The sequence below is a fragment of the Methylobacterium sp. GXF4 genome (genome assembly GCF_000272495.1).
Classification (GTDB): domain Bacteria; phylum Pseudomonadota; class Alphaproteobacteria; order Rhizobiales; family Beijerinckiaceae; genus Methylobacterium; species Methylobacterium brachiatum.
Genome location: NZ_AKFK01000070.1, coordinates 57,340 through 102,841, shown reverse-complemented (window position 1 = coordinate 102,841; position 45,502 = coordinate 57,340). Strand labels below are relative to the sequence as shown.

Below are 45,502 nucleotides of genomic sequence, written 5' to 3'. Positions count from 1 at the left end.
GTCGCTGCCGCCCCCGCCGCCGGCGGCCAGGGTGTAGGCCTCGTCGATGAACATGATGCCGTCGAGCGCCTCCTTGCAGCGCTCCAGCGTCCGGGTCGCGGTCTGGCCGACATAGCCCGCCACAAGGCCGGCGCGGTCGACCTCGACCACGTGGCCTTTCCGGAGGACACCGAGGGCCTTGAAGATGTCGCCCATGATGCGGGCGACCTCGGTCTTGCCGACGCCGGGCGGTCCGGTGAACACCATGTGCTGGCTGACCGCGCCGACCTCGATGCCCTCCGCGCGCCGCTTGGCATCCACCAAGACCCGCGCCACCACGGTCTTGACCTGCTGCTTGACCGGGGCGAGCCCGATCATCGCGTCCAGACGCGCGATGACCTTCCGAGCTTCGTCCATGTCGACCGCGCCCGCCGCCTGACGGCCCAGCGCCGCGGCGATGTCGGACAGTTCGAGCCGGTTGATGTCGCCGCCTGGATTGGCCGCCAGGCGCATCGCCTGCGCCTGGCGGGCCTTTTCCAGTACCGTGCGCATCTCGCGGGCATTGGCCCAGTCCTCGGCCTTGGACCGCGCGCCGACATAGGGGATCAGCTCCTTCTGGAATCCGTCCGGCAGGACGAAGCCCTGGCTCCCGGCCATCCGCTTCAGGATCTCGGCGAGTTCGGGTGGGCTGTAGGGCGGGAACTCGATCGTCTTGGTGAAGCGACTCGCCAGACCGGGATTCGTATCGATGAACCGGCGCATGTCGTTGGTGTAGCCGGCGACGATCACGATGATCCGGTCGCGATTGTCCTCCATGAACTTGAGGAGGGTGTCGATCGCCTCCTTGCCGAAGTCGCTGCCGCCCCCGCCGCCCGGCGCCAGGGCGTAGGCTTCGTCGATGAATAGGATCCCGTCGAGCGCCTCCTTGCAGCGCTCCAGGGTCTTGATCGCGGTCTGGCCGGCATAGCCCGCCACCAGGCCGGCGCGGTCAACCTCGACCAGATGTCCCTTACGCAGCACCTTCAACGCCTTGAAAACGGTCCCGAGCACGCGCGCCACCTCGGTCTTGCCGACGCCCGGTGGCCCGGTGAACACCATGTGCTGGCTCATCGCCGCCACCGGGAGGTTCTGGGCGCGGCGCTGCTGCTCGACCTGCATCCGGGCGATGACGCCCTTGACCTCCAGCTTCACCGGCGCCAGGCCGACCATGCCGTCCAGGGTCGCGAGCGCCGTGGCGAGAAGATCCTTCTTCTCCACCGCCGCCCCGTCATCCACGAACTGGATCGGCCGGATCTTCCGGCTCGCCCGGGCCTGGTCCAGCGCCCGCCGCATGTTCTCGATGCGGGCCGGGATGTAGCTCGCCGCCAGCAGCCCCGTCGCGAGACCACCGAGGATCAGGCCGTTGCGCAGCAGCGCCGAGGGCGTCGCCATGAGCGGGCCGAGCAGGTCCGGCCGCAGGGCCAGAAGGAGGGCGGTCGCGCCGCCGGCGATCACCAGGAAGACGGCCGCAGGATGCTTGTCGAGGCGTTCCATGGGGGTTGACGAGCCTTGATGCTGGGCGGGCGCAGCGTTGCGCGGTTCGGGGGGGCCTCGTCCTCAGGCGTCTTCACCCGTCGCGCGGAGCAGATCGACGATCTCGAGACGGCTCAGGTCGCCGCCCTGAACGGCGACGCGGGCCGCCTGGGCCTCGCGGGCTTTCTCCAGGAGCGTGCGCATCTCGCGGGCATTCGACCAATCCTCGGCGCGGGCGCGTTGCGCGAGCCAGGGCGTCAGCGCCGCCTCGAACCCGTCGGGCAGGGCGAAGTGCTGGCGGGCCGCCATCCGTTTCAGGATCTCGCACAGATCCTTCGGGCTGTAGGGCGGGAACTCGATCGTCTTGGTGAAGCGCCCGGCGAGCCCCGGATTCGTGTCGATGAACCGGCGCATATCGTTCGTGTAGCCAGCCACGATCACGATGATCCGGTCGCGATGGTCCTCCATGAACTTGAGGAGGGTGTCGATCGCTTCCTTGCCGAAGTCGTTGCCGCCGCCCCCGCCGGCGAGCGTGTAGGCCTCGTCGATGAACAGGATGCCGTCGAGCGCCTCCTGGCATTTCTCCAGGGTCTTGGCCGCGGTCTGCCCGACATAGCCCGCCACCAGCCCGGCCCGATCGACCTCGACGAGATGGCCCCGGCGCAGGACTTCGAGGGCGCGAAAGATCTCGCCGATCGCCCGGGCGACCTCGGTCTTGCCGACACCGGGAGGCCCGGTGAAAATCATGTGCTGGCTGATCGCCGAAACTGGTAGGCCTTCCGCACGCCGGCGCTGCTCGACTTCGAGCCGGGCGATCAGGGCATTCACCTCGCGCTTGACCGGTGCGAGCCCGACCATGCCCTCGAGGGTGGCGATGACGTCCTCGGGCGAGCGCGGCTCCACGACACGGCGCGGCGCGAGGATCAGGCGTGGCAGGCTCATGATCCCGCCGGCCGGCTGACCGAGGGCGGCCTCGGCTTTGCGGGCCGCGGTCGCGGTCGCCAGGAGGCCGAGCGCAGCGAACAGGCCGACGGCGATCCCGATCGCGGCCCGCCATCTCATCTCCGTTCCGGCGGCGTTCCACCAGGCGACCGGGCCGTAATCGGTGCTCAGAAGCAGCGGCGTCAGGACGGCGACGACAAGTCCGGAGATGACGAACGGGATGATGGCCTGCTTCGACATCCCTCAGCCCCCGCACGGCTTGCTGGTGTCCCAGAAGACCGGAACCCGCCGGACGCCCGCGGTCGTGTCGATCTTCAGGCCGGGCGTGAACTCGACGAACACGTCCTTGGCCGCGCCTTCGATGACGACCTCGCCCTTGCCGGCCTCGTAGGGGCCCGGGAACGGCACCGCGACGTTGATCGGCCCATCGGCCACGTTGAATGCCGGCGAGAGGTAGTTTCCCGCCCGGATGCGGACCACGCCGCCGGCGTCGGCTGTGGTTTTCGAGATGCGCATGTTGGCGAGGGGCGCCTGGCAGGCCTTGGCCTCGGATACGATCTTGTCCTTCTCCTCGGGCGCCAGCGTGTCGGCAGCCTTATCGATATCGGACTTCTTGATCAGGCTGAGAGCAGGCCGCTCGGGCGTGCCGACCTTCTCGCCGCCGCCCAGGAGCAGGATCCCCGCAATCGCACCAGCGGCTACGATGCCTCCGGCGATGGCGATCACACTCGGCGAAAGCGGCGGCTTGGCCGGAGCCCCAGCGGACGCGGGCGCCTTCTGGCCGGCAATCTTGTTCTGCGCCTGAGCCTGATGCTCAATGTTCGACATCCGTCCGGTTCCTGAACGTTGTTGGGCGTAAAGACTTCGAAAAGTTTACGCTTTCGATTGCCGGAATAGCGCGCTTCAGTTTCCAGAGATTTCGAATGATCCCGCAAATGCCTGAACGCTGCGGGAAACTGCTTCTAGGCAGGCGACCAAAACCGGTCTACTAGTGCATTTGGACTAGGGTTTTGGCCATGACTGCCCGAGCCGCCAGCTTGGCATTAAAGGTCGGACTGTCCCGTCCGGGACTGCACCCAAGCGTATGTGACGATCGGGAGTTGGATGACCGGCTGGGCGAGAGAACGAATCGTCGTCGCCGATGATCATCCCCTGTTCCGCGAGGGGTTGAGGCATATCGCCGAACGGCTCTACCCGCAGGCGACGATCCACGAGGCGGCCACGATGGACGATGTTCGGGCGCTGTCGCGCGCCGGCCCGCCGCCCCAGGTCTTCTTCCTCGACCTGCTGTTTCCCGGACTGGATCCCCGGCATTCCATCGGGGCCCTGCGCACGGAGTTCCCGAAGGCCTCCATCATCATCGTCTCGATGATCGAGGACGACGACGCGATCGAGGCGGTGATGGCCGCAGGCGCCGATGGATTCATCGGCAAGTCGGTGCCGGCGGCAGATATCGCGACGTCGATCGCGGCGATTCGCGACGGAGCCTTCGTCATCGAACGAAACCCCGCTCCGGTTCTCGCGGCGCCCCGTTGCACCCTGCCTTGCCTGACGCAGCGCCAACAGGATGTCCTGCGCCTCGTCGCCCTGGGCCGCACCAACAAGGAGATTGCCCGGGAGCTGAACATCTCACCGTTCACGGTCCGGATCCACGTCTCGGCGCTCCTGCGGGCGCTCGATGTCAGCTCCCGATCCGCAGCGGCGGCCAAAGCCGCCAATGCCGGTCTGTGCGGGTAATAAAGTCGATTCCCCTGCAGACGGCTTTTCCGATCTCCGCACGGCACGATGCGCAACGGCAGTCCGATCCGACCCCCCCCCCGGTCCGGGGCTCGTAGTACAGGTGTCCTAGTTTAAGCTTGGCCTTGTCTCTGGCTATGCAGGGCGCCATGAGGCGATATGGCGGTCTTATCGGGCGTTCGACCCGACTGCGCAGATTGATGGTCCTGGGGCTGGCTCTGGCCGCGGCATCGATTGTGTCGCCTTCCCGAGCTGCCCCGGACATCGTCGCGCCCGCGAATGAGACCGTGCTGGCGGCAATCTGCGGGCGGCCCGCAAGCCAGGACACCAGGACCTGCCGGGCCAAGGACGGCCGTTCGGCGGAGTTCTGGTACGGCGCCGCATTCTCTACGGAGACCGGACGGTGGTTCACCGGGTTCGCGACGCTACCCGCGCCCGGCGAGGACCCGGACACACCCAATACACGGACGGTCGCCACCGCGACCTTTGCGCTCGAGGACACGCGCTGGCGTCTGAAGGGCGTTCAGCTTCAGGTCGGGCAAGTCGGTACCGGCAACAGGAACGGTGACGCTCCGGACATCGACGAAGGCCGGGGGGCGGTCGTCCGGGCCGTGAGCGGCGGGCGTGTGATGATGGGGGTGCGCCTGACCTCTTACGGGTCCGCAGGCTCACGCAGCTTCGCGTTCCTCCTGCTGCACTTCAGGGAAACGCCACTGCGGTGGACACTGGCCGGTGAGGTGGAGGCCGGTTCCGACGAGAGTGCCGCCTGCGATGAGCCCGATGGCGACCAACCCTGCCAGATGGGCAAGAGCACGGGCCGTCTCGAGATCCTTCCGGAGGATCCGGCCAGACCCACCGCGTGGCCGCCGATCCGCGTCACGCTGACCGGAACCTTGGCCGGCCCGGACGGCAAAGTCCGGCCGGCATCGGAACGCGATGCCCGGGTCTACCGGTTCGACGAGGCATCCGGCACCTACCGTTGATACGGATGGCCCGATGACAATGGCAGCCGTGTGAGCCAGCGACCCGGTCCCGGAACCTGTCGCAATCATTGGGCGTCACGCGGCCCCATTATTTGGCGGGATCGGCGCTTTGTTTGTTTAATGCGCCTAATTATTAAGATCATTTTATTAACAATCATCAGAACGCACTGCAAGTCATGGTACACAAGACAATTTTGCGTTGATGTTTGTTCTGGAAACACGTGGTCATGCCATCAGGGTTTTCGTAGAACCGGCGAACAGGGTCGCGATCGGCGGCCGGATGCATGTCGCGGCCGTACTCCGCGGTGGCTGTCCTGCAGCGCCGCTTCAGGATCCGACGCGACGGCAGAAGGCTGCGATCGGCGAGGCCCGGCAAACACCGGACGGCTTCGATGCAGCCTTGGCAAGGACCTTTGACAGCCCGACGGCCGAACTGGACCAGGCTTGCGGCGAGGTTCAGGGAAGGCCCCGATCGAAGGCCGGATCCGTTATCCGCACCCCCTGATCGTGCCATGACGACCGCAAGACGCAATCGCGGCGGCAACGCCGACGACGAGACGGCGCAAGCACTCATCCGCATCGTCTCCATGGGATCCGTGTGCCTGTACCTCGTTCCACAGATCCTTCTCGGCTATGCGCCGCCGGAAACGTATCTGATCGTCTATCTGGTGCCGATCCACTTGGTTCTGTCCGTCGGGATGTATTGGTGGATCTCGCATCACCCGGGCGAGAACCGATTGCGACGCACCGTCACCACCAGCCTCGATTTCGCCGGCATCACCTATGCCATGGCGATCGGCGGCGCGCCGTTCGTGCCGCTCTACGTGATCGTGCTCCGGATCATCGTCGGCAATGGCCTGCGCCACGGTCAGACCGACCTCAAGATCACCACCGGGCTGGCGCTCGCCTCGATGGCGGTGACGACGTTCTTCAGCGCCTACTGGCGGCAGAACCCGTTCCTGGTCGTGACGCTGTTCATCATCACCCTTCTGGTGCCGAACTACATCTACATCCTGCTCAAACGTTTGCGCGGCGCCTACCAGCGGGAGCAGGAGGCGAACCTCGCCAAGTCGCGCTTCCTCGGGCAGGCGAGCCACGATCTACGCCAGCCGATCCACGCGATCAGCCTGTTCACCGCCTGCCTGCGCGATGCCAATCTCGGCGCCAAGGAACTCCAGATGGTCGACAATATCGACCGGTCCTTGCAGAGCGTGTCGCGACTGTTCAAGTCCTTGCTGGATGTCTCGACCCTCGACAGCGGCAAGGTCCAGCCCCGGATCGAACCCGTCGCGATCGATGACATCATCGAGGATGTGCTGCGGCAGAATTCGGAGGCCGCTCAGCGTACGGGGACCGAACTGCGCAGCCGCGGATGCCGCGCGATCGTGGAGACCGACCGCGCCTTGTTCACGACGATGCTGCAGAACATCGTCAACAACGCGATCAAATACGCGCCCGGACGACCGATCCTGATCGCCTGCCGTCGGCGTAAGGGCGGGCTCGCCGTCCAGGTCTATGATCGCGGCCCGGGCATCGCGCCGGAGCATCAAACGAAGGTGTTCGACGAGTTCTATCGGGTTCGCCAGCGGGGCGACAAAGACATCGACGGCGTCGGTCTCGGCCTGCCCATCGTGCGCCGTCTCTGCGAACTCCTGGATCTGGAGCTCAGGCTTCGCTCCGTCCAGCTCCACGGCACCTGCGTGACCTTCGGGCCGCTGCCGATCGTCGGCAAACCGGCCGAGGCGAGCCGCAAGCCCGCGCTCGATCCGGCGGCATCCGTCAACGGGTTGCGGGTCCTGCTGGTCGAGGATGACGAGGCCGTCTTGGCCGCGACCGCCGACCTGCTCCGGCGCTGGGGATGTCAGGTCCAGCCGGAACCGACGATCCCGAAGACCATCACCGCAACCGACCTTCTCATCACCGATTTCGAACTCGGTAACGGCGTGACCGGGACAGAGTGCATCGCGGCGGTGCAGGAGGCCTTGGGGCGGGACGTGCCCGTGGTCGTCATCAGCGGCCACGATGCGGGGCGCGTGCAGGAGGATCTCGCCAGGACGGATGTCCCGATCCTGTCAAAGCCGGTCCGGCCGGCCGAATTACGCTCGGTCATCCTCGCGGCGAGCGTGACGCTGCGCGGATCTCGCGTGCCGGCATGAAAAAGCCCCGCTCGACATGGGGCGGGGCTTCGAAAACTTTGGTAGCGAGGGAGGGATTTGAACCCCCGACACAAGGATTATGATTCCTCTGCTCTAACCAGCTGAGCTACCCCGCCACAAGCCGCGCGTGCCCCGGAAGGCAGCGACCAGCGGCCGGGGTATAGGGAGGCCGGGCGCGGGCTGTCAACGGTTCTCTGCGCGGAATTTGGGGGTCCCGACGGGTCTTCTCTGCGCAGGGTCTGCGAAGGGACCGCGGATGAACCGCATCGCCGCGAAGAATCCCCCGACAAACACCGCGCCACCCAGCCAGGTCGCGGTCTGGGCGAAATCCGGGCCGACCAGGCTGAGGGTCGAGGACCGGCCGGAGGCCGCGTCGATCGCGGTCAGGCCGATTCCGACGAAGCTCTCACCGACCAGAAAACCGGAGGCGATCAGCACGCCGCGGCGGCGGGCGGCCTCCAGGGTTTCGGGATCGGCGCCGCTGCGGCGCAGGGCGCGCAGGCACAGGAAGCCGAGGAGGCCGCCGAGCCCGATCGTCATCTCGACGGAGAGCGGCAGGTACATGCCGATGCCGACGGTGAGTGCGGGAAAGCTGAACGCCCGCCGCTTCAGCGCGACCTCCAGGCCGACCATGACCGCCCCGAGGGCGCAGCCGATTAGCAGCATCGGCCAGGGCAGGGTCCGGGCCACGATGCCGTCGGCGATCTGGGTGACCAGCGAGGCCTGCGGCACGGTGAGCGCCAGAGCCGGGTCCATGCCCGGGCGGGGCAGCGAGCCGACGAAGCCGTAGGCGCCGTAGAGCAGCGACAGCAGCGGCACGATCACCAGCGAGCCGACCGCGACGCCGACGATCAGCACCAGCTGCTGGCGCCAGGGCGTGGCGTCGACGATCTGGCCGGTCTTCAGGTCCTGCAGGTTGTCGTTGGCGATGGAGCAGGCGGTGATGATCACCGAGGCGGCGAGCAGGACCAGCGCGACGGTGACGCGCCGCGCCTCAGGGCTCTCGGCCGGCCCGAGGACCAGCGGCAGCAGGGCGGCGCCGACCATGGCGGTGAGGATGCCGATCCCGGAGATCGGGCTGGTCGAGGAGCCGAGCAGGCCCGCGAGGTAGCCGCAGACCGCCGCCATGGCGGCGCCGAAGACCAGGCAGAACAGCAGGCCGGCCGCCACCACGGCGACGAGCATCGGGCCGGCGATGCCGAGATCGGCTGCGAAGCCGGCAAACAGGGCGCCGAGCGGCAGGCAGAGCGCCAGCGCCACCCCGCCGACCAGGGGCAGCGGCAGGTCGCGGTCCTGCCGGACGGCGGCCCGGGCCGGATCGCCGGCCGCCAGCGCCGACCGGATGCTGCGGGCGATCGGCCGGACGAGCGTCGCGACGGTCGAGAACCCGCCGACCGCGATGATCCCGGCGCCGACGAGCCGGACCTGTCCCGACCAGACCGCCTGCGCGGCCTCCCCGGGGGTGAGGCCCGGCTGGGGCGTCAGGGCGGTGAGAACCGGGACCATGATGCCCCAGGCGATCACCACGCCGGTGAGCAAAGCGAGGCACGCCCCGATCCCGACCAGGTAGCCGACCCCGACGAGTGCCAGGGAGAATCCGCTGCCGATGCTGAACACGGCGCCGCCGAAACTGAACGCCGTGAGCACGCCGTCGGCCAGGATGCGCAGGCCGCTGGTCGCAAAGGCGACGAGGCCGGAGCCGGCCGCGGCGGCGAGCAGCGTCGTCAGCCCGCGCTCGCCGGTCTCGGAATGGCCGGCGCGCAGCACCTCGGCGGCGGCGACCCCCTCGGGGTACGGCAGGTCGCTGCCCGAGACCAGCGCCCGGCGCAGGGGGATCGAGAACGCCACGCCGAGCCAGCCGCCGATCAGGCAGACCAGGCTCGTTTCCCAGAACGGGAAGCCGTGCCAATGGCCGATCAGGACGAGGCCCGGCAGCACCAGGATGACGTTGCACAGGGTGCCGGCCGCCGAGGCCTGGGTCTGGACGATGTTGTTCTCGAGGATGCCGGCGCCGCCGACGAGGCGAAGCGCACCCATCGAGATCAAAGCCGCCGGGATCGAGGACGAGAACGTCATCCCGGTCTTGAGGCCGAGATAGATGTTGGCGGCCATGAACACGATCGTGATCAGGGCGCCGAGGACGATTCCCCGAGCGGTGATCTCCCGCCCATGCCCGCTCGCCGGGGCGCCCGCGTCCATGATCGCCATTGCGCCCCCACCGGCGCGTGCGGCCGGACCTTTATCCCAGGATGACCAGTAACCCGATGACCGGCGCGGCGCCGCCCCCTATCTTGCGACACGTGGCCCCGCTCGGGGGCCGTGCTGCAGCGGAGCGTACGATGACACGCCTTGCCAGAACCGGATTCGCCGCCCTCCTCGCCCTCACCCTACCGCTGGCGACGTCCGGCGCGCGGGCCGCGGGCGAGAGCATCACCTACAGGGCCGCGCTCAACGGCGGCAGTGAAGTCCCGGCGACCGAGTCGAAGGGCACCGGGGCCGTGACGGCGACCTACGATCCGGCGACCAAGCGGCTGAGCTGGAACGGTACCTATAGCGGCCTGACCGGCCCCGTCACGGCCGCGCATTTCCACGGCCCCGCCCTGCCCGGCGCCAATGCCGGCGTCCTCGTGCCGGTAACCGCGACCAGCAGCCCGTTCTCCGGCGAAGCGACCCTGGACGAGGCCAAGGCCGCCGACCTCGAAGCCGGCAAGCTCTATTTCAACATCCACACCGCCGCGAACCCGAAGGGTGAGATCCGCGGCCAGGTGGAGCGGGCCCGGTAGGGTTCTAAGCTGGCCCCATCCGGAGAACATCCCGGACGCGACGGGGCGCTCTTCTCCTGCGGCGCCGCCGGCGCTGGAGAGGCCGTAGACCGGTCGGCGTCCCAGGGTGCGGCGCCGGCCCCCTCCCCCGTGCCGACGCACAGATTCGAGCATCGCGGTTGACAGCACGCAACTGAAGCTTCGTGCGTTTCCCCGGGCTTACGGGCGCTACGGGCTACGCGGGTTGAAAGACCCACGATCCGAAAGCTGATCTCCTAGCCCGATGAAGGCCGCCGTGATTCCGAGGCGCCGCTGACGAGCCCGGAACCCGGAAGTGCTGCCGGCGCAAGAGCTTGGCATGTCGGCGGTTCTGGATCCAGGGCCCCGCTACGCGGCCCCGAGATGACGGCGCGGATCGCATCGATCGAGCCACTGCTCGGACGCGAAGACCGAGCCTTCCACGCCGGGGGAAATGAAAACATCTGCCTGTGCAATCCTCAGCCACCGGGGGGAGGCGCGGGCTTTCCATTTTTCATGCGCCGAGGCGTGAACAGCGTAGGGCGCACGCAAGAGGCGGCAGGGCCAGAACCAGCGGACGCATGGGGCTCGAAGCTCTCGCTTGGGATCGATCCTGCAGCGCGCCCTCGTCCACCCGCCCGTCAAAGCGATGCCGCCTCTCCCGGGAGCGTCCTGAAGAGCGGCCGGGTCTGGTCCCCCCTACCCCGCGGAGGCCCGCTGCTCCGGCTCCGGCCGCGCCAGGCCGAGATGGTCCCGCAGGGTCGCGCCTTCGTAGTCCGTCCGGAACAGGCCGCGCTCCTGAAGCAGCGGCACGACCTCCCGCACGAAGTCGCTGAGGCCGTCGGGGAAGAAGGGCGGCATCACGTTGAAGCCGTCCGCCGCGCCGCCCTCGAACCAGGCCTGCATCCGGTCGGCGACGTCGGTCGCGGTACCGACGATCATGTGGTGTCCGCGTCCGGCCGCGACCCGGAGGGCGAGCTGGCGGATGGTGAGGTTCTCCCGGCGGGCCAACTCGGTGAGGAGCTCGGCGCGGCTGCGCAGCTGGTCCGAGAGGGGCAGGTCCGGGAGCGGGCCGTCGAGGTCGTAGGGTGCCAGCGAATGGCCGAGGCGCTCTTCCAGCAGCGGCATGGCGCTGGCGATGTCGGTCCAGTGGTCGAGCTCGATCAGCTTCGCGCTCGCCTCCTCCAGCGTCCGGCCGATGACCGGCAGGATCCCCGGCATGACCGCCACCGTGGACGGATCGCGGCCGAAGCCGGCGACGCGCTGACGGAGGCTGGCGTAGAACTTCTGGGCCTCCTCGATGGTCTGCTGGGCGGTGAACACCACGTCCGCCCGGCGGGCGGCGAGATCCTGGCCCGGCCCGGACGAGCCGGCTTGGATCAGGATCGGATGCCCCTGCGGTGAGCGCGGGATGTTGAGTGGGCCCTTGGCGCGGAAGTAGCGGCCGACATGGTCGAGCACCCGTACCTTCGCGGGGTCGGCGTAGATGCCCCGCGCCTTGTCCTTCACGAAGGCGTCGTCGTCCCAGCTGTCCCAGAGGCCGCAGACCACGTCGACGAACTCCTCGGCGACCGCGTAGCGCTCGTCGTGTGCCGGATGCTCCTTGGAGAAGTTGTTGGCGGTGCGCGCGTAGGAGGTGGTGACGACGTTCCAGGCCGCGCGTCCGCCGCTCAGATGGTCGAGCGACGCGAAGGCGCGGGCGGTGTGATAGGGCTCACCGTAGGTGGTCGAGGAAGTCGCCGCGAGGCCGATGCGGCTCGTGACCATGGCCAGCGCGCTGAGCAGCGTCAGCGGCTCGAACCGGGCGATCATCGACGGGTGGGCATCCACCGCGCTGGTGAGGCCGTCGGCCAGGAACACCATGTCGAACTTGGCGTCCTCGGCCATCTGCGTCACCCGGCGCAGAAGGTCGAAGTTCTCGCTGCCGGCCTCGGCGCGCGGGTGGCGCCAGCCCGAGACGTGATGGCCGGCTCCCTGCAGGAACAGGCCGAGATGCATCTGTCGCGGGGTCGTCGTCATGGGCGGGCTCACGGCTGGGGTTCGGGGGCGGCCGGGGTGCTTACGGCTGCCGCGGTTGCGCGAGGCAGGCGAGGAGGCGGGCGAGATCCGTCGCGTCATGCATGGTGCGCACGCGATCGGGTACAGTGCGCAACGCCTCGGATCCGGCGGTCGCGTCCCGGAACTTGTCGTCGGCATCGGCGAGCCCCGGCAGGCCGTCGATGCGCCGCTCGTGCGTCCGGCCCTGCCCGTCCGTCAGCTCGACCACGACGAAGCGCGTGCTCGGATCCGAGGAAAGGCGGCGGGCGGCCTGGTCGTGCCGGCGCTCGACCCGCGCCGCCAGGGCGGCGAGGTCGGGCCGGACCGGGCGTTCGTCGAAATGGTCGATCCGGACCGCACCGTCGACGAGGGCGGCGGCCAGGATGTATTCCGGGCTGAACCGGGCCTCGATTCCGGTGCGCGGCGTGCGGACCACCAGGGCGGCGTCGCCCCCCGGCGGGAAGGTGATTATCGCCCGCGCCAGGTCGCGGATGCCCTCGCGGTGGAGGGCGAGGCCGGCCACCGCCACGGGATGAGCCGCCGTGCAGCACGGGAACGCCTTCAGGGTCAGGCCGGGCCGGACGATCTGCCAGGGGGCGCCCCAATCTTCTAGCACCCGCTCGGGCGCCTCTTCGCCGAAGCCGTAGGCCTGCAGAAAGCCGTTTGGGCCGTCGAGGCAATCGTCAGCGCCGGACAGGCCGGCCTCGGCGAGGCGCGCCGCCGCCAGGCCGTTGCGGGCGGCGAGCCCGGCATGGAGCGGCTTCGCATCCGATCCGAATTGCAGCCGCAGCCCGGCGGCCTGCGTCGCGCCGAGCCCCAGGGCGATGGCGGTCGTCCTGGCGCTGAAGCCGCGCAGATGCGCGATCGCCGCCGCGGCCCCCAGGGCCCCGAGGGTGGCGGTGGCGTGGAAGCCCCGCTCGTAATGGGCCGGGCCGATCGCGCGCCCGAGATGCGCCATGGTCTCCAGCCCGACCAGGTAGGCGGCCAGGAACGCGTCCGCACTGGGCAGCGCGTCGGGGTCGAGGGCGGCGAGCAGCGCCGGGACGATCACCGTCGTCGGGTGACCGCGCACGCTGGCATGTACGTCGTCGTAATCGAGCACGTGGCCGGCATGGCCGTTGAGAAGGGCCGCTAGGAACGGGTCTGCCGGCTGCGCGGAGCCGATCACCAGGGCGCGGCCGGGGGCATCGCCGAACACGCCGCGCAGGATCGCGAGCGACGGGTCGGCGCTGCCGGCCAGCGCGCAGGCAAGGAAGTCCACCAGCGCGATCCGCGCCGCACCCATGGCGGCGGGATCGGCCTCCGGGCGCGAGGCGACGATCGCCTCGGCGAGGGCGGCGGTGCGCGGGTTCGGCATCAGATTCCCTCCCGGTCCTGCACGGCGTCCCGGTAGCCCTGGAAGCCGCCGATGAACTGGCGGATGCGCGGATTGCCGGACCGGTAGAACAGCTCGGCCGGCGGGGCCTGGGCGACGATCCGGCCGTTCTCGGTGAAGGCGATCGTGTCGCTGATCTCCTCGGCGAAACGCATCTCGTGGGTGACGAGGATGCTGGTCAGCCCGTCGCGGACGAGCTCGCGGATGACGGCCAGGACCTCGCCGACCATCTCGGGATCCAGGGCGGACGTGACCTCGTCGAACAGGACGAGCTCGGGCCGCATGGCCAACGCCCGCGCGATGGCGACGCGCTGCTGCTGGCCGCCGGACAATTCGCCCGGATAGGCCGCGACCTTGTCGGCCAGGCGGACCCGGGCGAGCAGGTCGCGCGCCAGGGCCTCGGCCTCGGCCCGCGGCACCTTGAGGATGCGGGTCGGCGCGATGGTGATGTTCTCCAGCACGGTGAGGTGCGGGAACAGGTTGTATTGCTGGAACACGATGCCGATGCGCTTGCGCAGGGCGATCCGCTCGGCCTCATTGCGCAGCGTGTCGACCCGGGTGCCGGCCACGGTGATCCGGCCCGCCTGCGGTTGGGCGAGACCGTTGATGCAGCGCAGGATCGTGGACTTGCCCGATCCGGACGGGCCGATGATCGAGACCGCATCCCCCTTCGCCACCGTCAGATCGATGCCCTTGAGCACCTCGGCCGCCCCGAAGGACAGGTGGACGTCCTGCAGTTCGACGAGGGTCGGCCGGGGGGTGGAATCCTGTGCCATGGGGCGGGGTACAGCCTTCAGCGCGGGGCGAAGCGGCGTTCGAGACGCCGCGTCAGGCGCGAGATCGGGAAGCAGAAGAGGAAGAAGGCGGCGAGCACCGTCAGGTAGACCGCGATGGTGAAGTCGTCGCGGCGCACCGCCGTGCTCGCGTCGGTGGCGGCGTGCAGCAGCTCGTGGACGCCGACCAGGGAGGCCAGCGCCGTGCTCATGGTGATCGAGGCGTAGAGGTTCATCCAGGGGGGCAGCGCCCGGCGCAGGCACTGGGGCAGGATGATCCAGCGCAGGGTCTGGCCGCGGGACATCCCGACGCCCTTGGCGGCGTCCCACTGGGTGGTCGGGACCGACTGGATCGCCCCGCGGACGATCTCGGCCACGTAGGCGCTCGCCGGGATGGCGAGGCCGAACACCGCCTTCAACCAGTCCGGAAACGGCAGGTAGTTGCCGGCCACCACGATCTCGAACGGGAAGATGTACGTCGTGGCGAAGATCAGCACGAGGTGCGGCGCGTTGCGGAAGACCTGGACGTAGGCCACCGCCGGCGCCCGCACGAACCGCGAGGCCGACAGCTCCATCGCCCCCAGCGTGACGCCCGCGAGCGTCCCGACGCTCATGGCGAGCACGCTGATCAGGATGTTCATCGCAAAGCCCGAGGCGAGGTAGGGCAGCCAGTCGAGCAGGTCCCGGGCGAGGCGGGCGTCGAGCACCGTCCACAGCAGGAAGCCGGCGACGAGCGCCAGCCAGGCCCAGGCCGGGCCGAGGGCGGCGCGGCCGCGCGCGGGGAGCGCCGCGGTGCTCAAACGCCGTATCCCGGGACCGCGAGCCGGCGCTCCACGTAGCGGCCGAGCTGCGACAGCACCGTGTTGATCAGCCCGAAGAACAGCAGGATCACGATCATCAGCTCGAGGACGTTGTCGCGCTGCGTCCAGATCATGATCGACGCGTAGGTCACCTCGCCCACGGCGATCGCCGACCCGATGGTGGTCAGCTTCACCAGGTTGACCAGGTTGTTCACGATGGCCGGCATGGCCGTGCGCAGAGCGAGCGGCAGCGTCACGTAGCGCAGGACCTCGAACGAAGAGAAGCCGATGGCATGGGCGGTCTCGACCATGGCCGCGGGCACGGCCTCGATCCCGCCGCGCAGGGCCTCCGCGTGGAAGGCGGCGATGTGGAGCCCGGTCACCGCCACCACCCAGAAGAACGGCGTGAACGGATTGTTCGCCGCGCCGCCCAGCGCCTTCGACAGCAGCATGTTGAGCGCGAAGAACGCGAACATCAGCTGGACGAGGGTCGGGGTGTTGCGGGTGAGCTCGACATAAGCCCGCACGGGTCCGGCGAGCCACGGGCGGCCCGAAGTGAGAGCCGCCGCGAAGGCCACGCCCGCGGCGAGGCTCAGCGGGATCGCCAGGAGCACGAGCAGGAGCGTCGTGCCCATGCCGGCGATCCAGGGCCGGACCTCGGACGGGCTCAGGAGGAAATCGTAGTGCAGGCCGACCTCGCCCGCGAGGGCGACGAAGGTCCGGACGGCTTGGTCGATCATGCCGGCAGCGACGCGATCACGGCTTGGCGGGCGCGGCGTATGTGCGCCGTGCCTCCTCCAGGAAGGTCGGATCGACCAGGCGATTCGCCTTGGCCATCTCCAGCATGGCTCCCGACGCGTGCAGCTCACGCACCGCCGCGTCGAGGGCCGCGCCGGTGTCGCGCTCGCCCTTGCGCAGCCAGATCACCGAATCGGCCGGCTCCAGCTCGGTCGGGATGACGATGGCGTAGTCCTTCCACGCGTCCGGGCGGTCGGCGAGCAGCAGCTTGATCGTCGGGGCGACGTGGACGGCGACGACGCAATTGCCGCCCTGCAGCGCCAACATGGATTCCGGCTGGCTCGGAATGCCCTTCACCTCGGCGCCATAGGTGTCGGCCAGGGGCTGCGCGTAGTTCGAGCCCTGCGAGATGCAGACCGGCTTGCCCTTCAGGTCCGTCCAATCCTTGATCCCGCTGTCCTTGCGGCCGAGCGCGGCCCCGCCGGCCCGGTCGTACGGGGTCTGCACGTGATCCATGATCTTCGCGCGATCCTCGGTGAACTGCATGTTGGCGATCAGGACATCGAAATTGCCCTGCTGCAGGAACTGCACTCGGTTGGGCGGCGTGACGGTGACAAGCTCGACCTTGACGCCGAGCTTCTCGGCCAGCGCCTTGGCCAGATCGATGTTGAAGCCCTTCTCGGCGCGGCTCCGCGGATCGATGTAGCCGAAGGGCGCGCCCGACAGGATGATGCCCACCGTCAGCTTCTGCCGGCCCTTGATCCGGTCGAGGGTCGCATCCGCACGGGCTTCCGAGCCGAACGCGCCGGCCAGCAGCGTGAGCGCCAGGGCACAGAACGAGAGCTTCGTGGATGCGGTGCGCGCCATGACGGTTCTGGTTTCCTGACGTTCTGCCGGCCCATCGGGCCCGGGGCGATCCGATTGCGCGCCGGCCGGCTGCAGCGGTCGCGCGCTCCATACGCGCCGCGTGAGCCGACGGGACAGCGCGGGCTTACAGCACGGCCCGATACCGATGGCGGCGAGCGAAAATGCCTTAAAGCCGTTCTCGCCCGGGTTGCAATCCGACTCGACCCTCAGTCCGCGACGATCCGCGCGCGCTTTCCGTCGATCCGGCAACCGGGCCGGTCATGCGCGCCCTAGCGGCGGCCGGCGGGCGGGGTCCAGGCGACCCGTTCGAGACCGAGATGCTCGCGCAGCGTCGATCCCTCGTAATCCCGCCGGAACAGGCCGCGCCGCTGCAGGATCGGCACGACCGCGTCCACGAAGGTCTCGAGGCCGTCCGGCAGCACGTCCGGCATCAGGTTGAACCCGTCGGCGGCGCCGGCGCGGAACCAGGCCTCGATGTCGTCGGCGACCTGCTCGGGCGTGCCGACGATGATGCGGTGGCCCACGCCGCCGCCCAGCGCGCGCAGGAGCTGACGCACCGTCAGGTTGTCCCGCCGGGCGAGCGCAACGGTGCCCTGGAACATCGTGTGGTTGGCGTCGGGGGGCAGCGGCAGCGGGTCGGGCAGCGGCTTGTCGAGGTCGAGCCAATCAGGATCGATCCGCAGCGTCCCGGCCAGGCGCGCGAGGCTGTACGCGATCGGCACGAGCTCCCAGAGTTCATCCTGGCGGCGGCGCGCCTCGGCCTCCGTGCCGCCGATCACCGTGGCGAGGCCCGGCAGCACGACGATTGCGGCGGGATCCCGGCCGTAGCGCGCGGCCCGGGCGCGCAAATCCGCGGCATAGGCCGCGCCGTCCGGGATGGTCTGGGCCAGGGAGAACACCGCGTCGGCGGTGGCGGCGGCGAGGTCGCGGCCGTCCTCCGAGCCGCCGGCCTGAACCGTCACGGGCCGCCCTTGCGGCGAGCGCGGCACAGTGAGCGGGCCGGCGACGCTGTAATGGGTGCCGCGATGGTCGATGGCGTGAACCTTGGCGCTGTCGGCGAAGCGCCCGCTCACCTTGTCGCCCACGAGCGCGTCGTCCTCCCAGCTGTCCCAGAGGGCGTGGACGACCTGGGTGAATTCCCGGGCCCGGGCGTAGCGCGCCCCGTGCTCGGAGGCACCGGCGAAGCCGAAATTGCGGCCGGCTGCAGCGTCCGCCGTGGTGACCACGTTCCAGCCGACCCGGCCGCGGCTGACGAGGTCGAGCGTCGCGAAGCGCCGGGCGAGGTTGTAGGGCTCGTTGTAGCTGGTCGATGCGGTCGCGATCAGCCCGATATGGGTGGTCGCGGCAGCCACGCTCGCCAGCACGATGGTCGGTTCGAGCGCCATGAACGGCCGGTGATCGATCCGGTCGTTGATCGCCGGCGTGTCGGCCAGGAAGATCGCGTCGAGCTTGCCGCGCTCCGCCACCCGGGCGACGCGCACGTAGTGGTCGATATCGACGAACGCGTCCGGGCGGCTGTCCGGCAGCCGCCAGGCCGAGGGATAGACACCGGCATGCAGCAGATTGACGTTGAGGTGGAGTTCGCGGCGCGCGCTCATCGAAAGCCCTGATTCAGCGCACGCGCGGCAGGATCTGCTCGGCGAACCGGCGCATCTCGGCCTCGAACGGCTGGAATTGCAGCATGAATAGGTCGATACCGGCCGCGTGGAAGGCGCGGATGCGGGCCGCGACCGTCTCGTAGCTGCCGACCAAGCCGGCCGCGGTGCCGCCATTGGTGCCGACATGGCGGCTCGCCGCCGCGTCGGTCTTGGCGAACATGACGCTCGCCGTATCGGTCCGGGCACGGGTGTTGGCGCGCAGAGCCGCGTCGCGCTGCGCCAGGGCGAGGAGGCGGTCGTGCTCGGCCTCCGCCGCCGCATCGGTCTCGCGGGCGATGACGAAGGCCGAGAGGCCGTAGCGCAGGGGCCCGTTGGCCGCGGGACGGCTTGCGACGTCGGCGATCAGGCCGCGGACATCCGCGAGGGGCTGGCCGTTGATGAACCAGATATCGGCGTGATCGGCCGCCAGGGCCCGGGCCGGCTCGGATTCGCCGCCGAGATAGATCCGGGGCCGCGGCCGGTCGGTGCCGGCCGGACGGAGCTGATAATCCTGGACCTGGAAATGCGCGCCCGCGAAGGTCACGCGCTCGCCGCGCATCAGCCGATCCACGAGGGCGATCCACTCGCGCCCATAGGCGTAGCGGTCGTCATGGGCCGGGAACGGCAGGCCGGCCCGCTCGAACTCGGCGCGGTTCCAGGCATTCACGAGGTTCAGCGCGAAGCGGCCGCCGCTGACATGCTCGATCTGGAGCGCCATCTTGGCGAGCACCACCGGGTGGTACAGGCCCGGCTTGATCGCCGCGATGATCTCGATCCGCCGGGTCAGGGCCGCCAGAGCCGCCGCGGCGGTCCAGGCTTCGAGCTGGTCGCGGTTCTCGTCGTAGGGGTTCATCGTGTGCTGGGCGACCAGCACCGAATCGAAACCGAGGGCTTCGGCCTCCAGCACCAGGGCGCGGTTGCGCTCCCAGCTCGCGTCGTCCGGCTCGTCGGGATCGTGATGGGCAGCCCGGGAGCCGTGGACGGCGGCCCAGATGCCGAAACGGGGTGCGTCGGCCATCGGCTCAGCCCTTGACCGCCGGCGGCGTCCAGACCGGGACGTCGGTGGCGTCGATCCGGCGCGGAATCAGCTTAGCTTCGAGGAAGGTGTCGGCGATCGCCTGCTGCTCGCCGAGCTGCCCCCGCTCCACCGGCTCCACCAGGTAAGTGCGCCGGGCATTGGCCGCCGCCACGACGGCGGGGGGCAGGTCGCCCCAGACGGGGGCGAGCAGCGCCACCGCTGCCTCCGGGTTGGCCTTCGCCCACTGCCCCGCCTCGACCAGCGCCCGATACACCGTGGCGACTACCTCCGGATGGGCGGCGACGAAGCTGTCGTTCACGAGGTAGTAGCGGTGGTAGCTGGTCAGGCCGGACCCGTCCGCGATGGTGCGGACCGGCCGCTTGGCCTCGGCGAAGGCCAGGAACGGGTCCCAGATCGACCAGGCATCGAGGCTGCCCTGCTCGAAGGCGGCCGCCCCCTCGGGCGCCTGGAGATAGGCCGGCCGGATGTCGTCGAAGCCGAGGCCGGCCCGTTTCAGGGCTGCGGCCAGGACGTAGTGGCTGCCGGACCCGCGCGAGACGCCCACCGTCCGCCCCTTGAGGTCGGCGACCGTGCGGATCGGCGAATCCGCCGGCACGATGATCGCCTCGGCAGCCGGCGCGCCGCGCTCGCGGGCGTAGAAGGTCAGGGGCGCCCGCGCCGACTGGGTGAAGATCGGCACCGCGTCGGCGACGTCGGCATGGATGTCGACCGCGCCGGCATTCATCGGTTCGAGGACGTTGGTGAACAGGTGCCAGGTCGGCGTGAAGCCGAGCGGCGCCAGGCGCTCGGCCAGGGTGCCCTTCACCTTGAGGATCGTGAACAGCACCGAGGAGCGCTGCATGCTGATCTTCACCTCGCGCGCTGCCGCACGCGCCGGCGGCGACGCGAAGGGCAGCGCCACCGCGCCCAGGCCGGCCAGCAGGAGCGTCCGGCGGGACGGGGACCGTCCTGCGGGCGTATCGTCGGTCATCGTGGACTCCGGTCGGTAAGCGCCCGGCGTCGTGCACGCCGGAACCGGCATTGTCGGTTCGACGGCTGCGGGAGCGCGTGACCATTATTGAAGCCCGCGGGCGTCGGGTGATCAATGAAACAAGGTTTCGAATTCGCGGCGCTTCGAAGAACAGACCTTCTCCGGTGGCCACAGGATGAAGGATGGAGACTTCCGCACGCGGTGAGTCCCTCAGAATTGGGTTTTGCGCACTCGTCCTGGGCCAAGGCCAATCGGCGATCTTGGCCGGAAAAATTATTCTGCCTGAATTGCGAAACACAAAAAAACGTTCTCTGGAGCCGGGAAACTATGTGCCCGCCTTTCCTTGACCGCTCTCGGCGTCGGCCGTCATACAGATCGCTTGCGGATCACCCGATAGCATTGCGGACCCACCGGTCCCGCTCGAGGAGCACCCACAGGCTGTGTCCACCCTGCCGCCGTCCAGCGAACCCGCCAGCACGCCGTTGATCCGGTTCGAGAACGTCTCGAAGACCTATCCGGCGCGGAAGGGCGCGGCGCTCGTCTCGGCGTTGTCGGGGATCGACCTTGCGGTCCCGGCCGGCACGGTCCTCGGGGTGATCGGGCGCTCCGGCGCGGGCAAGTCGACGCTGATCCGGTTGATCAACGGCCTCGAGCGGCCGAGCGCCGGCCGGGTCGTGGTCGGCGATGCCGAGGTGTCGAGCCTGTCCGAGCGGGACCTGCGGCATGTGCGGGCCCGGGTCGGCATGATCTTCCAGCACTTCAACCTGCTGTCCTCGCGGAACGTCGCCGACAACGTCGCCCTGCCGCTGGAGCTTGCGGGCTGGAAACGCGCGGCGATCCGGGCGCGCGTCGCGGAACTGCTCGCCCTCGTCGGGCTTGAGGCGCAGGCCGGCCGCTACCCGGCGGAGCTGTCCGGCGGTCAGAAGCAGCGCGTCGGCATCGCGCGGGCGCTCGCCACCGAGCCGGACGTGCTGCTCTCCGACGAGGCCACCTCCGCCCTCGATCCGGAGACGACGCGCTCGATCCTGGCCCTGCTGAAGCGGATCAATCGCGACCTCGGCCTGACCATCGTGCTCATCACCCACGAGATGTCGGTGATCCGGGCGGTCGCCGACGACGTGGCGGTGATCGACCGCGGCGCGATCGTGGAGCGCGGTACGGTCTACGAGGTGTTCACCCGGCCCCAGGCCGAGGTGACCCGCAGCCTGCTCGCGGGCGAGGTCGGGCTCGACCTGCCGGCCGGCCTCGCCGAGCGGATCTCCGCCGATCCGCGGCCCGGCGGCGCGCCGGTGCTACGCCTGTCGCTGCGGGGGGCGCAGGCCGACACCGCGATCATCGCCCGGCTCGCCCGCGAGACCGGGATCGAGGCCGTGATCCTGGCGGGCGCGGTGGACGAGATCGGCGGCCAGCGCTTCGGCTCCCTGGCCGTCGGCCTGTCGCCGGGACCGGACGTCACCGCCCGGGCCCAGGCCTATCTCGCCGGCCTCGGCATCCCGGCCGACTTCCTCGGTTATCTGCCGCCGGCCCAAGACGCCGCTCAAGACGCCACCCAGGGGGCCGCCCGTGTCGCCTGAGCTGATCAACCTGCTGGTCCAGGCCACCGCCGACACACTGACCATGGTGGCGCTCGCCTCCGTCATCGGCACGCTGCTCGGCCTGCCGCTCGGCGTGTTCCTGGCGACGAGCCAGCGCGGCGAGTTGCTGGCCGCGCCCGCCCTCAACGCCGCCCTCGGCGTGATCGTCAACGCGACGCGCTCGACGCCCTTCATCATCCTGGTGGTGGCGATCATCCCGTTCACCCGGCTCGTGGCCGGCACCTCGATCGGGACCTACGCCGCCAGCGTGCCGCTGACGGTGGCGGCCACGCCCTACATCGCGCGGCTGGTCGAGGCGGCGATCCGCGAGGTCGATCACGGTCTGGTCGAGGCCGCCCGGGCCTTCGGCGCGAGCCCGGCCCAGATCATCCGCAAGGTGCTGATCCCGGAGGCGCTGCCCGGTATCGTCCTGGGGCTCACCCTCGCGGTGGTGTCGCTCGTGGGCTACTCGGCCATGGCCGGCGCGGTCGGCGGCGGCGGTCTCGGCGATCTCGGCATCCGCTACGGCTACCAGCGCTTCCGGCCCGACATGATGCTGGCGGTCGTGGTCGTCCTGATCGTGCTCGTGCAGGTGTTCCAGAGTGCCGGCGAGCGCCTCGCGCGCCGCCTCAACCGGCGCCACCGCCAGAGCTGAGCCGCAGACCCGTTCGACCCTGAAATCGCGAGACCGCCTGCCATGTTGCGTCGCCTGGTGCTTGCCGCCCTCCTTGTGCTGCCCGGTATCGGACACGCGGAGTCTCTGAAGCGCGTCCGCATCGGCGCGACGCCGGGGCCGCACGGGCAGATCCTGGAGGCGGCGAAACCCGTGGCGGCGCGCAACGGGCTCGACCTGCAGATCATCGAGTTCTCGGATTACGTGGTGCCGAACGAGGCGCTGTCGGCCGGGGAGATCGAGGCGAACTCGTTCCAGAACCAGCCCTTCCTCGACAACCAGAAGGCCGATCGCGGCTACAAGATCGTCGGCGTCGCCCCGACGGTGAACTTCCCGCTCGGCATCTACTCGAAGCGGCACAAGAGCTTCGACGCGGTGCCGAATGGCGGCACGATCGCGATCCAGAACGACCCGACCAATGGCGGCCGCTCGCTCCTGCTCCTGCAGGACAAGGGCGTGATCAAGCTGAAGGCCGGCACCGGGTTCAAGCCGACGGTCGCCGACATCGTCGAGAACCCGCGCAAGCTCCGGTTCATCGAGGTCGACGCGGCGCAGACGCCCCGGTCGCTGGACGATGTCGACGCCGCGGCGGTGAACACCAACTTCGCCACGCCCGCCGGCCTGAAACCCTCGGACGCGATCCTCAAGGAGGAGCCGAAGGGCCCCTACGTGAACCTCCTGGCGGTGCGCGAGGCCGACCGCGACCAGCCCTGGGTGAAGGCGCTCGTGGAGAGCTATCGCAGCCCCGAGGTCAAGGCGTTCATCGAGAAGACGTTCGGCAGCACCGTGCTGCCGAGCTGGTAGCGGGCGCAATCACAGCGGTCGGCACATCGCCGACCGCGTATCGCGAGACGATTCGTCCGGCGGTCCCGCCGGGCCGCTTCGGGAGCGCGTCTCACTCGAAGATGCCGTTCTGCGCCGACCGCGTCGCTTTTCGACGAGAATGATGTTTCTCGAAAGAGCAGACGTTGAGAAACACCTTTTTGCACAGTAGCGCGCGAAGAGATCGCGGTTCCAAATCGATCGACACCGGTCGTTTTCCTCGCATTGCCGCTTGAGATCACAGCTCGACTTGGCGAATCCATAGGTCTCGCGCCGAACGCCTTCCGGCATCGGCCGCGACGATCAGGATGGGAAGCTTCGGGCGATGACGCAGCGGGATGCGGGTTGGGGCGCTGGCCCGAGTGAGCGTTACGAGGAACTGGCCGCGCGCTTCCGGCCCACCTTCGCCGAGATCCGGGCCACGGCGGTCGAGCGCGACCGCACGCACCGCCTGCCGCATGCGGAGATCGGCTGGCTGAAGGAGGCCGGCTTCACCACGTTGCGCCTGCCGGTGGAGGCGGGCGGCCACGAGGCCAGCCTGCCCGAGCTGTTCAACCTGCTGATCGAGCTGTCGCAGGCCGATTCCAACGTCACCAACGCGCTGCGGGCCCATTTCGGCTTCACCGAGGACGTGCTCGGCTCGACCGACCCGGACTGGCGCGCCCGCTGGATCGCCAGGATCGCCGCCGGCGCGACGGTGGGCAGCGGCGTCTCGGAGACCGGCCCCGCCAAGGTCGGCCAGTTCGACACAGTGGTGCGCCGCCGCGGCGCCGAGCGGGTCGTGTCGGGCAAGAAGTTCTACACCACCGGCTCGCTGTTTGCGGATTACATCCACCTCTCGGCCGATGACGAGGACGGCAACGCCCTGACGGCGGCGGTCCCGACCCGGGCGCCGGGCGTCGAGATCGTGGACGATTGGGACGGGTTCGGCCAGGCGCTCACCGCGAGCGGCACGATCCGGTTCGAGGACGTCGTCCTGTCGCCCGACCTGATCAAGCCCGATCCGGCACGCTTCCCCTACGCGATGGCGTTCTTCCAGCTGGTCCATCTCGCGACGCTCGCCGGGATCGGGCGCGCCGCGGCCGAGGATGTCGGGCGCCTGGTCGCCGAGCGGAACCGCGTCTACAGCCACGGCAATGCCGGACGCACCGCCGAGGATCCGCAGATCCTGGCCGTGGTCGGCCGGGTGCGCGGCAACGCCTACGCGGCCGGCGCCCTGGCGCTCAAGGCGGCGGAATCCCTGCAGCGGGCCTTCGAGCTGCACCGCGACGCGCTGGGTCCCGAGGCGGAGCGCGCCACGGCCTTGGCGGATGTCGAGGTCAACCAGGCGGTCACCGTCGTCACGAATCTCGTGCTCGAAGCGACCACCATCCTGTTCGATGCGCTGGGTGCCTCGGCGGTCAAGCAGGGGCTCGGCCTCGACCGCTACTGGCGCAACGCCCGCACCATCGCGTCGCACAATCCCCGGATCTACCGGGACCGGATCGTCGGCGCCTTCGCGGTGAACGGCACCGAGCCGCCGCGCCAGTACCGCGTCGGCTCGGCCTGATTGCGGAACGCAGATCGTCCCGGGCGACGAGCCAAGCAAGCGAAGAACTTTTCCGAGTCCCCGAAAAGATCAGAAAACGCTTTCGTTGACTCTGCGTCGGTGCGACCGAATACTCGTTCTGTTGATCCCTCGACGGATCATTCACCGAATATGAGGATGCATGATGGGCTCGGCCACATGGCCGGGCCACGTCCTGCGTCGGACCACAACGCCGCGCGGTCGCGCGGCCCGGAGACGTGCGATGATTGACGACCCGTCACATCCGGGACAGCAAGATTCGGCCCGGATGCCCTCGCGCCGCCTGCTGCTGCGCGCCGGCACCGCCGCGATGGCCGCGCCCTTCGGCCTGGGCATCGGTGCGAGCCAGGCCTGGGCGCCCGGGCCCGGCGCCCCGTTCGATCCCGGCCCGCTCTGCCGGCCCGTGGCGGCCGAGGCTCCTGCGGCCCCGCTGCGGCCGGTGAAGCTCGCCTGGAACGCCACCGCGATCTGCACCGCCGCGGCCCCGGTCGCCAAGGAGCAGGGCATCTTCGCCCGGCACGGGCTCGACGTGGAGTTCGTCAATTTCGGCGGCTCCACGGAGGCGCTGCTAGAGGCCATCGCCACCGGCAAGGCCGATGCGGGAATCGGCATGGCCCTGCGCTGGCTCAAGCCCCTGGAGCAGGGCTTCGACGTGAAGATCACCGCGGGCGTGCATGGCGGCTGCCTGCGCCTCCTCGCCGACAAGGCCAGCGGCATCACCGACATCGCGTCCCTGAAGGGCAAGACCGTCGCGATCAGCGATCAGGCGAGCCCGGCCAAGAACTTCTTCAGCCTGCTGCTCGCCAAGGCCGGGATCGACCCGGACAATGGCGTGGAATGGCGCCAATACCCGGCCGAGCTCCTGAACCTCGCCGTTGAGAAGGGCGAGGCCCAGGCCCTGGCCGATGGCGACCCGCGCACCTGGATCTGGCTGAAGGATCCCCGCTTCACCGAGATCTCGACCAACCTGTCCGGGGAATACGCCGACCGAACCTGTTGCGTCGTGGCGGTCCGCGGCACCCTGCTGCGGAACGATCGGGCGGTCGCCACCGCGCTGACCCGGGCGATCCTGGAGGGCGGGCACGCCGTCCACGAGAACCCCGAGGCGGCCGCGAAGGCGTTCGCCGGATATGGCGGCAAGGGTTCGATCGGCGATCTCGCCGCGATGCTGCGCAACCAGCAGCACGGCGACAGCCCGGTCGGCGGCCGGCTCAAGCAGCAGCTCGCCCTTTACGGGGACGAGCTGAAGCTCGTGAACGTTCTCAAGCGCTCGACCGACACGGCCAAGTTCGCCGAGCGGATCTACGCCGACGTGCTGAGCTGAGGCGCCTCATGTCCGGAAGCATCACCGCCGGCACGGCCCCGCGCAGCAGCGCCGGCGTCACGCGCCTGCCTATCCCGTCCTGGGGTATCCTCACGGCCGGCTTCGCCTGGCTGGTCCTGGCCGGCGCGACCCTCGAACTGCCGGAGGCGGGCGACTTCCCGCGGACGGGTTTCTTCGCGCAGGGCGCCGGACTTGTCGGCCTGGTGCTGCTGCCGCTGGGGCTGGCCGCCGGGCGGCTCGGGACCGCCGGTTCGCGACTCCGGCATTGGAGCCCGTGGCTGGTGGCTCTGGCCGTCGCCCTGCTGGCCTGGGAGCTGGTCACGGCGAAGTTCGATCTCTTGCCGATGCCGTTCTTCCCGCCGCCCCAGGCGATCCTCGAAGTATTCCTCGACGATTGGCCGAAGCTCGGCGGCAGCACGCTGAACTCGCTGATCCTGCTGGCCGGCGGCTACGCCTTCGGGGCGGGGCTGGGTTTCGTGCTCGGGGTCGCGATCGGGACCTTCAGAGCGGTCGGCTACTGGGCCCATCCGGTGCTGCGCTTCGTCGGGCCGCTTCCGGCGACCGCGTGGCTCCCGCTGGCCTTCTTCGTCTTCCCGTCCTCGTGGTCGGCGAGCACTTTCCTGGTCGCCCTGGCCACCGGCTTTCCCGTGACGGTGCTGACCTGGTCCGGGGTGGCGGGCGTCAACAATGCCTATTTCGACGTGGCGCGCACGCTCGGTGCCTCGCGCAGCTTCCTGATCCTGCGGGTGGCGATCCCGGCGGCGCTGCCGCACGTCTTCGTCGGGCTCTTCATGGGGCTCGGCGGCTCCTTCGCGGTGCTGGTGGTGGCCGAGATGCTCGGCGTGAAGTCGGGGCTGGGCTGGTACCTGCAATGGGCCCAGGGCTGGGCGGCCTACGCCAACATGTACGCGGCGCTGATCGTGATGGCCCTGATGTGCTCGTCGCTGATCACCCTGCTGTTCCGCCTGCGAGACCGGCTCCTCGCCTGGCAGAAAGGGCTGGTGCAATGGTAGCCGCGACGCAGGAACAAGCGATCGACCAGGCCCTCGGAGCCAGCCTGCAGGTGGAGGCGGTCAGCCACGCCTTCGACATCCGCGGTGCGCCCCTGCCGGTGCTCGACCGGGTCAGCCTCACCGTCGCGCCGGGCGGGTTCGTGGCGCTCCTCGGACCCTCGGGTTGCGGCAAGTCCACCCTGCTGCGGCTTGTGGCCGGCCTGGAGCCGCCGGATCAGGGGGCGATCACGGTCGATGGGCAGCTGGTCGAGGGGCCGGACCCGTCCCGGCTCCTCGTGTTCCAGGACCGACCCTGTACCCGTGGCGGACTGTGCGCGGGAACGTCGCCCTCGGGCTCGAGGCCCAGGGCGTCGGCCGCGCCGCCCGCGCGGCGCGCATCGACAGGGCGCTGGGGCTCGTCGGGTTGTCCGGCTTCGCGGACGCCTATCCGCACCAGCTCTCCGGCGGCATGGCGCAGCGGGCGGCCCTGGCCCGGGCGCTGGTCAACGAGCCGCGCCTGCTGCTCCTCGACGAGCCCCTGGGCAAGCTCGACGCCCTGACCCGGCTGGCGATGCAGGCCGAGATCTTGCGGCTCTGGCAGGAGAAGCGCTTCACGGCGGTGCTGGTCACCCACGATGTCGAGGAGGCGCTGATCCTGGCCGAGCGCGTGATCGTGCTGGGCGACCGCCCGGCCGCGATCCGGGCCGAGCTGCCGGTCGAGGCGCCCTACCCGCGCCACCGGGACGATCCCGACCTCGTCCGGCTGCGCCGGACGATCCTGGCGATCCTCGGCCAGGCGACCTGATCGGAATCGGCCGGCTGCGTCACACCGGCCGCTTGCCCCGGAGGCGCGCACCGGGTGGTAGGGTGCAGCAAGCGCCCTCGCCCCGGATGATACGATGCCCGAAACCCGCCGAAGCCTGCTCGCCGGCCTTGCCGCCGCCGCCCTCGTCACGCCCCTGCGCGCCGCCCGGGCGGCTACGACGCTGCGCATCGGCTACCAGCGGTCCTCGACGCTGATCGCGCTGCTGCGCCAGAACGGCAACCTGGAGAAGGCTTTGGCGCCGCTCGGGACCGGGCTGTCCTGGCATGAATTCACCAGCGGGCTTCCGATCATGGAGGCCCTCAATGCCGGGCAGATCGACGTCTCGGCCGACGTGGCCGACACCGTCCCGATCTTTGCGCAGGCGGCGGGCGCCCGGATCACCTACATCGCCCAGGAGGCGCCCTCCCCGGATGCGCAGGCGATCCTGGTGCCCGAAGCCTCGCCTGCCAAGGCGGTCGCGGACCTGCGCGGGAAGCGGGTCGCCGTCACCAAGGGGGCCGGCAGCCATTACCTGCTGCTCGCCGCCCTTGCCGAGGCCGGCATGACCTTCAAGGACATCACCCCGGCCTACCTGACGCCCGCCGACGGCCGGGCCGCGCTCACCAGCGGCGGCGTCGAGGCCTGGGTCGCCTGGGATCCGTTCCTCTCCGCGGCCCGGCAGCAATCCGGCGCGCGGGTCCTGCGCGACGGCGCCGGGCTGTCGCTGTACAAGCGCTACTATCTCGCGGCCGATCCCTACGTGGCCGCCAACGGCCCCGTGCTCGCCGCCCTGTTCGGTCAGCTGGCCGAGACCGGCGCCTGGGTGAAGGCCCAGCCGGACGAGGCGGCGGCGCGCCTGGCGCCCCTCTGGAAGATCGAGCCCGAGGTGATCCTGCGGGCGAACGCGCGCCGCAGCTACCGGGTGGAGCCGGTCACCCGCGCCGGGTTGTCCGAGCAGCAGACGATCGCCGACACCTTCCGGGCCGAAGGCCTCCTGCCCCGCCCCGTGGACGCCTCCGCCCTTGCGATCTGGGAGCCGCCGGCGCGGTGAACCCTCAGGCGCGCGGCACGCCGAGAACCTTCCGGCTCTCCTCCGCCAGCACGGCGTGGCGCACCGCCTCCGGCCCGACGGTGGGCGTCTCCCGGGCGGCAAAGCGTTTGAACAAGAGCCGGGCCAAGCGAGTGCTCGCCTATTCAAGCGAATGTACCCCCCGGGGAACCGCGTGCGCAAATGGGTTTTTCGCTGTAGCTTTCTTAAGGCACTAACAAAATAAGCCGACAGCCCCCGCTCTGGCCGCCGCTTACGGCGGGGTGCGCCATCACGCCTTCATCGGGGTGGTATTCCGCCGCTAAGCGCAAGCATGGGGCCAGGCCGGCGCGATGGATCCAAGGTCGTGCCTTGCTCAAACACTGCCGGCGTCTCGTCTCGAGCGTTGTCCGGTGCGCCTCGTCGCGACGCGCGGAGCCTGTGCCGATTGCATCCTTCCTCTTACAGCTGTGATCGTGTCCGCAGGGCTGAAGTACGCGGTTGAAGTCTACGCAACTACGCCGGTCCGGCTCGGCTAGGATCACGGCACCGAGCACCGGCTTTCTCCGCGGTCCTCGGCGCGGTAGGGCGGCGGAATTGACCAGTGATCCGCGGATCAGTAGCAGCAGACCCGCGCTACGCTTGTAGGGTCGATTGCATTGGGCGAGCCACGGCGACATGTCGAAGCTGCGCCGGAGAGGCCGCATTTCTGACCTCGGCCTCCAGGATACCCTCCCCGCGTCGGAACTCTGGGCCGAGCGCGTCGCCGACCTCGCCCAGGCGGCGCTGATCGACGAACTGGAAACCTGGCCCAAGCCGGGTCTCGTCAGCCCGGTCGATTCGGGCAGCCACCACGACATGGATGCGGGCACCCTGCGCCGCAGCGCGGCGGCGATCCGGCCCTATTTCGCCGCGCTCGTGGCCGCCGGCAGGCGCGATGCCGGGATGAACGAGCTCCGGGCGATCGGCCTCAGGGCCGAGGCCGCGATGCTGGCGGCGACCGGTGGCGTCAACGCGCATCGCGGCGCCATCTTCTCGCTCGGGCTGATCTGCGCCGGCGCGGGCGTGGCCGGACCGGTCCCTGCTTCGGCGGAAGCGCGGGCCGAGGCTGTGGCGCGTCTGTGGGGCTGGGCCATCGCAGGCGCGCCGGCCTCGGCGGACAGCCATGGCGGACGGGCCGCGCGCCGCTACGGCGTCGGTGGTGCCAGCGCGGAGGCGGCCGCGGGATTTCCGACCATCCGCGCCGTGGGCCTGCCGGCGCTGCGCCTCGGTCGAGTCCACGCGCCGGAAGATCCCGAGGCCGCCCGGGTGCAGTGCTTCTTCGCGCTCCTGGCCGTCCTCGACGACACCAACCTGCTCCACCGCGGCGGCGCGGACGGGCTGACCCGGGCGCGGGAGGCGGCCACGGCCTTTCTCGAAGCGGGGGGGATCGCCGCCCCCGATTGGCGCGACCGCGCCGCCGCGATCCATCGCGGCTTCGTGGCGGCGCGCCTGAGCCCGGGGGGCTGCGCCGACCTGCTCGCCACGACACTGTTCCTCGACGCGCTGTCGCGCGAAGTCTGAGCCGAGCTGCACCGTTCGGCCGCATGTGAACCGCGGTTTGCCGTCCCTACATCCGGCCCGTCCCCCGTCCCCCGTCGCGCCCCGGCCCGCTTCGTGTCCCTGATCAGGTTCGCGCTCCTCGCGCTCGTCCTCCTCTTCCTTGTGCCGGTCGCGGTCTCGGCGACGCTGTACTGGCTGCGCGCCGACGGCGACTGGCGCTCGGCCGACCGGTCCAGCGCCGGTCTCCTCCCGCCGGCCGAATCCCATCCCGATGCCGTCGTGCGGATCTTCTCCGCCCGCACAGTGAGTTGGCGGGGCATCGTCGCGACCCATAGCTGGATCGTGATCAAGGGCAGCGGCGAGCGCCGCTATCGCCGCTTCGACTACACGGCCTGGGGCCAACCGATCTGGATCGATCGCTTCGTGCCCGACGGGCGCTGGTTCGGGAACGCCCCGGAGGTCGTCTTCGCGGCCGACGGGCCCGCCGCCGAGGCGATGGTCCCGCGCATCCGCAAGGCGGTGGCCGAGTACCGCTACGCAAGCCCGGGCGATTACGTGGTCTGGCCGGGCCCGAACTCGAACACCTTCGTGGCGGCCGTCATGGCCACGGTGCCGGAGATGCGGGCGAGCCTGCCGGCCACCGCGATCGGCAAGGACTTTCCCTATGACGGCCGTTGGATCGGCTGGACGCCGTCGGGCACGGGAATCCGGATCAACCTCGGCGGCTATCTCGGCCTGACGCTTGCTTGGGTCGAAGGGCTTGAGCTCAACCTGCTGGGTGGCGTGGCCGGGATCGACCTGCGCCGGCCGGGGATCAAGCTGCCGGCGATCGGCCGCCTCGGGATCTGACCCCGGGCCCACGGGGACAGGCAAACCGATCCGTCGGATCGGAGCGCTCTCCGGCTCCGGGGCTCCTTATCCGACGTTGCGGTGGATCGGCCGGCAAGCGACCCATAGTCATATCGAACCATGATGGTGCAAAATAACCGGGTTGGACGATCACGTTGCCCGGTTGTTATTATGGATATCGCCCGCGTTATGGACCTCTATAGTGGGCCGCGGCACAAAGGTGCGTTGAACGCGCGACGTAAAGCCTGGATACGGTATGCCAGCCTCGCCCGGACGGGGCATCGGGAGACGGTTTCATGAGGCAGGGGTCCGACAAGCCGGCGGCCGTGTCCCGGGATCGGCTGAGCAATATCTCGGACGCCCTGGGGCTGCCCGTCTCGGCCTTCTACGGTACTGGGGACGAGACGGAGAGCTATCTGCTCAAGCTCGTCGCGGCGTATCTCGATGCGGCCAGGCCCGACGCCCGGGCCCGCTTCGTCGGCGCGGTCGAAGCCCTGCTGCAGGCGGAACGCTCGGGCGCCGATCGTTGATTCGTCTGATCGGAGGCGGACGTGTGGAGCTTCGGTCGGGCGAAGCTCAGTTGCCGTTCCGGGCCATCTGGGTGCGCGCCGAGCCCATGGCGAGGCTGGGAAGCGGATCCTGGGTCCCCGCAACGACGACGAGGCGCTGGACCTCGCCCCGCAGATACGCCTGCAGGAATCGGTCGTAGTCGCGGAACGAGACGCAGCCATTCGAATCGCCGCGCGGGCCGAGCATGTAGGTATGGGCCAGCAGGCCGTCGCGGCCATAGACCGCCTCGTTGCCGCCGACCGGGGTGAGCCGGATCGCCCGCACCCCGTGGAACAGCTGCTCCCGCTCCTTCAGATCGTAGGTGCCCGGAGGCGTCGGGCCGCGCATCCGCACATTGACCATCCGCGGCTCGTCAAACCCTTCGCCGAGGCCGGAATGGGCTTCGAGGCGCTCGCCGCTCGGCAGGATCACGACCCGCGCCGCGATGTTGTAGACGGCGGTGCCGGCCGTGGGGCGCGCATCGGTCGGGGCGAGCGGCGGCGAGATGCGCCGCTGCGGCACGAGATCCGCGGGCCGGCTCTCGAGGGCGGCATAGGCGAGCCCGGGGGCGCGCTCGACGCCGAACAGCTTCTCCAGGAACGAGCGGTCGTCCTCCCGGGGCTGCACCGGCACCGGCGCGGGCTCGCGGCGGGCGATCCGCCTCTCGGCCCTGCGGGCGAGATCGGGGCCGCGGGTGGAACGGAACTCGGGCGGCCGCGGAACGGGGAGCGGAACGATCATGGCCGCAAGCGGGGTCTCGGTCGGTTGCACCTCCGGGGCGGGCGCGGCCTCCGGGATCGGCAGGGGCGGTTCGATCTGCGTCCACGCCCAGCGTGAGAGGGGCCCGCCAATGGCATCGCGCCAGGCTTCGGGCGCCGGGGCTTCCGCGTCGGCTGCGCGGATCTCGGACTCGACGGGTGATTCGCTCTGCGCGACCGGCGGGGCGGCTTCGGCCGTGCGGTCCGCGGACGGACGTCCCGCAGGCGGGAGACCGGTTCCGAGGGCGGCCAGGGCCACCGCGGCGGTCAGGGCTGCCAGGGGCGCCGCATAAGAATGGCGCGCAGTACGGGGGGTGGGGCCGTCCAGCGGCACGGAGTCGATAGCCATGCGGGCGCCAATGCTCTCGTCGCGGAGCGGGCGCCTGCCGGATCATCGGCGCTGCGGCCTCCGAAGGCCGTCAACGCGAATCGATGGGCCGGTCGGCCCCGCCGGGATGAATCAGCGGGGCCGGGCCGGCTTTTCTGCGGCGGCGACGTGGTCGATTGCGGTTCGATCGGGACCATTTTCGGGCGGATAGAGATTTCAGGCCTGAATGCTTGGTCTCATCCGCAATCGATCAATGTTCAGTCGTTATCGATCTGCTTTCCGAGCTGCGCAATGGCCCGCTGGTAGACCGACGCGGCGTTCCAGCCCTGGATCGCCGCGAAGTTCGGCTCGCCGGGCTGATAGCCCGCGCCGGCGCGCCAGCCATGCGCCTTCAGGAAGTTCGCGGTCGACGACAGCGCGGCGCCGACATTGTTCAGATCGCCGGTGCCGTAGGTCAGGACGTTCTTGGGCAGGAACTGGGTGTGGCCGACCTCACCGTGCGCCGCGCCGCGGGTGCTCGGCGACAGCAGACCGCGGTCGACCAGGGTCAGCGCCGCGTAGAGCTGGTCCGTGAAGTAATCGGAGCGGCGGCAATCGTAGGCGAGGGTCGCCACCGCCGAGAGGGTGTTGACGTTGCCGCGGACCGCGCCGAAGCCGGTCTCCATGCCCCAGATCGCCAGGAGCGGCCCCGGGGGGACGCCGTAGCGCTGCTCGATCGAATCGAACAGGGCCGCGTTGGTGCGCTTGAGCTGACGGCCCTTCGACACGATGGTCGGACCGCCGCGCTTGGCGAGGAACTGCTCCAGGGACAGCTTGAAGCTGCGCTGGCCGCGATCGGCCGAGATGGTGGCGGTGGAGTAGCTGGTGCCCTCGAGGGCGGCCAGGCTCGCCGCGCTGGCCTTGCCGCGCGCCTCCTGGGCGAATTCCCGCTTCCAGGCCTCGAATCCCGCCGCCGTGTTGCCGCACTGCGCGGCCTCCGCCGCACCGGCCATTCCGGCGAGCCCGGCGATCGCCGCCACAGCCAGGGTCATACGCCGCATTTGTTCGATCACGCGAAACACTCCTTCGGCGCGAAATGGCGCCATGGTCTTCAACCGATACCGGGGAACATCTCGTCGACAACAGGGCGAGAAGATGTCGGACAAACCGTCCGCCAGCACTGTGGTATTCGAACCATAGCGCAAGCCCGGCCGACCGCTGAGACGTCCGGCCCGGCGTTTCGCATCATCGTGAACGAGACCTGCCGCCGGTCCGGGCCGGTGAAGCCCGCATCGGCGCGCCCGTATCGGGGCCGTCGCATCCGGCTGCCGAACGAGATTCCGAAGACGATCGGGGTCTCAAGCCGTGTTGATGCATGGCCAATGCTTTGCCAGCGAAGCGGATTTCCGTAAAAGACCCTTTTGTGATGTCACAACATCGTCAAACGACAATCATAGTTTTGCCGGCGGAAAGATCGCCGCGGAGAAACGGTGTGGGGCCGATGACGTTCCGCTTAGCTTTGCGCCTCCGGCGCCGCCGTTTCGTCTGATCGCGCCCGCGCGATGTCTGTGATGTCATCGGCGGATCGACCGCGTTCAGCCAGCCCATGCGGCCGCTCCGATGTGTTTCCCGCCCGCGGATCGGCGCCGCCGGAACCGGCGTCGCGACCCAGCCGTGCGGCGGTGCCCGAACCCAGCGTGATCCCGGTCCGGGCCTGAGCCCGGTCACCCCCTGAATCCCGGATCCCTCGGCCCGCGACGCGGCCGGCGGCCGGGTGCCTCAGCCTGACAGACAGCGAGAGACAGGACCCTCATGGCCCTCGGAACGCAGAGCACCGGTTCACCGCGGGCGGCGACGCTCGGCCCCGACCTCGATCGCGACGGCGTCGCCAAGGCCTATGGCCGCTGGGCGCCAGTCTACGATCTCGTGTTCGGCCCGGTCTTCGCCCAGGGCCGGACCCTGGCGGCGGCCGCGGCCGAGCGGATCGGCGGGCGCGTCCTCGAAGTCGGCGTCGGCACGGGCCTGTCCCTGCCGGCCTACCGGCGGGCGGCCAGCATCGTCGGGATCGATATCTCGGCGCCGATGCTGGAGAAGGCGCGCAGCCGCGTCGCCCGGCTGGCCCTGCGCAACGTCGAGCGCCTCGCCGTCATGGATGCCGAGCATCTCGATTTCGGCGACGCCTCGTTCGACGTCGTGGTCGCCCAGTATGTCGTGACCGCGGTGCCGAACCCCGAGGCCGCCCTGGACGAGTTCGCCCGGGTCCTGCGCCCCGGCGGCGAGATCGTCATCACCACGCGGATCGGTGCCGAGGGCGGCCTTCGCCGCCTGGTCGAGCACACGCTCATGCCGATCACGAGCCGCCTGGGATGGCGGACCGAGTTTTCCTGGGACCGCTACGCCGCCTGGGCGGCGACCGCCCCGGTGGAGGTCGTCGAGCGCCGCGCCCTGCCGCCGCTCGGCCATTTCTCCCTGATCCGCCTGCGCAAGCGCGACGCCTGATCGCGCCCGCCTTCTACCAGCCCACCCACGATCGAACGGAGACGTACGGCATGGCGAGCTTTCTCGAGGCGTTGCGCATCCAGCGCTGGGATGACCACCGCTACTATCACCACAACAGGATCAACCAGAGCTTGCACATGGTCAGTGCCGTGAGCTTCCTGGTGGCCTACGCGCTGGCCTTCAAGGATCCCGCGACGGCGGCGCTGGTCGGCTGGCTGGTGGCGATGACCAGCCGGCAGGCCGGCCACCTGTTCTTCGAGCCCAAGGGCTACGACCACGTCAACAACGCGACGCACGAGCACAAGGAAGAGATCAAGGTCGGCTACAATCTCCAGCGCAAGATCGTGCTGCTGGCGATCTGGGCGCTGTCGCCGCTGCCGCTCTACTTCGATCCGAGCCTGTTCGGCCTGCTCGAGCCGCACCAGACGACCGCCGACCTGATCCGCAACGTCGGCTGGATCTGGCTGTGGCTGGCCGGCGCGGGCCTGCTGTTCCGCACCGTGCAGCTGTTCTTCGTCCGCGACGTGCAGACCGGCCTGGTCTGGGCGACCAAGATCCTCACGGACCCGTTCCACGACATCAAGCTCTACCACAAGGCGCCGCTGGCCCTCCTCCACGGCGAGCTCAACGAGGAGCACGAGCCGCACGAGCGCGGCGCCTGAGACCTTCGGCATCGCCGCGACCGGGGATCCCCCGGCTCGGCGATGCCGGACATGTCCCGGTTCCAGTAGGTCCTCGACCTTGTGCGGATGCAGGGCAGAGCCCTGCGCGACGGCACCGCCGAAGGGCCCGCAGGCCTCTGAAACCCCGATCAGGCCCGGTCGGGCGCCCGGAGGCCGAGACGGGCGCCCAGCTTGCCGAGCCGGACCGCCGCAACCTCGCGCAGGATCGCCCGGCGGATCCCCTTGTCGGTCGGGGCGCCGCCCTCCCACCAGCCATCGGCCCGCATGGCATTCGCCGCCGCCACGAACCGGGCGGCGACCGCCTCGAATGCCGCGTCGTCGTAGGCGAGGCTGAAGATCATCCGGCCGGTCCCGACCCAGGACAGGGCCAGCCCCTCGGCACGCAGGTAGAATTGCAGCATCCAGTTGTAGCGCGACGGCCGCGTGTAGAGGACCGTCCAGACCGTGGACATGTTCGCCACCCGTACCGGCAGCTCGGCTTCCGCCAGCAGGGCGTTGAGCCGCGCGGCCCGGGCGTCCCAGGTGGCGTCGAGGTCGCGGTACAGGGCGGCGACCTCCGGCGTGTCGATCCGGTCGAGGAACGCGCTCATGGCGCCCATCACGTAGGGATGCGCGTTGAAGGTGCCGCGGGCGAAGCAGATGTCCACCGGGCGGTCGTCCCGGAAGCGCCGCATCAGGTCGGCCCGGCCGCACAGCACGCCGACCGGCAGGCCGCCGCCCAGGGTCTTGCCGTAGGTCACCAAGTCGGCGCGGACGTCGAAATACGCTTGCGCACCGCCCTGGGCGAGGCGGAAGCCGAGGAAGACCTCGTCGAGGATCAACACGATGCCGTTCGCCGTGCAGACCGCGCGCAACGCCTTCAGCCATGTCGTGTAGGCGGCGCGATCGAAGGACGCCTTGCGGCCGCTGTCGACCAGCGCCGAATCGGACGGCGCACCGGCATTCGGGTGCATCGCCTGGAGCGGGTTGACCAGCACGCAGGCGACGTCCCGCCGGCTGGCCAGGACCTTCAGCGTCCGCTCGGACATGTCGGCCAGGGTGAGCGTGTCACGCGTCGGCACCGGGTTGCCGATGCCCGGCTGCACCTCGCCCCACCAGCCGTGATAGGCGCCGCAGAACCGCACGATCCGGCGCCGACCGGTATGGTAGCGGGCGAGCCGCACCGCCTGCATCACCGCCTCGGTGCCCGACATGTGGAACGAGATTTCGTCGAGGCCCGACAGCGCCTTGAGCCGCGCGACGTTGCCGGTGACCACCGGGTGCAGCGGCCCCAGCACGGGCCCGAGGGCGGCGACCTTGGCGGCCCCCGCCTCCAGGCAGGCGCGGTAGAAATCGACGCCGAACAGGTTGACCCCGTAGGAGCCGGCCAGGTCGTAGAAAACGTTGCCGTCGAGATCCGTGACCGTCACGCCCTCCGACGCGGCCGCGAAGGCCCCGGCGCCGAGATGCGCGCGCACGTGCCCGGCATACTGGAACGGCACCCGGTACAGCCCGGTGAATTGCAGGTCCGAGAGCCCGTCGCGCACCGCGTCGGTCTCTGCCCGGGTGCGGGCGAACCGCGTGCGGTAGAGCTCGGCCAGCCGGGCGAAGCCGTTCTCCCGGCGCAGCGCCACCGTCTCGTCCGGATCGTCGGAGCGGAAGAAGGCGCGCTCGGAATAGGCGTAGTGCGGGATCAGCCCCGCCACCCGTCGGGCCATCCGGGCGTGCCCGGTCAGGGACGGATGCTTGGCCCGGGACAAGTGAAGGCGCTGCGCCGCCTTCGGCAGAGCGATCACCGCGGCTGCGGCGGTGGCGGACAGGGTGGCGAGGAGTGCGGACATCGCCCCACGCCGTATCGGAGGCGGTTCACGGCATGATGACGGTTTCGGCGGGATCGCGGCTGCGGCGCGCCCTGGCGCAGGTCGGCGCCCAGGAGGATCTGAACTTTCTGCTGACCAACCGGCTGCCGCGTCGGCTCGCCACCCGGTTCATGGGCTGGTTCAGCCGGATCGAGCAGCCGCTGGTGCGCGACGTCTCGATCGCGACCTGGCGGCTATTCTGCGACGTCGACCTCAGCGACGCCGCCGAGACCCGATTCCCGAGCCTCCACGCCGCCTTCGTGCGCGCGCTGCGTCCCGGCGCCCGACCGATCGCCCGGGATCCAACCGTCCTGGTCAGCCCCAGCGACGCGATCCTGGGCGCGCATGGCCGGATCGAGGCGGGCCGGCTGCTCCAGATCAAGGGCCTGTACTACAGCCTGTCCGACCTGCTCGGGGGCGATGCGGATCTGGCCCGCGCCCATGAGGGCGGCGCCTACGCGACCCTGCGGCTGACCGCCGGGATGTATCACCGCTTCCACGCGCCCCACGACCTCCGGGTCGAATCGGTCCGCCACATCTGGGGGGATACCTGGAACGTGAACCCGATCGCGCTGAAGCGCGTCGAATCCCTGTTCTGCCGCAACGAGCGGGCCGTGCTGCGCCTGCGGATCGCCGGCCACACCGTGACCCTGGTGCCGGTAGCGGCGATCCTGGTGGCCGGCCTGCGCCTCGGCTTCCTGCCGGAGGGCGTCGCCCTGCGCCGCACCGCCGGCCGCCCCCTGCCCTGCACCGCTCGCCTGGAGAAGGGCGCGGAGATGGGCTGGTTCGAGCACGGCTCGACCATCGTGGTCCTGGCCCCGCCCGGCTTCACCCTGATGCCGGATCTGCAGGAGGGCACCCGCCTGCGCATGGGCGAGCCGCTGATGCGGCTGCCCGAGCGCGGCGCGCCGTAGTGTCATTTCTCGGCAAAGCTTGTCCTGATTTGAGGGATCCCCACAGGGAGTGCTCTCAAATGAGCTTGGCCCAAAGCACACGGAACTCTGTCCTTACAGATCCATGCTTACAGAGAAGTTTGACCTTGTTCGCGAACGGCCCCTCACGTCCGCTCAGCCTCGCGTTTCCGCGTTCTCGACCGACTGCGGCTTCCTCAATGGCTCGGAGGATAACAGATTGCCCTCGTCTCACCGTCACGCCGGCACAGTTTTTCGGATTGAGGCGGCTGTACTACAGCCTGGTTCCGGAAACGAGTCTGCGCAGCACAGCCCGCAGTAGATCCGACAACCCGCCTTGGTGCAAGCTAACATGAGAATTTGTTTTGATTTCTGTTACTCCCCGAGGGGCGGCCTCATTTAAGTTTATCTCGATTTGTAGGGAACGTGGTCCGCCTGCTCCCTAGACCCGACATGCCCAGGCGCGGATGCCTGGTCCAACCCTTGGAAACAGAGGCCGGCATCAAACCCGATGCCGGCTCGATCATAGGGCCGATGGGTCCAGACCGCACCCTTAGTGTGATCTGCGGACCGGGCCATGCCCTTCGGGTTTCCGTACTTTCTTTTCGGAATGGCCGCGAGGATACCACCGGCCCCCAACGCCGGGGTGGGCATCCGGTCGAGCGCCCAGATCGGTCAGGCCCGCGAAGGCGTCCTGGCGGTCGGCTCGGCTGGCTTCGCCGATACAGTCGCTGCGGTCCTCACGTGGTCGGATCGGCCGCTCCACGATGATCTGGACGGCGGCCCGGCACGCACGAGGAAGCCGCCTCGGGACGAGGCGAGCCGGACGGCTAGGACAGCCGAGGCAGACTATCAGGAAAGCGTGTCCCGATTTGCGGCCCTGCCAATGGTATGCACTCAAGAGAGCTTGTCCCGATTGTCAGGGAATCCTGTCCTCACGCCCGGGATGTGCTTGAACCCGATGGCCTCCGCAGAGGGGCGCCCGTGACCGCGCGCCCCTCTGCGGACATGATGATCCCCGTGTCGGGCTTGAGCCAGGACCGCTGGCCGGGACGAAACCTTTTCGATTTCGCGGCCTGATCGGGCATCCACTCCCCGGAATTGCCGCGCGCAGGAATGCTCTCCGCTTTCGACGGGCAGGGCGCCACCCACGTCGGACGGGGTCTGCGGAGAGCGGGGAGCGTTTGCGAGGCGGTCGTCGAGCTCCCTGCCCTCTTCCCTCGTCGAGGTCACGAAATCGGGGACCGCGGGTCGAAGCACCGGTCCGGGGCGAGCACAGTCCCGACGCCGTCGGTAATCAAGGCCGTTTCAGCTCGCCGCGCTCAGGTCCCTTGCCCTCCTGAGCACGCCGACCATGGCTGGTGCGATGTCCGTCGAGCGAGTGACCGAGGCACCCCCGCCGGGAACAAGATCCAGGTCGTGGCGGCGACCGAGCGCCGTGGGCTCGCTCATGAGGCGCCGGCACAGCAATTCCGCCAACGACGGATCCTCGACGGCACAGACGATCTGCCGGCCCGACCGCTGCAGGGCCGACAGGACCTCGACCAAGTGCAAGGCCCGGAAATCATCGATGTGCTGGACCGGGTCGTCGAGCATGAGCGTCCGCCAATTGCACCACGGCCGGGACAGGTGAACGGAGAGGAGGAAGGCCAGCCCGGCCGCACGCCTCTGCCCGCTGCTGAACACGAATTGCGGGTTCAAGCCGTTGCCGACCCGCAGGCTCAGGAAACGCCTGACGTCGCCGCGTATGCCGTAATCGATGGTCCGCCACTCGGAATGCGGGCGAAGCCGCTGGTACAGCTCGTTCAGCAGCGGGCTGATAACCGCCAGGCGCTCGTCGATGATCTCGGCATTCGTCCTGCGGACCGTACGGTCCAGCGTCCGGGCGGTCGTCACCGCAGCGTGGGCGCGCGCGAGCCGGTCGCTCGCGTCGTCGGCCTCTGCCCGAAGCGCTTCGAGGCGCGCTTCGAGCTCCGTTACGCGTTCCACCGCCTGCGAAGCTTCCAAGGTGAGGATGCTCCGTTCCAGGTCGATCAACCGACTCCGTTCGGCCTCCACCACCTCCTCCAGGGCCTCTGGGTCGTAGGCCAGCTCTCCATCCAGGGAACGTCGCACGAGCTCGGCCGAAAGCGCCTCTTCCCGGGCTTCCAGCTCGGCTTGGGCGGACGCGAGGCGATGGACGACCGTCTCGGCCTGCTTCAGGATCTCGCCGGCATCCTCGACCCGGGTTCGGGCCGCCGCGACCTCGCCTCGCGCCTCCGGCACTGCCGACCGCCGGGCGGCGAGGCGCTGGCGCGCGGATGCGAGCCCCGTCTCGAACTCGGGGGCGCCCTGCGGCGCGCGGCATAGCGGGCAACGGTCGTCATGCAGGCCGATCCGGCTGCCGTGATCGACCAGGATCGCGAGCGACGCGGCGAGGCCGTCGCTTTCCTGTTCCCGGTCCAGGCGCGCCTCGGCGGCCTGCAGCTGGCGGCGGGCTTCCTGGACCGCGACCTCGGCTTCGGCCACCGCCACCGCGTCCCGGCCTGCGCTGTCGCCCTGTCGCGCGACCGTGTCGCGCAATGCGGCCACCGCGCGAGCCTCGTCGGCGACCCATCCCATCTCGCCGAGGTTCGACCGGCGCCTGGCCAGCGTCTTCCGAGCTGCCGCGACCCGAGCTCCCAGGTCGGGGCCGGCCCCAGGCGTAAGCTCGTCCAGGGTGGCAAGGACGGCCGCGACGTCCCCGGCCTGCAGGGCGACGTCCCGGATCTGCTCCAAGTCGGTCAGCGCCGCGGTCAGACGTGCGCGCGCCTCCTCATAGGCCTGCGCGACGGCATTGTGTACGGCCTCGGCGGAGGACAGGGCCTCGCGAGCCTTGGCGGCGTAATCCGGACCCTCGATGGCGCCCAGCGCCGCGCGCACGAACTCGAACCGTTGCGTTTCCGTTAGGTCGAGGCTGAGCGCAGCGATCCATTCGTCGCGAATGATGGATGTCCTGCAGACCTGCTGGAGGGCCCGCTCGGGCTTCGCGCCCGGAACGCAGAGCATCGCCTCGATGCGTGCCGCGTCCCGGTCTGCGCCGGTCTCGCGCGAGCGCGTCACCGCGAAGCCGCTCCCGTCATCGGCGCGGAATCCCACGGTGACGAAGTGCGCCTCCGGCTGGCCTTCGCCGCGCCACCAGACGTAGTCGTCGAGGCTTTCCTTCGCCGCCTTGTCGACGAGGTATTTGTCGATTTGGCCGGTGAGGGCGAACTCGACCGCGTCGCACAGCGTGCTCTTCCCGACGCCGTTGCGTCCGCAGATCACGGTGAAGCCAGTGCCGAAATCCACCCGTTGGCGCTCCAGGAAGCCCCGGAAGCCGCACAGTTCGAGGTAGTCGAGCCTCATGGCGCATCCACCAGGATGCGCGCCACCTCGGAAGCGCTCGCCGCGCCCAGGAACGCGGCCACCGCGTCGTCCGGCAGGTCGCTCAACCGCGCCCGCAGACGGGCCCGGTAATCGGCCCCGCCGATCTCGGGTGCGCTGAGAACCGGCAGGAGGGGCAACAACGTTCTTCGCAAATCGGCGACCGTGCGCAAGTCGCCGCGCGCGATCTTTCGGGTCATGGAGAAGTCCTCCTCGATCCGCTCGATCTGCCGCGCGAGGGCCGGTTCGGAGCCGCAAGCCAGGAACAAGGCGTAAACGTTCCAGGCCTTTGTGCCTGCAGAGCGCAACGAGGCCGCATGCCGGCCGAGCGTGGTCTGCTGGATTTGCTGCCAATCGGCGAGCAGGCTCTCGCCGCTCGCGAAGACGTGCAGGAATCCGACGACCGCCGCGTTCTCGAAGCAGACGACCGGCACGCTGCCGCCCGGCCAGGTCCAAGTCTCATAGCCTGCCGACCGGAGGAGCACCTCGGACTGGGTCGCTATGTCCATCACACTTCGAGCTCCCTGCGGGCGGCGGGAAGGTCGAGCCATGCCGCGGAGGCGCTCGGCCGGATTATGTCGCCCGGTCGCCCTTCCCGAACGACGTTCAACGGCAGGCCGACGTCGGTGGCTCCGGCGCAGACCACGATGTCGGCGACCTCGAACGGCGTCTCCCTGAACCGGTCCTGCACCGTCTGGAGCAGCATGCCCGAGCCGTTCACGACCCTGATCCGGCGGCCCGCGAGATCATAGCCGACGGGGGTCTGGCTGGCACCGGCACGCCGCAGCAACAGGTGCGCGTAGCCCAGGACCTCGGACGGCCCCGGGTTCCGCAAGGTCGCCGCGGCGGTGGCCGGCACGCCCTCGGCGTCCCGTCGAAGGTCGTAGAGTTCCTCGCTGCCCAGGTCGGGCGGATCGAGCCAGCCCGCCTCGCACTCCGCCCCGAGCTCGCTCTCCAACGCGGCGCGCCCGGCGTGCAGGACCTTGCGCAGGTACGCCTGGGAGAACGCCCTCCGGAGTTCGTCCAGGACTTCGGCCCCCGAACGCTGAACATGCGTGAACCGGACGTTCTCCGAATTGGCCAGGGTCCAGAGTTCGGGCGCCTTGGCCTGCAGGACGTCCTCGGGCGCCAGGTCGACCAGCGTCACCGACAGCGGCGCGACGCCCGTCAATGCCTCGGCGAGAACGGTGTTGAGATAGGACCAATCCGACCAGAAGCCGACGACGAGCAGGTCGCTCTCGCGGAGGTGGTGGGCCATCCACGTCTTCGTCTTCTCGATGCGCGCGGCGATCACCCGGTCCTCGGTGAGCTGTGAGGCCGTCCAGACCGTGGCGCGCCGCTCGCGGACGGAGCAGCCATGAAACTTGAGCAGGGGCGCGTGCTTGCGGGCCTGGACCTTTGCCTCGTCGCCGTCGAGGGAGGCGAGGAGATCGAACCCGTATTCCTGCGCGCGGCGCTCGATCAGGGTGTCGTAATTCGCCGACACGACACCGGCGGCCAAGCGCGTGATCAGGAAGTCCGCCACCGCGGCGTGCCCGACGTTGGGCGGCCGGACGAAATCCTCCCAGGGCACGAGAGCGTCGATGAAGACCGACCCGAGCATGTCCTCCTTGGCGAAGATCTCCGCCAGGGACTCCAGGTCGCCGCGCAGTTCCTGCGGGCACGCCGGATCGATGCTCATGACATAGCGGTCGTAGCACCTGGCGGCCACGGTCCAGGCCGACGGCAGGGAACTCGGCGGCGCCATCGACAGGCCGGCGCCGCAGAGGAGGACGAGGCGCCCGGCTTCCATGGAGGCGAGCAATCGCGCACGAACCGCCGCGTCCAAACCGCCCCCCTTCGTCCGCCGGATCTTCGCCAAGGCGATAGACCGGAGGCACGCCTAAGGTAAAGCAAGGTGATCCGGCTTCCCGTTGCCCGCCCCTAGGGTTCACCGGTGCGTCGCACCCTGGAAGTCTCGCCGGCATAGGTGCGCGTGGCCGCCGGGGCGATGGGAAGGTTCGAGGCGTCTCATCCCGGGCCAGCATACGAACACGTGCTGGTGCGTCATGCCTGACCTGGAGGCCCGCCAGACCAACGTCGGGAAGATCCGGCTGCGGTTTCCTTACGGCAGCGTGAGTTGCACCGCGTGCGGAGCTTTGGCGGGTAGGCCGTACAACTCGCCCATCCGAGCGACGAACTCGGTCTGACCTCCGTAGCTGGGGTGCCGGACCCGCTCGGCCGCCATACCCAAGTCCGCCAACGCCGCCTCGGCATCCCTCCCGATGGCGACCAGGACCCGGGGCCGCAATTCCGACACCAGCCATTCGAGGAGGTGGCGGGACGCCTGCCGTTCCCGGCGAGTGTGGCAGCGATTGGACAGCGGGTCGCCCGACGCGTGCGGATGGAGCGGGAAGACGTTCCAGAGGAAGATCGGACGTCGCAGGTCCCGGAGAACCTGCCAGATCACCGTCGCCGTGCGCTCGGTCATCGCGGGGCCGCGGGTTGCCCGCGCCAGCGGCAATTGACCGTAGAGGCCGGCATGGGCGGAGAGGTGGGCCTCGTCCGTGAGCGCCAGGCCCGTGCGCCGCCCGCCACGGTACCCGAGGTCGCGCGCGATCCAGATCGAGTCGACGCCTCCGGCGAGGGCCGCCTCCAGCACGAGGCGCAGGTTCTCACGCCGGACCTGGGGCGCACCGACGCCGTCGTGGTCCGGGCAGGCCTCGGCGTAGGGGTTGAAGGTGTCGATGAAGCGAAGCGCCGCGAGGGCCTCGATGAAGGCGCCAGGTGTCATGTCGGCAGGTCCTCGACCAGCATCTTCCGCCCGACCAGATCGAGCCGAAGGCGCCCGCGGCGCTTCTCCCGCAAGAAACGAAACGCTTCGTTACCGGCGAGGATGGCCTCTTCCCAAAGCCAGAGCGGGCAGGCCTCGACCTCGTAGCCGCGCACGAATTGCCTCACCGATTTCAGGAAGGCGAAGCTCAGGTCGCCCGGGCGCTGTCCTTCGAAGAAGCCGAGCTGCTTCGCCTCACCGAAGACGAACGTCGCCACGCCCTCCTCGATCAGGATCGCGCGCGCTCCGTCCTGCCCCTCG

At 69.7% G+C, this 45,502-nt stretch carries 39 protein-coding genes, 1 tRNA gene and 1 pseudogene (1 of these 41 cut by a window edge); 18 read left to right on the top strand and 23 right to left on the bottom strand.

Annotated features, from left to right (window positions below):
- From WYO_RS31070 to WYO_RS19555, 3 genes are all read right to left on the bottom strand, one after another.
- Nucleotides 1-1,512, bottom strand: a 1,512-nt coding sequence (locus WYO_RS31070; protein WP_007565677.1) for an AAA family ATPase, incomplete at its 3' end; no start/stop codon positions are given.
- 63 nt (nt 1,513-1,575) lie between these two features.
- The gene (locus tag WYO_RS19560) at nt 1,576-2,673 is read right to left on the bottom strand and encodes an AAA family ATPase (protein WP_007565676.1); all 1,098 of its coding nucleotides are present in this window, start codon (nt 2,671-2,673) and stop codon (nt 1,576-1,578) included.
- 3 nt (nt 2,674-2,676) lie between these two features.
- A complete protein-coding gene (locus tag WYO_RS19555) occupies nt 2,677-3,261 on the bottom strand; it encodes a hypothetical protein (RefSeq protein WP_007565675.1) in 585 nt (194 codons plus the stop codon).
- 276 nt (nt 3,262-3,537) lie between these two features.
- Between WYO_RS19555 and WYO_RS19550 the strand changes: the two genes are divergently transcribed.
- From WYO_RS19550 to WYO_RS19540, 3 genes are all read left to right on the top strand, one after another.
- Nucleotides 3,538-4,170: a response regulator transcription factor gene (locus tag WYO_RS19550; RefSeq protein ID WP_007565674.1), complete on the top strand. Its 633-nt coding sequence runs from the start codon at nt 3,538-3,540 to the stop codon at nt 4,168-4,170.
- A 200-nt stretch (nt 4,171-4,370) separates the two neighbouring features.
- Nucleotides 4,371-5,153 carry a hypothetical protein gene (locus tag WYO_RS19545; RefSeq protein ID WP_007565673.1) on the top strand — a complete coding sequence of 261 codons (783 nt, stop codon included), beginning with the start codon at nt 4,371-4,373 and terminating at the stop codon, nt 5,151-5,153.
- Between the two features lie 305 nt (nt 5,154-5,458).
- Complete coding sequence (locus tag WYO_RS19540; RefSeq protein WP_244424235.1) at nt 5,459-7,309, top strand: hybrid sensor histidine kinase/response regulator; 1,851 nt, start codon at nt 5,459-5,461, stop codon at nt 7,307-7,309.
- 39 nt (nt 7,310-7,348) lie between these two features.
- Here the strand turns inward: WYO_RS19540 and WYO_RS19535 are convergent.
- A tRNA-Met gene (locus WYO_RS19535) sits at nt 7,349-7,425 on the bottom strand.
- Between the two features lie 67 nt (nt 7,426-7,492).
- On the bottom strand, nt 7,493-9,517 hold the full coding sequence (locus tag WYO_RS19530) for an oligopeptide transporter, OPT family (protein ID WP_007565671.1): 2,025 nt from the start codon (nt 9,515-9,517) through the stop codon (nt 7,493-7,495).
- 131 nt (nt 9,518-9,648) lie between these two features.
- On the opposite strand from WYO_RS19530, the gene WYO_RS19525 reads away from it, so the two are divergent.
- Nucleotides 9,649-10,092, top strand: coding sequence for a CHRD domain-containing protein (locus tag WYO_RS19525; protein ID WP_007565669.1), 444 nt, complete (start codon nt 9,649-9,651; stop codon nt 10,090-10,092).
- A 696-nt stretch (nt 10,093-10,788) separates the two neighbouring features.
- On the opposite strand, the gene WYO_RS19520 is transcribed toward WYO_RS19525, so the two are convergent.
- The 9 genes from WYO_RS19520 to WYO_RS19480 form a co-directional block, all read right to left on the bottom strand.
- Nucleotides 10,789-12,108 (bottom strand): LLM class flavin-dependent oxidoreductase, encoded by a 1,320-nt coding sequence (locus tag WYO_RS19520; protein ID WP_007565667.1) that lies wholly within the window; start codon nt 12,106-12,108, stop codon nt 10,789-10,791.
- A 40-nt stretch (nt 12,109-12,148) separates the two neighbouring features.
- A complete protein-coding gene (locus tag WYO_RS19515) occupies nt 12,149-13,483 on the bottom strand; it encodes an MmgE/PrpD family protein (RefSeq protein WP_007565665.1) in 1,335 nt (444 codons plus the stop codon).
- Complete coding sequence (locus WYO_RS19510) at nt 13,483-14,277, bottom strand: amino acid ABC transporter ATP-binding protein (RefSeq protein WP_007565663.1); 795 nt, start codon at nt 14,275-14,277, stop codon at nt 13,483-13,485. The genes WYO_RS19515 and WYO_RS19510 overlap by 1 nt, the downstream gene beginning before the upstream one ends.
- A gap of 17 nt (nt 14,278-14,294) precedes the next feature.
- A complete protein-coding gene (locus WYO_RS19505) occupies nt 14,295-15,014 on the bottom strand; it encodes an amino acid ABC transporter permease (protein WP_244424237.1) in 720 nt (239 codons plus the stop codon).
- Between the two features lie 56 nt (nt 15,015-15,070).
- On the bottom strand, nt 15,071-15,814 hold the full coding sequence (locus tag WYO_RS19500; RefSeq protein ID WP_007565661.1) for an amino acid ABC transporter permease: 744 nt from the start codon (nt 15,812-15,814) through the stop codon (nt 15,071-15,073).
- A 16-nt stretch (nt 15,815-15,830) separates the two neighbouring features.
- Entirely contained in the window at nt 15,831-16,679 is an 849-nt protein-coding gene (locus WYO_RS19495; RefSeq protein ID WP_007565660.1) for a transporter substrate-binding domain-containing protein, read from the bottom strand.
- A 269-nt stretch (nt 16,680-16,948) separates the two neighbouring features.
- Entirely contained in the window at nt 16,949-18,277 is a 1,329-nt protein-coding gene (locus tag WYO_RS19490; protein WP_007565659.1) for an LLM class flavin-dependent oxidoreductase, read from the bottom strand.
- A 13-nt stretch (nt 18,278-18,290) separates the two neighbouring features.
- Nucleotides 18,291-19,334, bottom strand: a complete 1,044-nt coding sequence (locus WYO_RS19485) for an LLM class flavin-dependent oxidoreductase (RefSeq protein ID WP_007565658.1) — start codon at nt 19,332-19,334, stop codon at nt 18,291-18,293.
- Nucleotides 19,335-19,338: 4 nt separating this feature from the next.
- A complete protein-coding gene (locus WYO_RS19480) occupies nt 19,339-20,325 on the bottom strand; it encodes an aliphatic sulfonate ABC transporter substrate-binding protein (RefSeq protein ID WP_007565657.1) in 987 nt (328 codons plus the stop codon).
- Nucleotides 20,326-20,765: 440 nt separating this feature from the next.
- On the opposite strand from WYO_RS19480, the gene WYO_RS19475 reads away from it, so the two are divergent.
- From WYO_RS19475 to WYO_RS19440, 8 genes and pseudogenes are all read left to right on the top strand, one after another.
- Complete coding sequence (locus WYO_RS19475) at nt 20,766-21,899, top strand: methionine ABC transporter ATP-binding protein (protein WP_007565656.1); 1,134 nt, start codon at nt 20,766-20,768, stop codon at nt 21,897-21,899.
- Nucleotides 21,889-22,554, top strand: a complete 666-nt coding sequence (locus WYO_RS19470) for a methionine ABC transporter permease (RefSeq protein ID WP_007565655.1) — start codon at nt 21,889-21,891, stop codon at nt 22,552-22,554. The genes WYO_RS19475 and WYO_RS19470 overlap by 11 nt, the downstream gene beginning before the upstream one ends.
- A 42-nt stretch (nt 22,555-22,596) precedes the next feature.
- Nucleotides 22,597-23,376 carry a MetQ/NlpA family ABC transporter substrate-binding protein gene (locus tag WYO_RS19465; RefSeq protein WP_007565654.1) on the top strand — a complete coding sequence of 260 codons (780 nt, stop codon included), beginning with the start codon at nt 22,597-22,599 and terminating at the stop codon, nt 23,374-23,376.
- Nucleotides 23,377-23,719: 343 nt separating this feature from the next.
- Nucleotides 23,720-24,943: an acyl-CoA dehydrogenase family protein gene (locus WYO_RS19460; RefSeq protein WP_007565653.1), complete on the top strand. Its 1,224-nt coding sequence runs from the start codon at nt 23,720-23,722 to the stop codon at nt 24,941-24,943.
- A 241-nt stretch (nt 24,944-25,184) separates the two neighbouring features.
- Complete coding sequence (locus WYO_RS19455) at nt 25,185-26,285, top strand: ABC transporter substrate-binding protein (RefSeq protein WP_007565652.1); 1,101 nt, start codon at nt 25,185-25,187, stop codon at nt 26,283-26,285.
- Between the two features lie 8 nt (nt 26,286-26,293).
- Nucleotides 26,294-27,298, top strand: a complete 1,005-nt coding sequence (locus WYO_RS19450; RefSeq protein WP_007565650.1) for an ABC transporter permease subunit — start codon at nt 26,294-26,296, stop codon at nt 27,296-27,298.
- Nucleotides 27,292-28,082 (top strand): annotated as a pseudogene (locus tag WYO_RS29085) (ABC transporter ATP-binding protein). The gene WYO_RS19450 and the pseudogene WYO_RS29085 overlap by 7 nt, the downstream one beginning before the upstream one ends.
- Nucleotides 28,083-28,176: 94 nt before the next feature.
- Nucleotides 28,177-29,133, top strand: coding sequence for an aliphatic sulfonate ABC transporter substrate-binding protein (locus WYO_RS19440; protein ID WP_007565646.1), 957 nt, complete (start codon nt 28,177-28,179; stop codon nt 29,131-29,133).
- 4 nt (nt 29,134-29,137) lie between these two features.
- On the opposite strand, the gene WYO_RS32420 is transcribed toward WYO_RS19440, so the two are convergent.
- Entirely contained in the window at nt 29,138-29,260 is a 123-nt protein-coding gene (locus WYO_RS32420) for a hypothetical protein (protein ID WP_280109749.1), read from the bottom strand.
- A gap of 527 nt (nt 29,261-29,787) precedes the next feature.
- Between WYO_RS32420 and mdcB the strand changes: the two genes are divergently transcribed.
- From mdcB to WYO_RS19425, 3 genes are all read left to right on the top strand, one after another.
- On the top strand, nt 29,788-30,672 hold the full coding sequence (gene mdcB / locus WYO_RS19435) for a triphosphoribosyl-dephospho-CoA synthase MdcB (RefSeq protein ID WP_007565644.1): 885 nt from the start codon (nt 29,788-29,790) through the stop codon (nt 30,670-30,672).
- A gap of 93 nt (nt 30,673-30,765) precedes the next feature.
- Nucleotides 30,766-31,500 carry a DUF3750 domain-containing protein gene (locus WYO_RS19430; protein WP_007565642.1) on the top strand — a complete coding sequence of 245 codons (735 nt, stop codon included), beginning with the start codon at nt 30,766-30,768 and terminating at the stop codon, nt 31,498-31,500.
- A 296-nt stretch (nt 31,501-31,796) separates the two neighbouring features.
- The gene (locus tag WYO_RS19425; RefSeq protein ID WP_007565640.1) at nt 31,797-32,030 is read left to right on the top strand and encodes a hypothetical protein; all 234 of its coding nucleotides are present in this window, start codon (nt 31,797-31,799) and stop codon (nt 32,028-32,030) included.
- Nucleotides 32,031-32,076: 46 nt separating this feature from the next.
- Here the strand turns inward: WYO_RS19425 and WYO_RS19420 are convergent, their stop codons facing one another.
- Both WYO_RS19420 and WYO_RS19415 read right to left on the bottom strand, forming a co-directional pair.
- Complete coding sequence (locus WYO_RS19420; protein WP_007565639.1) at nt 32,077-33,156, bottom strand: tlde1 domain-containing protein; 1,080 nt, start codon at nt 33,154-33,156, stop codon at nt 32,077-32,079.
- A 236-nt stretch (nt 33,157-33,392) separates the two neighbouring features.
- Entirely contained in the window at nt 33,393-34,175 is a 783-nt protein-coding gene (locus WYO_RS19415; RefSeq protein WP_039903410.1) for a lytic transglycosylase domain-containing protein, read from the bottom strand.
- A 751-nt stretch (nt 34,176-34,926) separates the two neighbouring features.
- Between WYO_RS19415 and WYO_RS19410 the strand changes: the two genes are divergently transcribed.
- Both WYO_RS19410 and WYO_RS19405 read left to right on the top strand, forming a co-directional pair.
- Nucleotides 34,927-35,613, top strand: coding sequence for a methyltransferase domain-containing protein (locus tag WYO_RS19410; RefSeq protein WP_007565637.1), 687 nt, complete (start codon nt 34,927-34,929; stop codon nt 35,611-35,613).
- A gap of 50 nt (nt 35,614-35,663) precedes the next feature.
- Complete coding sequence (locus WYO_RS19405) at nt 35,664-36,275, top strand: hypothetical protein (RefSeq protein WP_007565635.1); 612 nt, start codon at nt 35,664-35,666, stop codon at nt 36,273-36,275.
- A 149-nt stretch (nt 36,276-36,424) separates the two neighbouring features.
- On the opposite strand, the gene WYO_RS19400 is transcribed toward WYO_RS19405, so the two are convergent.
- Nucleotides 36,425-38,116 (bottom strand): aminotransferase class III-fold pyridoxal phosphate-dependent enzyme, encoded by a 1,692-nt coding sequence (locus tag WYO_RS19400; protein WP_007565633.1) that lies wholly within the window; start codon nt 38,114-38,116, stop codon nt 36,425-36,427.
- A gap of 32 nt (nt 38,117-38,148) precedes the next feature.
- On the opposite strand from WYO_RS19400, the gene asd reads away from it, so the two are divergent.
- Nucleotides 38,149-39,048: an archaetidylserine decarboxylase gene (asd, locus tag WYO_RS19395; protein WP_007565630.1), complete on the top strand. Its 900-nt coding sequence runs from the start codon at nt 38,149-38,151 to the stop codon at nt 39,046-39,048.
- A gap of 1,305 nt (nt 39,049-40,353) precedes the next feature.
- On the opposite strand, the gene WYO_RS19390 is transcribed toward asd, so the two are convergent.
- The 5 genes from WYO_RS19390 to WYO_RS19370 form a co-directional block, all read right to left on the bottom strand.
- Complete coding sequence (locus WYO_RS19390; RefSeq protein ID WP_007565629.1) at nt 40,354-42,411, bottom strand: AAA family ATPase; 2,058 nt, start codon at nt 42,409-42,411, stop codon at nt 40,354-40,356.
- The gene (locus tag WYO_RS19385; RefSeq protein WP_007565627.1) at nt 42,408-42,938 is read right to left on the bottom strand and encodes a hypothetical protein; all 531 of its coding nucleotides are present in this window, start codon (nt 42,936-42,938) and stop codon (nt 42,408-42,410) included. The genes WYO_RS19390 and WYO_RS19385 overlap by 4 nt, the downstream gene beginning before the upstream one ends.
- Nucleotides 42,938-44,221 carry an SIR2 family protein gene (locus WYO_RS19380; RefSeq protein ID WP_007565626.1) on the bottom strand — a complete coding sequence of 428 codons (1,284 nt, stop codon included), beginning with the start codon at nt 44,219-44,221 and terminating at the stop codon, nt 42,938-42,940. The genes WYO_RS19385 and WYO_RS19380 overlap by 1 nt, the downstream gene beginning before the upstream one ends.
- A 312-nt stretch (nt 44,222-44,533) precedes the next feature.
- On the bottom strand, nt 44,534-45,202 hold the full coding sequence (locus WYO_RS19375) for a uracil-DNA glycosylase (RefSeq protein ID WP_007565624.1): 669 nt from the start codon (nt 45,200-45,202) through the stop codon (nt 44,534-44,536).
- On the bottom strand, nt 45,199-45,502 hold the final stretch of the coding sequence (locus tag WYO_RS19370; RefSeq protein ID WP_007565623.1) for a nucleoside triphosphate pyrophosphohydrolase family protein. It continues 848 nt past the right edge of the window; the window shows 304 of its 1,152 coding nt (coding positions 849-1,152); its start codon lies off the right edge, out of view — the gene reads right to left on this strand; its stop codon occupies nt 45,199-45,201. Before WYO_RS19370 ends, WYO_RS19375 begins: the two co-directional genes overlap by 4 nt.

Bases quoted from the DNA above. Each gene is read 5' to 3' on its own strand.
- WYO_RS19560 (WP_007565676.1), bottom strand. From the start codon at position 2,673: ATGTCGAAGCAGGCCATCATCCCGTTCGTCATCTCCGGACTTGTCGTC.
- WYO_RS19555 (WP_007565675.1), bottom strand. From the start codon at position 3,261: ATGTCGAACATTGAGCATCAGGCTCAGGCGCAGAACAAGATTGCCGGC.
- WYO_RS19550 (WP_007565674.1), top strand. From the start codon at position 3,538: ATGACCGGCTGGGCGAGAGAACGAATCGTCGTCGCCGATGATCATCCC.
- WYO_RS19545 (WP_007565673.1), top strand. From the start codon at position 4,371: ATGGTCCTGGGGCTGGCTCTGGCCGCGGCATCGATTGTGTCGCCTTCC.
- WYO_RS19530 (WP_007565671.1), bottom strand. From the start codon at position 9,517: ATGGCGATCATGGACGCGGGCGCCCCGGCGAGCGGGCATGGGCGGGAG.
- WYO_RS19525 (WP_007565669.1), top strand. From the start codon at position 9,649: ATGACACGCCTTGCCAGAACCGGATTCGCCGCCCTCCTCGCCCTCACC.
- WYO_RS19520 (WP_007565667.1), bottom strand. From the start codon at position 12,108: ATGACGACGACCCCGCGACAGATGCATCTCGGCCTGTTCCTGCAGGGA.
- WYO_RS19515 (WP_007565665.1), bottom strand. From the start codon at position 13,483: ATGCCGAACCCGCGCACCGCCGCCCTCGCCGAGGCGATCGTCGCCTCG.
- WYO_RS19510 (WP_007565663.1), bottom strand. From the start codon at position 14,277: ATGGCACAGGATTCCACCCCCCGGCCGACCCTCGTCGAACTGCAGGAC.
- WYO_RS19500 (WP_007565661.1), bottom strand. From the start codon at position 15,814: ATGATCGACCAAGCCGTCCGGACCTTCGTCGCCCTCGCGGGCGAGGTC.
- WYO_RS19495 (WP_007565660.1), bottom strand. From the start codon at position 16,679: ATGGCGCGCACCGCATCCACGAAGCTCTCGTTCTGTGCCCTGGCGCTC.
- WYO_RS19490 (WP_007565659.1), bottom strand. From the start codon at position 18,277: ATGAGCGCGCGCCGCGAACTCCACCTCAACGTCAATCTGCTGCATGCC.
- WYO_RS19485 (WP_007565658.1), bottom strand. From the start codon at position 19,334: ATGGCCGACGCACCCCGTTTCGGCATCTGGGCCGCCGTCCACGGCTCC.
- WYO_RS19480 (WP_007565657.1), bottom strand. From the start codon at position 20,325: ATGACCGACGATACGCCCGCAGGACGGTCCCCGTCCCGCCGGACGCTC.
- WYO_RS19465 (WP_007565654.1), top strand. From the start codon at position 22,597: ATGTTGCGTCGCCTGGTGCTTGCCGCCCTCCTTGTGCTGCCCGGTATC.
- WYO_RS19460 (WP_007565653.1), top strand. From the start codon at position 23,720: ATGACGCAGCGGGATGCGGGTTGGGGCGCTGGCCCGAGTGAGCGTTAC.
- WYO_RS19455 (WP_007565652.1), top strand. From the start codon at position 25,185: ATGATTGACGACCCGTCACATCCGGGACAGCAAGATTCGGCCCGGATG.
- WYO_RS19450 (WP_007565650.1), top strand. From the start codon at position 26,294: ATGTCCGGAAGCATCACCGCCGGCACGGCCCCGCGCAGCAGCGCCGGC.
- WYO_RS19440 (WP_007565646.1), top strand. From the start codon at position 28,177: ATGCCCGAAACCCGCCGAAGCCTGCTCGCCGGCCTTGCCGCCGCCGCC.
- mdcB (WP_007565644.1), top strand. From the start codon at position 29,788: ATGTCGAAGCTGCGCCGGAGAGGCCGCATTTCTGACCTCGGCCTCCAG.
- WYO_RS19425 (WP_007565640.1), top strand. From the start codon at position 31,797: ATGAGGCAGGGGTCCGACAAGCCGGCGGCCGTGTCCCGGGATCGGCTG.
- WYO_RS19420 (WP_007565639.1), bottom strand. From the start codon at position 33,156: ATGGCTATCGACTCCGTGCCGCTGGACGGCCCCACCCCCCGTACTGCG.
- WYO_RS19415 (WP_039903410.1), bottom strand. From the start codon at position 34,175: ATGCGGCGTATGACCCTGGCTGTGGCGGCGATCGCCGGGCTCGCCGGA.
- WYO_RS19410 (WP_007565637.1), top strand. From the start codon at position 34,927: ATGGCCCTCGGAACGCAGAGCACCGGTTCACCGCGGGCGGCGACGCTC.
- WYO_RS19405 (WP_007565635.1), top strand. From the start codon at position 35,664: ATGGCGAGCTTTCTCGAGGCGTTGCGCATCCAGCGCTGGGATGACCAC.
- WYO_RS19400 (WP_007565633.1), bottom strand. From the start codon at position 38,116: ATGTCCGCACTCCTCGCCACCCTGTCCGCCACCGCCGCAGCCGCGGTG.
- asd (WP_007565630.1), top strand. From the start codon at position 38,149: ATGATGACGGTTTCGGCGGGATCGCGGCTGCGGCGCGCCCTGGCGCAG.
- WYO_RS19390 (WP_007565629.1), bottom strand. From the start codon at position 42,411: ATGAGGCTCGACTACCTCGAACTGTGCGGCTTCCGGGGCTTCCTGGAG.
- WYO_RS19385 (WP_007565627.1), bottom strand. From the start codon at position 42,938: ATGGACATAGCGACCCAGTCCGAGGTGCTCCTCCGGTCGGCAGGCTAT.
- WYO_RS19380 (WP_007565626.1), bottom strand. From the start codon at position 44,221: ATGGAAGCCGGGCGCCTCGTCCTCCTCTGCGGCGCCGGCCTGTCGATG.
- WYO_RS19375 (WP_007565624.1), bottom strand. From the start codon at position 45,202: ATGACACCTGGCGCCTTCATCGAGGCCCTCGCGGCGCTTCGCTTCATC.